This is a genomic window from Kordiimonas lipolytica, assembly GCF_001550065.1.
Genome location: NZ_LRUB01000022.1, coordinates 115,103 through 171,586 on the forward strand (window position 1 = coordinate 115,103; position 56,484 = coordinate 171,586).

Consider the following 56,484-nt stretch of genomic DNA (forward strand, 5'->3'; position numbering starts at 1 on the left):
AGGATATTCTCTGCCTCATCCATCAGCCGGTTCATGCGGTTGATCAGGGTTTCGTAAGGCGTCTTGGATGCGAGGTCGACCTTGGATGCCGTCAGAAGTTCGTATGGATACTGCGACCCACCAGCTTCCAGAACCTTGATATAATCCTCAGTCGCTGTCTCATCGCCAGCCAGCATGCGCTCCGCGAACGCCGTGCCGCCAGAGATGGAAGTGGCATACTGATAGACATAGAAGTTCCGGTAGAAGTGCGGGATGTAAGCCCATTCGATGGCATAGGCGTCATCAATGTTCATCACACCCTCATCATGGCCGTGATACTTTTTCAGCAGGTCCAGATAGAGCGCGGTCATCTTGGCGCCTGAAAGCGCCTCACCGGCTTCCTGCATTTCATGGATTTTCAGCTCGAACTCCGCGAACATGGTCTGGCGGAAGAAGGTCCCCCGGATGCCTTCAAGCGCCCGGTCGATATAGTAAAGCCGCTCCTCGTCTGGCAGGTCCTTCGCCAGCATATATTCCTGCAGTAGCACCTCATTGGTGGTGGAAGCCAGTTCCGCCGTGAAAGTGGTGTAGCTGAAGTTCTCAAACGGCTGGTTCTCACGGCTCAGAAGTGTATGCACCGCGTGGCCCCATTCATGGCTGAAGGTGGAAACGTCCTCAAAGCCGCCGTTGAAGTTCAGCAGCACATAAGGGTGCACGTCATATGCTGACCCGAACATATAGGCCCCAGGCCGCTTGCCAGGCTGCGGCAGCACATGCATCCAGTCTTCCTTGAAGCCTTCCTTCAGGTGCCCCAAGTATTTTTCCCCGAAGGGCTGCAGGGACACGAGCGTCATTTCCTTGGCGTCATCCACGCTGAAGGTGCGGTCCAGCGCTGTTACCTCAGGGTAGATGTCATAATAGTGAAGGTCCTCAAGCCCCAGAAGCCGCTGCCGCAATTTCAGGTAGCGGTGCATGCTGGCGAGGTTATCGTTCGCCGCGTCCACAAGCGTGCGGTAGACATCTGTTGGGATGTTGCTGCCGGAGACGGCAGAAGCCAGTGCGTTTTCATAACCGCGTGACTTGGCGCGGAATACATGGCCCTTCACATGTGTGCCAAGCGTGGCCCCCAGCATCGCTTCATACTGTTTCCAGGTGCCCCAGAAGGCATCGAAAACGGCTTTACGATCATCCCGGTTCTGTACTGCGCGATATTTGCTATAGGCCGATTGGTTCAAAAGCTTCACTTCTTCGCCGTTCGATAGCGTGATCGAAGGCCAGGGGATGCTGGCATTGGCCATCAGTCCGTATATCTGGCCCGGGCCGGAAAGCACGTCGCCTGCATTTGCCAATACCTTTTCAGCTTCCTTGCTGAGCGTATAGTCTTTCTGCCTCAGGGTATCGCGAATATTGAAGGCGTGTTTCGCGAGGCCGGGTTCGGATGCAATAAAGCCTTCGATTTTTTGCGGGCCGACTTCCAGAAGTTCAGGCGCGATGAATGAAGTGGCCTGGCTGAATTCGGCAAAAAGGGACTGGGCAAGGCTCCTGCGTTCCTGGGTTTCTGAAACCCTCAGGTCTTCGTCGGCCGACAAAGTTGCATACACCAAAAGCCGCAGGGCAGATTTCTGCAGGGCGGAAATCTTGTCTGATACCGCTAGAAGAGTGGTAGCGCTTTCCCCGAGTCGGCCGCGATAGGCGTCCAGCTCCTTCATGTTTGCCAGGACCTGTTGACGTTCAGCTTCCCAACTATCGGCATTGGCATAAAGGTCTGTCAGGTCCCATACGGTTGCTTGGGGCATGTCTGTCGCGTACACGGGCAGAGTGCTTGGCACGCTGGCAAGCATGGCTGTCGATGTCATCAGGGCGGCAAGAGGCAGCCGCAGTTTTCTTGTGATTTTCATTGTTTCCTCCCACAAATAAGATGTCGCTAGATTGGCGTCGGTTTGAGAGCGTGGCAATATAACCAAGGTTGATTTCAGGTGCGGTTGGGGCACTCTCAGGCTTGGGCATGGCCCGAATACAACAGTCTGTATGTCACCAATAATTGATTGGTGAGGCAGAACCTGTTTCAATATGTTATTGAATTCAAACAGTTACTGTTGGGGGTAGAATGAAAATCAGGGTTTTGATGCTGGTAATGGGGCTCATGGGCTCGCAGGTATCAGCTGCAGACTTATTGGTTGAGATTCAGGATGGCAAAGGCCAGCCTGTTCCAAATGCTGTTTTGTCGTTCGCACCAAAGTTTCCGCTGACACAACCGCCTCCGCAAATGGATGGGGCTGAGATGCGGCAGCAGGGGACAATGTTCTCGCCTTTTGTCCTGCCTGTGCGGGCGGGGACGACGGTATCCTTCCCCAATTTTGATGAATTCCGCCATCAGGTATATTCCTTCTCCAAGCCCAAGCGATTTGAGCTTCGGCTTTACGGCCAGGACGAAAGCAAGACCATCACATTCGATAACCCCGGCATTGTTGCCCTGGGGTGCAATATCCACGATAATATGCTCGCTTATATTTATGTAAGCGAGCATCCGGTTCTGGCGAAAACAGGCACAAACGGAACCGTTCTGGTTCAGGGGGTGGAGGTTGGTGAATATGATATTCACGTCTGGCACCCTGATCTCACGTCGGGTGAGGTGCCCGTTTTGACCGGCGTTGCAGTGCCAGCCGATGGCGGGGAAGCTAGGGGCCAAGTTAATCTGCGGTCTATTCGGAGTGTCCAGCAGCCGCCAGCAGAGGATGAATATAACTGATGCCAGCGTTTCGCTTCAGAACCAAACTGACGGTTGTCTATCTTGCGCTGTTTCTGGCGGTGATGGGTATCATTCTTCTGGCTTTCTATCGGTCTGTGACCACCAATGTGGAAGACCAGACCCGCGAGCAGTTGGACGCTTCGGCCCGCGTATTCGAACGAATTGTCAATTATCGGGTTAAAACGCTGGGCGAAAGTGTTTCGGCCCTTGCCCAGGATTATGGCTTCCGGCAGGCTTTGGGGACAGATGACCGGCCGACAGTGATTTCAGCCCTCCAAAACCAGGCCCGCCGGCTTGAGGCGGACATGGCGGTGATTACCGATATCGAAGGTTCCCCGATTGCATCACTTCTGGACGGCGAAGTGACCAGTGCGATGCCTATGATCAGCGATGACATGAAACAACTGGCTGAACGCGACGGTGTGGCATCAAAACTGGTATCTCTGGACGGGCGTATTTTCGAACTGGTAGTGACGGTAGTGCGCGCGCCGGTTCCCATTGCCTGGTTGGCCTTCGGCATTGAGCTGGACAAGGCTACAGCCCAGGAAATCAAAAGCCTGTCGCCAATTGATCTTGAGATCGGTTTTCTCTACCGACAAGGCCAGGGGCAGTATCATGTTGCTGCGGCCACGTCGAACGCGGACGAGCTTGGGGGCTATCTGGTGCTGACCAAACCGCGCGAGGAAGCCTTTCGCGCGACATTCCTGGATCAGGAGCATATGTTCCGCCGACAGCCGCTCGTCACGGGACAGGACGGCGAAGAAATATCCGCTCTTCTCTATTATTCGATGGATGCGGCGCTGGCGCCCTATGATCCGCTGGTATTCACCATGATCACTGTTTTGGTCCTGAGCCTGCTTCTTTTGATTGCGGGCAGCGTGGTTGTGGCGCGGGGCGTGACGAAACCACTAACCGATCTTGCGTCAGCAGCCCAGCAGATCGCCAAGGGCCGATATGAGGAAGTTGAAACTGAAAGCCGCGGGGATGAGGTCGCAGACTTGACATCCAGCTTCAATCAGATGATCTCTGCGGTCAAGGAGCGGGAAAACAAGATCACCTTCCAAGCCTATCATGATGTGGAGACAGGGCTTCGAAACCGTCTGATGTTCGACAGGATGATCGATCAAGAAATAGACCATTCAGATTCCTTTGTGCTTGTGCTGGCTGAAGTGCAGCAACTGCCGGAACTTCGCACTGTGCTTAACCACCAGAATATCAGCGAATTGATCAAGGGCGTTGCCCGTCGCATTGAAAAGGTTGCGGATACTGAAGTTGCGCGGGTATCAACAGAATCCTTCGGATTTCTGGTGCGTGACGCGGAAGAGGCAGAAACGCGAGCGTCGCTGGTTCTCAACAGTTTTCTGACCCCGTTTGATGTTGCCGATATTGTGATCGACGCGGGCGTCAAGCTGGGCCTTGTGAAGTTTCCAGGCGACGGCGAAGACAGCGCGACACTGTTGCGGCATGGCCAGGCTGCGCTTGACAAGGGGCGGGGCGCACCGCGTGGTTTTGCCTGGTACGATCCTGATCGCGATAGTTCGCAAAAGGCACGCCTTTCAATGATGAGTGAACTTCGCGGCGGCCTGAAGAATGGCGAAGTGAAGTTCGCCTACCAGCCAAAGCTTGACTTGGCCAGCGGCAAAATCACGGCTGTCGAAGCCTTGATCCGCTGGATCAGCCCAACCCGTGGCTTTGTGCCGCCAGATGACTTCATCCCGATGGCGGAACGCACGGGCGATATTCGGCATGTGACCGATTGGGGCCTGAGGAAGGCGATTGAGCAAGCCGCCGAGTGGCGAGAAAGTGGGCTGAACCTGGCCGTGGCGATTAACCTTTCGACCAACGACCTTATGAACCATAATCTTCCGGCGCAAATTCTGGCACTCCTCAGGGAATATGACCTGCCGGCCGTTTTCCTGAAACTTGAGGTGACGGAAAGTGCTGTGATGCACGACATGACCCGGGCGCTGGATGTGCTCAATATGTTGAGCGCTATGGGCCTTGCTCTCTCGATTGACGACTACGGCACCGGCTATTCCTCGCTCAGCTACATCAAGAAGCTGCCAGTGGGTGAGATCAAGATCGACAAGTCCTTTGTTCTCAACCTGGCGAAAAACGATGAAGACAATATCCTCGTGCGCTCAACCATTGAGCTGGGCCATAACCTTGGTCTTTCGGTGACAGCGGAAGGGGTTGAGGATGAGGAATCGGTTGGCCGCTTGAGGGAATATGGCTGTGACGTGATTCAGGGCTATCATATTGCCCGTCCGTTGCCGCCCGCTGAGCTCGAGGAATTCCTGAAAGAGAGTGAGTATGGTCCGGCTTAAAGCCATTCCAAGGGTGGCCTGCGCTGCCGCTCTGGCACTCTCTGCGGCATCACAAGTTCAAGCAGACGGCCTGCCGAAAGTCGATTTGGAGTTGCTGACTGACACGCGCTTTTCTGTTGTGTCCGGTGAGCAGGGCTGGTTTGACGACTGGCTGGGCAAGCTTCGGTACGGCGGTGACCGCCTGGGCAGAGGGAAGGGCCGACTGCGGCTTGCTGAAATGTCGCTTATCGCCCGGTCTGACATCACTTGGGATATGCAGGCTTTTGTTCACGCAAAGTTCGATCCGGAGCAGGATAAGCCGGCTGACCTGGTGGAAGCATTCCTACACTATAAACCCGTGCCCACATCCAACCTGCAGTATGAAATGCGGGCGGGCCTTCTGTTCCCGCATATCTCGCGTGAGAATATATCCACAGCCTGGACCAGTCCTTTCACCATCACCCCGTCTGCTGTTAACAGCTGGGTGGGCGAGGAAATCCGCGCGCTCGCGCTTGAAGGCAAGGCCACATGGAAGATGGAGGGCCAAAAGCTATCTCTCACAGCTGCGGTATTTGGCTTCAATGATCCAGCAGGCACGCTATTGGCCTTCCGGGGCTGGGCCCTTGGTGACTATAAAACCGGCGCTTTCAGCCAGGTGCCGCTGGCGCCTGTCCCTTCTATCGAACCGGGTGGTTTTCTGGCCGACCAACCTGTCTGGGTGCATCCCATTCGTGAACTTGACGGGCGACCGGGGTTTTATGGCGCGCTTGATTGGGAGTATGGCAGGCGGGTCAAGCTGGGTGCCTTCTACTATGATAACCGCGGTGACCCGGAAACCTTCAAACACAAGCAGTATGCCTGGGATACGCGCTTCCTGAACATCTATGCGGAAGTGAAGGCACCAGCCGGTATACAGCTGATCTCACAGTATATGGCAGGCAACACCAAGATGGGTAATCTCATCGGAGGGCAGCGGATGGTGGATGTCGATTTCTCGGCTGGGTATGTGATGGCCACCCGCAAGCTGGGCAAGCACCGTATCAGCCTGCGCCGCGACTGGTTCGACACAGACGACAATACATTCGTGGCCGAAGACAACAATAATGAGGTCGGTACCGCCTGGACGCTGGCTTTCAATGCTAAGGTGGGCGAAAAAGCCAACCTGATTGCCGAAGTCCTGCGCGTGGACAGCAACCGGGCAGCCCGGCAAGGGCTGTGGTGGACCGCGCCGGAGCAGGACCAAATCCAGCTGCAGCTCAGCTACCGGCAGCGTTTCTAGCTTTATTAGAGGCCCAGGTGAGCCTTGTAAGCGGCAAGGCCTGCTTCCAGGTCCGCAATAAGGTCTTCAGTGTCCTCAAGGCCGATATGCAGGCGGATCACCGGGCCGTTTGACGCCCAAGTGGTGGCTGACCGCGCACCCGTAGGGTCGCTTGGCAGGATCAGGCTTTCATAGCCGCCCCAGCTGAAGCCCATTTTGAAAAGCTTCCGTCCGTCAACTATATGGGCGGTGTCTTCATAGCTGCCGGCCTTGAGAACGATGGAGAACAGGCCGGTAGAGCCCGCAAAATCACGTTCCCATATCTCGTGGCCCGGGCAGTCTTCAAAAGCAGGGTGCAGCACGCGCTCGACCAGCGGATGGTCCTTGAGCCATGCCGCGACCTTGAGGGCGTTCTCTTCATGCTGCTTCAGCCGTACGCCCAGCGTACGGAGTCCGCGCAAAACAAGGAAGGCGTCGTCGGCAGACACGGTCTGGCCCAGTTGGTGGGCCGTGCGGCGCAGCATCTTGAAGGTACGTTCGTTCGCCGTTGCCGTACCCATCATCACATCCGAATGGCCGCCCAGATATTTGGTGGCGGCGTTGACCGAAATATCGGCACCCATGGTGATAGGGTTTAGGAAAAGCGGGGTGGCCCATGTGTTGTCGGTGATGACGAACAGGTCATGCTTCTTTGCGGCTGCGATGATCGCCGGTAGGTCCTGCATCTCGAACGTCAGCGAACCGGGGCTTTCGGTGAAGATGAGCTTTGTATTTTTCTTGATCAGCGCCTCAATACCGCCCGCGATCAGGGGATCATAATAGGTGGTCTCAACGCCCATCATTTTCAGCATGCCGTTCGCGAACGACCGCGTGGGATCATAGGCGCTGTCGGTGATCAGGATATGATCGCCTGTGCGCACAACCGAAAGAATGGCATTGGTGATCGCCGCAACGCCGCTTGGGAAGAGCATCGTTCCGGACCCGTTTTCAAGTTCCGTAACAGCGTCTTCAAGCGACCACTGCGTTGGCGTACCCTTGCGGCCATAGAAAAGATGCCGGGCTGCCGGGTCTGCAACGCGCTCGCGATATTCCTGATACGTCTCGAACAGGCAGGTGGACGCCCGGTACACCGGCGGGTTCACGATGCCGTGGGTCCATTCCTTGCGGCGACCGGTGGTCGTCAGCCTAGTATCTGATTTACGCGTGTCAGGCGTTTTCTTGTTGTCTGTCATGGCGTTGCGCGGGTCCTGTCTCAATTGGTAGGGCAGGGTCGGCGCCCCACTCGGTCCAGGAACCGTCATAAACGGACACGTCGCGTTTGCCAAGGGTCAGGAGCGCAAGCTTGAGCACACACGCGGTAATGCCGGACCCGCAGGAGGTAACCACAGGCTTGTCCAGATCGACACCGGCGTCTTCGAACACAGCGCGGATTTCATCTGCCGGTTTCAGCGCATGGTCAGGGGCAAACAGGCTGGAAAAGGGCACATTAAGGGCATAGGGAATGTGCCCTGACCTAAGTCCCTTGCGGGGCTCGGGCTCTGTGCCTTCGAACCGGCCTTTTGAACGGGCATCAATCACCTGTTCCTTTTTGGATTTCAGGTTCATGTAAAGGTCGTCTTGGCAGCGCAGGCGCGCGGGCTTCAGCGTCGCCTTGAAGGTGCCCGGTTCGCGCTCGGTCTTCGCGTCTGTCACCGGCCTGCCTTCCGCCAGCCATTTCTGCAGGCCGCCATTAAGCACAAAAACATTTTCATGCCCCATGACGCGGAAGTTCCACCACACACGGGCGGCCGAACGAACGTCGCTGTTGTCATAGACAACAATTGTATCGTCATTCGAGATGCCAAGCTTCCTAACGGCGCCTTCGAATTCGTCGGCGCGCATCATCATATGGGGCAGGTGGGCTGCCACTTTGATGTTGTTATCAATGTCAAAGAATACCGCGCCCGGAATGTGGGCTGCGTCATATTCAGCGCGCGGGTTGCGCTTGTCCGCAGGCATGTGCCAGGAGGCATCGACCGGCACGATGTTACTGTCTGCTCCGACGGCTTCCAACTTTTCAGCGAGCCAGTCGGTGGTCACCAGTGGAAACGGGTTCATGAAATGGCCTTTTCCTTACACTCAAACCAAAATCGGCAACGATAGTGGACACAGTTGACCACAGACGCTGCCGCCGCGCAGCGTACGCCCCTTGGCGTTGCGATACAATCAAGCAATTGTCGGGGCAGCCATGCCTGTCATGCATGCCTTGGCCTGAGCTTCAGGGTGTTCAGGTCGCCAATTGGTGCAATTTGCAACAAATTATGGTGCAAAAAGAGAATTTTACCTCTCGAATTTGTCGCAATATGCATTTATTGCGACGCTTTTGCAATATCCTTCCTTGTTGTGTTTGTTGATAAAGTTATATGTTTCAGCGGTTTATGGCTGTGTTGCAGGATTGGCCTGTCTCTTGCTGATGTATTGTGGAAACAGAAGGAGACTCAGGTGCGAATTTTATCCCTTTACTTACTCGTTGCGCTTGCTGTCGTAGCGGTAGGCCAGGCGGCGGAAGCCCGTCCCCCGTTTTTTATCCGCTACATTGATGTTGCGGATTCAGCTGATGGTAAGGACGTTCTTGTCGCGGACGTGGTTAACCCGCGTAATGCAAGTGTTCTCTTGAAGGCCTATGTGCGCCCTGGTGGCGTGCAGGAGGTTGCGCTGGCTCAGTCTGAAGCAGATTTCTCTGTTGATCCTGTTAGTGTGCTCATTGCCCCTGCGTCCCGGCGCAAGCTCAAGTTCCCGGCGGCAGGTTTCCCGCAAGGGTCGGAGAGCCGGACGTTCGAACTGGTGATAGAGCAGCAGCCAAAATATTTCGCCAGCAGGCAATCGCTTGGCATGCCTGATAGCATGACCATTACCACCTATGTGGTAGAAATAGTGGTGCCGGGGGCAGAAGTTGGAGGAGCGATCCAGGTTGGTGAGGTTGAGCGACGGATAAGGCAGGAAGAAGCCGAATAATCTGAGGCATCAACAGCAGCTAGTTTGTGAGAGCTCGGGCCTCAGCAGCTCTGGCCAAAGACTAACACAGGAAAACCAACAAAAAAGAGGCGCGGAACTCTGCGCCTCTTTCTGTACCCGTGCATTCCTAAGGGGGAGAGGAGGTGCGGGTACGGCTTGGAAAACTCATGTACTCGGAACTAGAGGGTACTCAATACTCAATTCATCACATGGCGGCTCGCGAAATCACCGGCGTCACTGGCCGTAAACAGTCGGCTCAGAAGCGGGTGGTCGAACTCTTCCGTCTGGTCGCATTCCACCAGATTGTCTTCCGCCACGTATGTTGTGTGGGTCTCGCCGTCCACAAGGACGTGATACCAAGGGCGGTCTTTCGGGGGATGCGAGTTAGCCATGATGTCATACCATTCAGGAGACTGGCTATACACAGCATCTACATCGAAGATGAGACCGCGATAGCCGAACCGGCGGTGGATCACCACGGTGCCCGGCGCAAAGCGTGCTCTGCAGATTTTTTGTGCCATTGTTCTTCTCCTACTCAGTCGAGTGCCCAGGACCCTTTCGTTCAATTTGCCTGAGGTCGACAAAGGCCACTTCTTGGCCTGTTGATACCCACTATAAAGGGCCTAAATTAACAAATGCTGAACTAATCGTTCAAAACTGTTAAGTTTTTAGTAATTATATTTCAAAGGTTAACGCGCGTTGGCTCAAAACCTTAACGCGGGCAGGGGCGGTAAGGAGCGTGGAAAGGCTTAAAACCTTTGACAATCGGCGTCCTCAAAAGCATAGAAGGGCGCATGATAAGGGGATGTTTCACCCTCGACTGTTTTGGCCTTGTTATTTGCTGTGGCCTTCAAAGGATATGTGGGATGACGAAAGAGATTTATCAAGGGCTGGAGCAACTGGGCGCAAAGTCAGACGCGCCGCAAACGCCAGAGGAAGCCGTTCTTGAGTATGTAAAGAATCCGCGCCCGAACAGTGATTATTGTGTGCGCTTTTCATGCCCTGAGTTCACGAGCCTTTGCCCAGTGACGGGCCAGCCGGACTTCGCGCATCTGGTGCTGGATTATGTGCCGGGTGACAGCCTTGTGGAGAGCAAGAGCCTGAAGCTGTTCTTGCAAAGCTTCCGTAACCACGCAGCTTTCCACGAGGATTGCACTGTGGGCATCGCCGAGCGACTGGTGAGCGAGATGAAACCAAAGTGGCTGCGGTTCGGTGGTTACTGGTACCCACGCGGCGGCATCCCGATTGATGTGTTCTATCAGACCGGCGAAGCGCCCAAGGGCGTGTGGATCCCGGAACAAGACGTGCCCAACTACCGCGGCCGGGGGTAGAACATGAATGATTGGGGCGCACTGGGGCTAATTAGTTTGTTGATTGGTATTTGCGGATACCAATTGTTTCGTGGATTTAAGACGGGAACCATAGAAGTTGGTAGCGGCGGGGTCGGGAACCGCTTTAACCGAGAAACGCAACCCGGAACCTTTTACTTTATGGCTCTGCTGTGGGCTGGATTAATGGGTGTTGCAATTTACGGATTGTGGCAACGAATTGCTGGATTGTGGTAGCTGTCAGTTCCATGCGGTTGAGGAAAAATTATGCATCTTTGTTATCTTTCCAGCCGGGTCACGATGCCCGGGTCTCCCGTTCGTCGTAGTGACGCGTTTGAGCATGACCAGATGATGGAAAACCTGACCGCGGCGTTTGAGACGCGCGGGGCAAAGGTGACCGACGTGTCGTGGGACGACAAGGATGTGAACTGGTCGTCTTTCGACGCTGTGATGATCGGCACGACTTGGGACTACTGGGACCGGCTGGATGAATTCCTTGAAACGCTTGAGAAGATTGAGACCAAAACCCGGCTGTTCAACGCGCCTGAGCTGGTACGCTGGAACATCGACAAACGCTATCTGCGCGACCTTGAAGGCAAGGATGTGCGGCTGATCCCCACAATCTGGGCAGACAAAGCGACGCCCGAGGTGATCGCTGGCGCATTCGAGACTTTCGGCACAGAAAAGCTGGTAGCCAAGCGGCAGGTGGGCGCGGGGGCAGACGGGCAGCATATGCTGAAACGCGGGGATGCCGTCCCGGACATGCCGCACCCGATGATGATTCAGCCCTATATGGATGCGATCGTCAAGGAAGGGGAGCTCAGCTTCATTTTCATCGGTGGTGAGCTTTCGCACACGCTCCTGAAAACCGCAGCGGATGGCGACTACCGGATCCAGAGCGCCTATGGCGGCAAGGAAACCCCGGTGGAGCCAGCAGCAGAAGATGTGGCGCAGGCGGCCAAGGCGCTGGCGGCAGCGCCCATCGCCCCACTTTATGCCCGGGTGGACATGATCCGCAGTGAGGACGGTGGCCTGTACCTGATGGAAATGGAGCTGATTGAACCGTTCCTCTACCCGCTGCAGGGGCCGGAACTGGGCGCGCGCATTTATGAGGCGCTCAAGGGTTAGGACTTGGCAAATCTGCCTGCCTCCCCATATCAGCTATAGACCAATAATCGGGGAGGCAGCGATGACAGACCAGCAACCACCAGAAGAAGACCAGCAGGCGGAAGGCCGCCGGAGGGGCGATCCGCGCTATATCGGGGTGGGGCTGGCCATTGGCGTGGCGATTGGCGTTGGCATGGGCAACATTGCGGTCGGTATCGCGCTTGGGCTGGTGTTCGGTGTGGTGCTCAGTCGCAAGAACCGCGACGACTAGCATTTGCGATTATACTCCCTCACACATCCACGTCATTCCGTGCCCTGCCGAAGGCAGGTTACGACACGGAATCCATGAGAAATAGTGACTTCGCCCTTGGCGAAGGCTTTTTGATTGATATGGACCCCGGATCGCCTCCGGCGCTGTTGCGCCGGGTCCGGGGTGACGGTTTGGCTAAGGAATATCGATAAACTTGTGGGTTTGCAGGCTCAGCCGCCACTGTGGGTGGGCCTTGCAGTAATCCACGGCCTTGACGGTATTTTCTGCCTGCGTTTCGCAGTCCATCGGCTGCAGGAAGAAATGCTCGAAATCCAGATGTTCGAACTGGGCCGGGTCGCCGCCCGCTTGCGGGTACACAAGCTTCAGTTCCTGGCCCTTCGTCACGATCATCTCTGACCCGATTTTTGGGCTGATGCACAGCCAATCGACGCCCGCGGGTGGCAATACCGTGCCGTTGCTTTCAACCGCGATTTCAAGCCTGGCATCGTGGAAGGCCGCAACGAGCGCCTCATCCAGCTGCAGCAAGGGCTCACCGCCCGTGCAGACCACAAGCGGCTTCCCGCTTTTCCCGAGCCACAGGGCCTTCACAGCCGTAGCAAGGTCATCAGCGGTCTTGAATTTGCCGCCGCCTTCGCCGTCTGTGCCAATGAAATCAGTGTCGCAGAACTGGCAGATGGCTTTTGCCCGGTCGCGCTCAAGCCCGGTCCAGAGATTGCAGCCGGCAAAGCGGCAGAACACGGCCGGGCGGCCAGCTTGCGCGCCTTCGCCCTGCAGTGTGTAGAACATCTCTTTGACCGTGTAGACCATGATTGGTTTCTTTCGTCATTCGCCGACTTGATCGGCGAATCTATGGCTGTTTTGGACTCGCTGGTCAAGCTAGCGAGTGACGATTTTCCTAGTCCTGATACCGCGTCGGGTCGGCAAGGCTGGCTTCCGCGAAGCCTTTCTTGCGCAACAGGCAGCTATCGCAGTGGCCACAAGCCTTGCCCTCTGTGTCCGGGTCATAGCAGCTGATGGTCAGGCCGTAATCAACGCCCAGACGCGTACCTTCGGCCACAATCTGGGCCTTGGTCATGTCAATGAGCGGTGTTTGGATGCGGATGCGTTCGTCTTCCGTGACACCTGCCTTGGTAGCCAGGTTCGCCATGGCTTCGAACGACGCGATATATTCGGGGCGGCAATCGGGGTAGCCGGAGTAATCCAGCGCATTTACGCCGATGAAGATATCCTTGGCGCCGATCACTTCTGCATACGCCAGTGCGAACGACAGGAAGATGGTGTTCCGGGCCGGCACGTAGGTCACGGGGATATCATGGCTCATGTCGTCGTCAGAGCGGTCCTTGGGCACATCAATGTCTGCTGTCAGCGCGCTGCCACCAAACAGGCGCAGGTCCAGCTCAGCCGTTTTATGCTCGGTCACGCCCAGGTGTTTGACCACCCGGTCTGCGGCCTCAAGTTCAACGCTGTGGCGCTGGCCGTAGCGGAATGAAATGGCGTGGACATCAAACCCCTGGTCACGGGCGATCGCGATCACTGTCGCGCTGTCGAGCCCGCCGGAGAGGAGTACCACTGCTTTTTTCTGCTCAGTCATAACGTACCTTATAAATCAAAACCGCCCGGCGTATAGCACCGGGCGGCTCGTTTGATAAGAAAAAACCTCGGGTCCGGCTTAATCGACCGGCTCTGCCTTGAAGACTTTTTCGTCCAGCTCGCCTTCCCATTTGGCGACAGCCGTACCGACCGAGAGGTCGCCGGTCACGTTCACCACCGTGCGCAGCATGTCGAGCGGGCGGTCAAACGGGAACACAAAGCCAACGATCAGGAAGGTCTGCGCGTCCTCAATGCCGATTACGCTGAGGACGGTCGCCAGCAGGAACAGCGAGGCCGAAGGGACCGCCGCCGTGCCGATGGACACCAGCGTGGCGGCAAAGGCGATCATCAGATACTGCTCAAGCCCCAGTGGCACGCCAAGGACTTGCGCCGCAAACACAGCCAGGATGCCCACATAAATGCCGGAGCCGTCCATATTGATGGTGGCGCCCAGTGGCAGCACGCTTGAGGCGACTGTTTTGCTGACACCCAGGTTTTCCTCAGCCACTGTCATGGTAACAGGCAGCGTGCCTGAGCTTGACGAGGTGGAAAAGGCCACAAGCTGCGCGCCCGTGATGTCGCGGAAGAAGCGGCTGGGTGGCAGCTTCAAGAGGAACTTCATGATAGCGCCGTGGGTGATCAGCACATGAATCACACAGGCGGCGATAACCGAGGCCGCGAGCGGTACAACAGTAAAGAGCTGCTGGATGCCGCCCTGGCCAACGACCTTGGAGATCAGGGCGAACACGCCAAACGGTGCCACTTCCATCACGATATGGGTTACCTTGAGCATGGCTTCAGAGCCATCATCGGCGAACTTGGCCAGGGTCTTGGCCTTGCTGCCTGCCATCAGGATGCCTGCGCCCAGGATAAGGGCGAAGAAGATAATGGCCAGCATGTCGCCGTCAGCCAGCGCCGCGAGCGGGTTGGTCGGGATAATGCTCAGCAGGCGTTCAGCCAGCGGCTTGGCAGGCGGCAGTTCCTTGGCAACAGCGCCGGAAATGTCCACGCCAATGCCCGGCTGCACAATGGCAGCAACCGTGAGGCCAATGGTGATGGCAACCAGCGTGGTGCCGATATAGAGCATGAGCGTCTTGATGCCCAATGATCCCAACCGTTTCGGGTCACCCATGGCGATAACGCCGGATACCAGCGTGATGAACACCAGCGGCACCACGATCATCCGGATCAGGTTGATGAAGATATCGCCAATCCAGGAAATCTTCGCGGCATGCTCGCCTGCAAGCGCGCCAAAGACGATACCGAGCACCAGCATCGCCATGATACGCTTCCAAAGCGTGATCTTGAACCAAGCGGAAAACATGTGTCCCTCTCCCCAGAACATTGTTGGCTGCGTGGTCCGCAGCCGGTTTCTATTTGCGGCCTAGGGTTAAGCGAAATGGCTAGGATGGCAAGGATTATCCGAAAAATATTCCGTTATTCCCATGGCTTACCGTCTATCTTTTATGGCGGGAAGCACCCCTGTGCGACGTCTAAAATTATAGCCGTTTATAGACTATTCATCTTGGCGTGTTAGAGTGGCATTGAGGTGGATAGAGGAAAAGTGGGGCAGGCGTGGGACCGATCACGAAATCTGGTTTGAAATCTGTGTTGCTTGCAGGCGCTGTTGTGCTCTCGAGCATGCCGGCTCAGGCTTGTATCAAGCAGGCTGAGCTGAAGGCCGATCAGCTTCGGTTCCTTGAGCTGCAGCTCAAGGTGGCGGCGCTCAAGTGCCGTTTTGAGAACCCGCGGTTTGCCGCGCTCTATAACCGGTTTGTCGGGGCGCACAAAGGCGCAATCAAGGCCAGCCGCTGGCCTGTAGAAGCTTATCTCGCGCGCCAGACCCGCATGAATATGGACGCCTATGTCACCAAGACGGCGAACCGTATTTCGCTTGAAAGCATCGACGTAGACGGTTTTTGCGCCAACGCAGCAGTAGTGGCCGACATGGCGGCATCTTACGCTGATCCGCTGATGGTGATGGACCTTCTGCCGGTGCAGTACCGCACACCGCGCCCGGTCTGCAAAAAGGGCCTTCCGCCGACCACGGCCGCGACTGGCGGGGCTGGGCGCATAGAGACCATAGACCGCTAGCCCAGTGCGAAGCTTAAGTCCTGGTGTTTCCCCAAAAGAAAAGGCCGCCCGAATGAGCGGCCTTTCTTGATTTTGGTCTGTTGCGCGGATTAGCGCTTCAGTACGATTTCCGCGCGGCGGTTTTGCGGCTCGCGCACACCGTCTTCGGTGGCAACAAGCGGCGAGCTTTCGCCTTTCGCATCGGTCATGATGAAGCGGGCTTCAATGCCTTCAGCCATCAGGGCTGCTTTCACAGCAGCAGCGCGGCGCTCGGACAGGGCCTGGTTGTAGGCTTCAGTGCCGGAGCGGTCAGCGTGACCGGTTGCCATGATGCGTACAGCCTTGTGCTCTTTGAAAGCTTTGGCCGCTGCCTTGATGATGCGGGCAGCGTCCGGCGTGATGTCGGATTTGTCGAAGTCGAAGAACACCATGAACGGGCCGGGCAGGGCCACTGGCTTCGGCTCTGGTTTCTTTTCTTCAACAACCTGCGGCGTTGCAACAGGGGCCGGTGCCGGCTCCTGGCGAACAACAGGCTCAGGCGCCTGACGGACAGGCTCAGCCTGACGCGGCGCGGACTCAGCACCGAAACGCCAGCTCAGGCGCACGAACACTTCGTTGTTCACGACTTTATAGTCAGACGTGCGCGCTTCGGTCTGGAAGCCCCGGTCATGGGTGCGGAAGTGGCGGAAGCCCATACCAAGCTCAAGGCCGCCGTCAATCGGCTTCAGGATTTGAGCCATCACCTGATTGGCGAACTGCCAACGGCTATCGTCCATAACCAGCGTTTGGCCGGAGCGCAAACGGTTGACTTCAACATCTGCGAAACCGAAGCCTGCGCCAACAAGCGCCTTCCAGCCGCTGAATTCAGCGAATTCATACCAGGCGTTCGCCATGATGGCGGAAGATTTCTGTACGCCGCCAGCAAGATTGTGGCCGAGATCAAGGTCCAGGCCGCCAGCGCCATCTACTTCCATGGAGTGGTAGCGGTTGGTACGGATGGCATATTCACCTTCAAGGCGCCATTTGCCGAAGGTGCGGCCAGCATACAGGCCGCCCATCAGGCCCAGGTTTTTCTTGTCGGAAAGCGAGAGGCCGCTCAGGCTATTTTCCACCGAACCACGGTCAGAGCGCGTGCCGCCCATCTCAAAGCCGGCATAGAAATTATTGTCGTCGGCCATTACGGCGGTGGCACTGGTGCTCAGCAGCAGCGATGCGATCAAAACACGCATAATCTATTTCCCCTTTTGTAGATCAATAAGATCGATCTGGACATTAATCCGGGGAATAAGCTTGAAATCGGGCAGAAACAAGCTGTTTTCATGCCTTTTTTCGCATTATGTGGGAAACAGGGGCGGGCTGTTGCAATTTGGTCGCAACGGGATTGCAGCCTGATCAGGCTTTTGGGGCTTTCATGGGGTAGCCTGTGAAGGCTTGGGCTGGGCTGGAGCAGGTGCGGTGTTATGCGGCACTTTGCGGCGTCATTCTGCCGGACGGGCGGCTTTGCCACAAAGAGGGATTGCCAACTTCGCGCCGGGCGCGCCGGGCGCCATAGTGGCGGCGGGCCAGCTTGTGAATATGCTCGATATGGCCATCTTCCAGGTTGCAATCGCGCATCAGCGCCTGGAACTGCTTGAGATTGGCCAGATGCAAGACCTCGCGAATTTCAGTGAGGATGCGGCCTGCAAAGGCCGCAAGCCCGCTTTCAAGGAAGGCAAGACACCCGCGGTCCGCCATCGCAAGCATCAACTCAGGGCTTAATTTGCCATTTTGGCGAAGGTCAAGCACATGGGCATGAACCTGACCCGGTGTTGCATGCCTGATCTGTCGCCATATGGTCTCGTGTGTGCTGTTGACCATCACGGTTTTTGCAACAGCCGGGTCCACGCCATACCTTTCAGACAGTTCTTTCCGCAGCTGATCACCTACATGGTGCAGAATCTTGGTCACAATTGAAAGCGGCAGGTTCGGCCGTTTGGCAATGGCTTCAATCACCCTGGCGTTATCGGCAAAATGGTCGAGCACCATGGAGGCGAGCGCGTCATCTATTCCCACACTAGGGTTGCCGATGACTGTGAGCGCTGCATTGTCGTTGGCGTGACAGATCAACTGGCGGCTGGCTTTTGCGCCGATATCGGACCGTACGGCAATCGCCAGTTGGGCGTTGTCGCTAAGGAGCGGAATCAGTTCTGCCATCAGGCTGTCAGACAGGGCCGGTGTCACGCGCAGGAATGGGACGGCAACCTCATCAGCATCGCAGGCGATCTTGGTGATGATGGTTTTCGGCAGCCGGGTGTATTTCCTGAGCTCAAAAGCCAAAGTTTCCCGAACCTGCAGGCAGAGGTCAGATGCCAACGCTTCCGCCAGAAGGCATGCCGCGGCATATTTTTCCTTGTCGCGATTCTGGGGGAACAGCTGTTCGCCAGCTTTGCGCGCCAAAGTAACACGCTCTGGGACCGCAAGACTGCTGATACAGTCACTGGCTGTATTCGGCTTGGTTACGGGTTGTTTTTCGGACATGGCATCTACCGCGTTCTGCATGTGTTAACCTTGGCCCCTTCCATTTCCCAATCACCGTAGCAAAAATAAACCTATAGGAGAAACTATAAAAAGTTTGGGCGCAGAGGTTGTGCATATTTCCGTAAAATAATAGGCATTTCTTAAGATGTCTGCCTTAGATTGAGAGCTGCATACGATTGGGCGTTGTTGGGAAGTTTTGCCATGAGGGCATTTCTATACGGCGTGTGCGCTTTACTAGTGCTAGGGCTAGTCCAGTTATGGCCTTCTAAAGGCGGCCTTTGGCTGGTTCAGCTATCTCCTTTAGCTACCGACGATCAGGCTGTTGCTCAACTCTTCCAAATGCCCGTCGATCTGGTCGACGTGGTTGGCAGCAACTCATTTCTTGTGAAACCTCATCGCGATGTCTCGCCCGGGGTTTTGATCCAGCGCGGTGCAGTTCTCGTAGTGGAGGCGCCAATTGATTTTGGCTGTGTCCCTCCTAAAAAAGCATCCGCCTGGCAGGCAAAGGTAAAATCCTTATGAATATGATTGAAGATATCCGGTCAACCTTCTCGCGTTTCCTGACATACGCACTGGCTGCCCATGTTGTACTTGTTGCTGCAGCGGCACTCTTGCTGGGACAGGACGTAATGGCGCCCGTGCTTCTGGCCATTCTGCTGGCGGTGGTCCCCATTGCGGTGCACTGGCGTGTGGGCGCGTCGCAGTTGCAACGCGAACTTGCGGGCGCTTCCATGGTCTTGTTTGCGGCCCTTCTGGTTTATGTGTTCAGGGGGCACCCCTGGCAGATCGACATGCATATGTATTTCTTCGCCGTATTGGCGCTGCTGGGTGGTTTCTGTGACTTCCGGGTCGTGCTGGTAAGCGCTGCGGTGGTAGCCGTTCATCACCTTCTGTTCAATTTCCTTGTGCCAACGTGGGTCTTCCCCGACGGAGCTGATTTTTGGCGGGTGGTTTTGCACGCGGTCATTCTGGTGGTCGAGGCTGTGTGTCTGGTTTGGCTGACACAGAAGCTGGACGCATCCTTCAAGTCGGCGGAGATGGCACAGGTTAAGGCTGAAGGTGCTGCTGAGGAAGCTGTTGCCGCCGCGAAAGAAGCCGAAACAATGAAGGTTGAAGCAGAAGCCGCGCTTGAGCAGGTCAAGCAAAACGAGGCAGAGAAGAAGCAACTGGAGCAACAGGCAGCCAGAGAGCGCGAGGAGGCTGCAGAGCGGGCCAAAGCCGAGCGCGCGGCCGCCGCCGCTGAATTTGAAAGCTCAGTCAACAGCCTGATTGCCGAACTGTCTGCGTCTATTGAAGAACTTGGCGGCAATGCCCAGTCGCTGCAGGATGCCGTAGCCATCGCGGATGACAGGGTTGGCAGTGTCAGCGACAGCTCTAGCCGCGTGAATTCGAATGTCAGCACGGTTGCTGCCAGTACTGAAGAAATGTCAGCTACGGCACAGGAAATCTCCCGCCAGGTTGCGCAGACAACCCAGGTCGCCGAAGAGGCGTCCGATCAGTCGTCCGTGAGTGAACAGGCGATCAAGGAACTGACCGTCAGGTCAAATGAAATTCGCAATGTGATTGTGATGATCAGTGATATCGCTGAACAGACAAACCTGCTGGCGCTTAACGCCACCATCGAAGCAGCCCGCGCCGGTGAGGCGGGCAAGGGCTTTGCTGTTGTCGCAAGCGAGGTGAAGAGCCTGGCGAACCAGTCCGCCAAGGCCACGGAAGAGATCGAAGGCCTTGTGGAGCGTATTATGAAGGCGACAACAGCGGCAGAAGAGGCTAATCGCAATATTGTCACCATCATCAACAGTGTCCGCGATAATGCGAATGGCATTGCTGCTGCGGTGGAAGAGCAATCCGCGTCCACGCAGGAAACAGCCCGTGCTGCGCAGCTTGCGGCAGAGGATACAGCAGGGGTTGACGAAGCGGCCGCAGAACTTCTGGACGTTGTGTCGAAAGTGTCGCAGACCTCGAAACATTCTGCCTCCCTTGCCACCCTGTTGGCCGGCAAGATCCAGGATGTCAGGACAAGCGCAAACAATTTCGTGATGCAGCTGTCCAGTAGCTGATTCAGGTGATGCAGTAACAAAAGAAAAAAGCCCGGAAGCAAAACTTCCGGGCTTTTATAATTGGCTCCCCAGGGCGGATTCGAACCACCGGCCAAGCGGTTAACAGCCGCTTGCTCTACCACTGAGCTACTGGGGATCATGGTAGATGTTCGGGGCGTCCGGAGCATCACTCCGTGGCCGCGAATGGGTGCCTTTATACTCATATTTTTCAGCGTGCCAAGAGTAAATTTACATTTTTCTTGTGGTCTTGTGAAAATACCTTGAAACGCTTGCGCTTAAACGGCTTCATTGGGGCGGCAAGTCAACGGGGGCATAATGGGCGACAAAGAAAACAGCTGGTTCTGGCGGGACTATTGGCAGCAGGGGCAACTGGCCTGTTGTCTTTCTGACGACCTGCGTGCTGGCTATGACGGCCTATTGGCCGAAACCTGGGCCGATTTCTTCGCACGCTTAACCGATAGGGCATCGATTCTGGATGTTTGCACCGGTAACGGCGGGGCAGCGCTTCTGGCAGCCAAAGCCGCGCGAAATCTTGGTTGTAGCTTTGACATTCTGGGTGTGGATTTGGCACTTATTGACCCTGCGGCTCATGTCAAAATTGATCCTGATCTTATTCGGGCGGTCCGGTTTGAGGGTGGTGTGGACGCAGCCGCGTTGCCGTTCGAAGATGGCAGATTCGATGCCGTCACCAGCCAGTTCGGTATTGAATATGCGGGGCTTGATCACCCGGCGCTGGAAGCCGCACGTGTGTTGAAAAACGGTGGGCGCCTGAGGTTCGTGGTGCATGCCACAAAGGGGATTGCCGAAGAAGGCGCGCGGCATGAACTGACGCTGGTTCCCACCCTTGGTTCAGCCCGGCTGCACGAAGCGCTCAGGCGAGCACTGAAGGCGGTCGATTCTCTCAACCGCGGGCAGGGCACCCGGTCTGAGGCAGAAAGTGCGGTCGAGCAATTCATTGGTGAGATTGAAGAACTGGACAGCAAACTGAAGGACCATCCGAACCAGGCCACGATCCTGACACTGGGGCGCAGGCTGCTCAGGCTGTTTGAGGCAATGGAGACAGCCGCCATTCCGGACATCCTGCGCGAAGTGGATGCATCTGAACGGTCGGTGGAGGCGCATCTGTTGCGGCTTGAGGCGCTTGCGGGCGCTGCGTCGACCGAAGAAGACATCACCTGTGCAGTGGGGGCCATGAGGGTCGCAGGGGTGGACGCAAGATATCATGCCCTGATGGACGGCCCGGACATGTTGGCCTGGGTGATCGAAGGCCTGAAGCGCTGATCATAACCAACTGCAATATTCAGCTCAAAAAAAGCCTGGGCCAAATTCAGCCCAGGCTTTTGTTTCTGGTTCGCGAGCACCTTAGAAGGTGATGTTCATATCCGCCAGGTCTGCCAGCGTGATGCCAACCAGGAAGATTGATGATCCCCCGCCTGTGTCGATCAGGAGGCCGGTGTCAGCGCCTATTGTTGTCTCCTGCGATGCGGCCTCAAGGTCGCTGACGCTGATGAAGTCGGTCGTGGTGTTGGCTATATAGAGCGTATCTTGAGCTGTGCTGAAGTCGCTCACCACATCGTTGCCATGGCCGCCTCCGAAATAGAACGTGTCGGCACCGTCGCCCCCCGTAAGCGTGTCATCGCCGGTACCGCCGTAAAGTTCATCGTCACCACCGCCAGCGTCTACGATGTCATCACCGCCGCCGCCGAACAGGTCATCATTGCCTTCATTGCCACCCACGTCATCGTTGCCCGATGAGCCAAAGATGGTGTCGTCGCCATCGCCGCCACGGACGTCATCGTCACCGTCATCCTTGCCTGCATAAACGATGTCGTCACCGCCGCCGGCGTCAACAATATCGTCGCCGTCGCCGCCGCCAATGACATCCTTGCCGCCCGCGCCATAGATCCGGTCGCTGCCACTACCGGCCCACACCGAGTTGCTGGCGTTGCCGTCCTGCTCTTCTTCGCCTTCGTCAAATTCGCCGTCCTGATCGTCGTCATTCCAGCTGCCTACAATCATCACATCGTCGCCGTCACCGCCATACAGCGTGTCGTCGCCGTCATCGCCGAGGCCGTTGTCGTCAAAGTCGTCGCCTACGACAATGTCGTTGCCAGTGCCGCCACCGACAACATCATTGCCCTGGCCACCGGCGAATTTGTCGTCGCCATCATCGTCAGCGCCTGCGAAAATTTGGTCATCGTCATCGCCGCCATCGATGGTGTCATCCCCGGCGCCACCGCTCAGGAAGTCGTTGCCGCCGTTGCCCTTTAGGTTGTCGTTGCCGTTGTTGCCCTTCAGCCTTTGGGCGCCGTCGTCGCCTTCATGATCATCGTCTTCGTCGCCGCCGTCGAAATCTTCATCATCTGGCTCGTCGTCGGAACCGTCGCCCTCTTCGTCGAGATCAATCGCGCCAGCGGACAGGTTGCCGAGGTCGAAGTCAAGAAGGGTCAGGGTCTTGCCGTTGCCAAGGTCAATGACAACATTGGCGCCCGACTGGGTGGCGTTGTCGAGAAGCTGGGTGAAGCTATTGAGCGTCTCGATGTCGTCCAGGTCGATCCGGTCGCCCTCATTCGGGTTGAAGTCTGTAATGACGTCGGATGACCGGTCATCGATTTCGAATTCATCCGCGCCGCTGCCACCGGTGAGCCTGTCGTTGCCGTCGCCGCCGTCAAGCTCATCATCGCCGTCGCCACCGTTGAGCGTGTCGGCGCCGCTGCTGCCCTTGAGTTCGTCTGCACCCGCACCGCCTGTCAGGATGTCGTTGCCAGACCCGCCCTTGAGCTCGTCATCGCCGTCGCCACCATCGATGGTGTCATTGCCGTTGCCGCCCTTGATTTCATCTGCGCCCAGGCCGCCTGTCAGCTTGTCTGCGCCGTCGCCGCCATCGACCTCATCATCGCCGTTGCCGCCATCGATGGTGTCGTCGCCGTCATGGCCGTCTATTTCATTGTCGTCATCATCCCCGTCGAAGGAATCGTCGTCTTCGTCTTCGTCATCGTCAGAATCATCGTCGTCAGAATCATCATCGTTTGCGTCGCTATCATCGTCATCGTCGTTTGCGTCGCTATCATCGTCATCGTCGTTTGCGTCGCTATCATCGTCATCATCGTTTGCGTCGCTATCGTCATCGTCGTTGCTATTCGGGCCTTCTGGCGCGGCAGCCATCGGTGCCGCAGTCGATCCCGCTACAAGTTTGTCGAGAAGGGAAGGGATGACGACACCTTCAAGGATGTCATCTGTTTCAAAATCGTCGAATTGATCAGACATGCGATAGCTCCTGTCGTTCATAGGCAAGCTTTCGCGCGGCGTATTGCCGTGCGAAAGCTCTAGTTTCCATGCAGCAGTCTAGCACGCCTGTGTTACAGGGATTTGACCGAAATCAAGGATAGGGAACCTGCGGCGGTTTGGCTGCGGCGCAAAGCGGGGACAAAAGAAAAAGGCGCCACAGCTTTATCAAGCCGTAACGCCCTGCAATTTCTTGCTGAATTCTTGGAGGCGCGAACCGGAATCGAACCGGTGTACACGGATTTGCAATCCGCTGCGTCACCACTCCGCCATCGCGCCTCTCGTGGTGGTCCGGAACGTATAGTCAGACGTATAAGAAGGGTCAATAGCTTTTTGGTGTGTTTGTGCGCATCCGGGGCTACGGCCGAACAATCTTTTGCAGGCAATCATTTTTTAAGGCATTGTCGCTAAAGCTGATTGGGGAACAGGTGGCAAGAAACAGGAATGAGGCGTGGACCATAAAATCCTTATCATTGATGACCTTGAAATCATGCGGACGATGCTGTCCGGCATTGCAAGCGAGTTTGGCGAGGTTGTGACGGCGGCAACGGGCAAGGACGGCCTGATCGCGGCGCTTGAGCATAAGCCGACCTTGATTCTTTTGGATGTTAACTTGCCAGATATCGACGGCTTCAGGGTGTGCGAGGCCCTGAAGAAAGATTACCGCACGCAGGATACACCCGTTGTGCTGATTACCGGCATGGAAAAGGACGAAGATGCCGAATCCAAAGGGCTGACCATCGGGGCGTCTGATTATATCCTGAAGCCCATCAAAGTGCCGGTGGTGCGGGCGCGCATCAATACCCAGCTGACGCTGGTTGAAAAATCCCGCGCGCTTGAAAAGGCCAACGCGGAACTCACGCGCCAGGCCATGACCGATTCGCTCACCAATTGTTTCAACCGGCGCTATTTCATGAATGCCGCCGATATGGAGCTGAGCCGCATGAAGCGCCACGGCTACCCTGTTGTGGTGGCCATGATCGATATCGATCATTTCAAGCGCATCAACGACACATACGGCCACGAAGTGGGCGATGAAGTGCTGGCCGTTGTGGCCCAGTGCTGTGACGAGACCGTGCGCTATGAGGACACTTTGGGGCGCTTGGGTGGCGAGGAGTTCGCGGTCCTTCTGCCTGTTGCAGACAGCGACGGCGCCTACGGCGTTCTGGAGCGCCTGCGCCAGACGGTGGAGGGGCTTGCGTTCCCGAACGCACCAGACCTGACGGTGACCGTCAGCATTGGTATCGCGGAACTTGAGGAGAAGGATATCGCAATCGACGGGGCGCTCAAGCGCGCAGATGATGCGATGTATGCCGCCAAGAAAGCCGGTCGCAACCGCGTAGAGATCGCCTGATACAAGCTTGCCGTCATGGCCGCTCACAGCATCCTTCCGTCGCAAAATCCGGTCGGATTGCCGCAGGGGATGGTGTGCTGAAGCCGTATTATGATAAATCGCAGGCAGACTTTGGCAGATTTTATGGGGTTTTTACGTGAAAACGCGTTGCTTCAAAGCGTCTTGCTATTTATAAAGCGGCGAGATTGTCACTGTAGTTATTAATGTAGAGGTTCAAACCGTGACCCAAGCAGCAGTCGCCCGCAGCCACATGATCGATTGTCAGCTTCGCCCCAATGAGGTGAACGACGAGCGCATTATTTCCGCCATCGAAGGTGTTGCGCGCGAGCTTTTCGTGCCGAAAGCCAAGCGTGCCATCGCCTATGTGGATGAAGACCTGGATATCGGTGAAGGCCGTTTCCTGATGGAGCCGATGATTTTCGCGCGTCTCGTGACCGCCGCAGAAATCGGACCAAAGGACCTGGTGCTGGATATCGGTTGTGGCACAGGTTATTCCGCCGCTGTGATCGCGGGCCTCGCCGACGCGGTCGTAGCACTTGAGGAAAACGAAAAATTCGCCGCAGCGGCTGAAAAGAAGCTGTCGGACCAGGACGTGATGAACGTGGCTGTGATGAACGGCAAGCACCGCGACGGTGTGGCCAAGCAAGGCCCGTTTGACGTGATCATCATCGAAGGCATGGTTGAAGAAGTGCCGGCTGGTCTTGTGAAACAGCTGAAGGACGGCGGCCGTCTTGTGTGCGTAAAACTTGAAGGCGGCGTGGGCCGCGCCCATATCATAAAAATGGAAGACGGTGTGGCGTCTGCGCGCAATCTCTTTGATGCGAATGTGCCGATGCTGCCGGGCTTCGAGGTTGAAAAAGGTTTTGTATTCTAAGGCTTGATAGGATTTAGGTTTTTCCCCATCAAGGTGGAGTTGATACAGAAAAAGTGATAAAAACCGAATACCCCTAGGGTCAGATAGGAAAATATACAGGGATAAGAACCTGGAATTCTACGGCCCGCATAATATACAGCGAGGAAACAAGGAGAATAAAATGAAAAAGGGGATCGTCTCACTGCTTGCAGTGACAACTGTGCTTATGGGTTCTGTGACAGCGTCAGCTGAATCGCTTGAAGAAGCGCTCGCAGCAGCCTACGAGAGCAACCCGCAACTGATGGCCCAGCGTGCCGCACTCCGTGCAACGGACGAGGGCGTGTCCCAGGCACAGGCGGGCTTCCTGCCGAACCTTTCCGGTACATATACATACGGGGAAAGCAAGACCAAATCGCCAAACGAGCAAGGCGTAAACATATCCGTGCCGGGTTCCAGTGAGCAGTATATCCTTACGGCGAACCAGAACCTGTTCAATGGCTTCCGTGATCGCAATGCCATGAAGCGGGCGAAAAGCTCAGTTATGGCGGGGCGTGCACAGCTGCAGTCGGTTGAACAACAGGTGCTGCTGGAAGCTGTGACTGCTTATATGAACGTGCTGCGCGACGAAGCGGTTGTGGACCTGAACAAGAACAACGTACAGGTGCTGGAGCGTCAGCTTCAGGCCAGCCAGGACCGCTTCCGTGTGGGTGAAGTGACCCGCACTGACGTGGCCCAGTCTGAAGCCCGCCTTGAAGGCGCCAAATCCAGCCTGCTGACGGCGGAAGCCACATTGGCGGCAAGCCGCGCGCAATATCGCCGCGTAGTTGGCAATACGCCTGCATCCCTTGAGACGCCAACGAGCGATCCGGTTCTGCCGGCTTCCCTTGATGAGGCTATTGAAACCGCTATGCAGCTTAGCCCTGGTGTGATTGCTGCGCGCTACAATGAAGAGTCCGCCGCCTATCGGGTTAAAGAAGCTAGTGGTGCTCTTATGCCGTCGCTGGATTTGCAGGCGAGCTGGACCGACAGGACTCAATCAGGATTTGACGAACGTGTTGGTCGTACTTTTGATCGGCCATCCACCACCAAGTCTATTGGTGTGCAGCTGAGCGTGCCTCTCTATCAGGGTGGTGCGCGTTATTCAGCCGTGCGTCAGGCCAAGCAGCAGCGCAGCCAGCGTCTGATGGAAATCCGCCAGGCTGAGCGCGTGGCACAGGAAAATGTGTTCGTGGCGTGGGACCAGTACCGCGCAGCCGTTGGTCAGATCAAGTCAACCGAAGCGCAGGTTCGCGCCAGCGAGATCGCCCTTGAGGGCGTGCGTCAGGAAGCCTATGTGGGCTCCCGCACCACGCTTGACGTGCTGAACGCCGAGCAGGAGCTCCTGAACGCGCGCGTGGCACTTGTTCGTGCCCAGCGCGACGAAGCGGTAACGGCTTACAGCCTCGTTTCTGCGGTAGGCAAGCTGACAGCCAAGGACCTGCGCCTGGGCGTGGCTGCCTATAACCCTGAGCGTTACTACGACAAGGTCGATACCAAATTCATCGGTACCGACGTCGAATAAGGCGCTCGCGGATAAAAAATATTCAAGGGGTCTTCGGGCCCCTTTTTTATTGCCCACTGGTTCTTTTCAAGCCAATGCGGCGCATGGGTGGATGCACTTAACCGCCTTTGTGCGCTTAAGAATTATTGACACGGGACTCTCTTAACGGTACCTCTGGTTCAGGGAGTGTTAACAGTGGCTGGTCAATGAGCGATAACGCATCTGAAGACGAACCGACTATGGAAGAGATCTTGGCGTCTATTCGCCGGATCATTTCTGACGAGTCGGAGGAAGAGGCAGCGGAACCTGAAGTCGAAGAGGACTTCGAGGAAGCGCCTGCTGCTGAGCCCGAGCCTGAACCGGAGCCTGAGCCCGAACCCGAACCTGTGTTCGAACCGGAGCCTGAGCCCGAACCAGAGCCAGAGCCCATTCCCGAACCCGAGCCAATGCCCGAGCCGGAACCTGTTCCGGAACCGGAACCAATGCCCGAGCCGGAAGAAGAAGATGTCTTCGAACTGACCGAGCTTGCGAGCGAAGGTGAGGTGGAAGCAATTGTTTCGCCTCCGGTAGAAACCAGGACAGCCGAAAGCTTCGCGCACCTGACCCAGATGATGGTGGCAGGCTACGAAGGGGCGGACAACACGCTTGAATCACTGGTGCGCGCCATGCTCAAGCCGATGCTGCAGGGCTGGCTGGATGAAAACCTGCCAGGTATCGTGCAGGACGCGGTAGAGCGTGAAGTCGCGCGGATCGCCCGCCGCAAGTAGGGCTATACCACCAAGCAGGCATTCCGGGGCGCTTTCAGGCGCCCTTTTTCTTGGCCGATGCCTTTTGCCTGAGCCTCAGTCGGGCACGACCTCTGTGTCGCGCTTGAGGACAATCGTTGGTGTGATGCCGATGCGCGGTGAGAAGTCCTTGACCACAAACCCCTCGTTGCCAGGCGTGTAGATCACCTCATTGCTGATCTGGTAAGCGTCACCAAAAGAACGAACACGTGGGTTCAGCCACAGGCTGTTGCGCTCCAGATCTATGGCATAGCGGAAGGGCAGGAACATGCTGGCCCCGATAATGCCTTCTCTTTCATCGGTTTTCGTTGGCGCATTCGGGCCAATGAAAATGGGGATATTCTTGAAGATCAGCCGTCCGAACTTGATAATGCCATAATAGATCACACCCTTGTTTTCAGCCTTGAACTGTTCCCGCTCAGTAGGGTTGGTTGCCTGCGTGAAGTGCCTATCGTCCCACAGCACGATCCCGCCCGGATAGCCGGTGTCCATCAAGAGCTTTTTGACTGTCGGACGTTTTTCCCATGGCAGGCGGGACCGGTGCAGAAGGTAGGGCGTTCGGCCGTCCATATAAAGCTGGTGGCGGTATTTGAACCGATCGCCCAACTTGGAACCGTGCCGGATCAAGGCCATGGTTTTTTGTGACGGGATCACCTCCACGATATAGGCGTCGAAGAAGTCGCGCCCCAGGATGCCTTCAATCCGGAAGCTCAGGTCGCCTGATATCTCATCGCGGTTCTCGATAAAGAGCGTGTTATGGCTGGTGAAGCGGAAATCCCCGGCTGTGAAGTCAACTTCTGAAAGCCGGTATCCCTTGGTGGCGGCGCGGAAGGCCGGGAAACTGATATCGGTGGCTTCACCCGCCTTGATGGTTTCATCCGAAAAGCCGGGGTTTTTGAACAGCACGCTGGTGGAGGCACCGGTGTCCAGCAGCATCTGTACTGGCGTGCCTTTAACCTTAAGCGTGACATGAACCCGGTTGTTGATGATTTCAATGGGCAGGCGGGCAAGCACATCGGGGTCAGCCTCTTCTTGCGAAGCTTCTTCTGCTGCGGGCTTCTCTGTGATGGGCGGGGCGGCATGTAAGGATGTGACTGGCATTAGCGCAAGAGCCAGGAAAGCGATCACACAACCTGTCAGGTACCCTCTGTATCTTGCCTGATAAAACCCAATCATTTCAGAAGCCTACCGGATTCCACGCGGGAATTAAAGATGAACCAAAGCTATAGCGGAACCGGACGCGACAAATTGCCGTCGCAAATTTGGGACATATCGGGCGCAAAAGAGCAAAAAACATATGATTTCGGCGGATTGAGGGTTTCGTTTTCGCCCATTTTTGTGCATTGTGCGGCGCTGTTTTTAGGAAAGAAAACGGATGCAGCGCGAATGATGCGCAATCATCCCGGATAATAACGGATTTTTTGAAATGTTGGATAAGACCTATTCCCCGGCGGATATTGAAGGCAAATGGTATGAACATTGGGAAACGTCTGGCGCATTCAAGTGCGGCCAGCGCGCTGATGCTGAACCTTATGTCATCGTCATGCCTCCGCCGAATGTGACAGGCAGCCTCCACATGGGTCATGCGCTGGATAACAGCCTGCAGGACACTCTGATCCGTTTTGAGCGCCTGCGCGGCAAGGACGTGCTGTGGCAGCCGGGCACCGACCATGCCGGCATCGCAACCCAGATGGTTGTTGAGCGCCAGATGGATGCCGAAGGCGGCCCCACCCGCCAGGAAATCGGCCGTGAGGCTTTCCTGGAGCGCGTGTGGAAATGGAAAGCGGAATCCGGCGGCACCATCACGGGGCAACTCAGGCGTCTTGGTGCGTCGTGCGACTGGTCTCGCGAAGCTTTCACCATGGACGAGCCGCGCTCTAAGGCCGTGATCGCCAAGTTTGTTCAGCTTTATAAAGAAGGGCTCTTGTACAAGTCCCAGCGCCTTGTGAACTGGGACCCGAAGCTGAAGACCGCGATTTCCGATCTTGAGGTGGAGCAGAAGGAAGTTGATGGCAACTTCTGGCATTTCCATTACCCGATCGACGGTGAAGAAGGCCGTTTCATCGAGATCGCGACCACGCGGCCCGAAACCATGCTGGGCGACACGGCGGTTGCGGTGCATCCAGAGGACGAGCGCTATAAGGATCTGATCGGCAAGTTCGTCAAGCTGCCGCTTGTGGGGCGCCTGATCCGCATTGTGGGTGATGAGCACGCAGACCCCGAGCAGGGCACAGGTGCCCTCAAGGTTACGCCTGCGCACGACTTCAATGACTTTGAAATCGGCAAGCGCCACGATCTGGAGATGATCAACATCTTCGATGAGAACGCCTGCATCAACGACAACGCGCCAGAGAAATACCGCGGCATGGACCGCTTCGAGGCCCGCAAGGCCATCGTGGCTGACATGGACGCCGCAGGCTTCCTTGTGAAGGTTAAGCCGCACCGCCACATGGTGCCGTATGGCGACCGTGGCGGCGTGGTGATCGAGCCGTGGCTGACCGAGCAGTGGTATGTGGACGCCGAGACGCTGGCGAAGCCGGCTATCGAAGCGGTTGAAACCGGCAAAACCAAATTCATCCCGAAGAACTGGGAAAAGACCTATTTTGAATGGATGCGCAACATCCAGCCATGGTGCGTGTCTCGCCAGCTGTGGTGGGGGCATCGCATCCCGGCATGGTACGCGCCTGACGGCACGGTGTTCGTTGAAGAAACTGAAGAGGCAGCTTATGAGGCCGCCAAGGCCAAGCTGGGCGACGATGTCACGCTGACGCAGGACACGGATGTTCTCGACACCTGGTTCTCCTCCGCCATGTGGCCATACAGCACGCTCGGCTGGACCGGGCACGAGGACGCCGCCCTGGACACCGTGAAGAAATACTATCCGAACACCACGCTGATCACGGGGTTTGACATCATCTTCTTCTGGGTTGCCCGCATGATGATGTCCGGCATTCACTTTATGGGCGAGGTGCCGTTCAAGGATGTTTACATCCACGCGCTGGTGCGCGACGAGAAGGGCGCCAAGATGTCCAAATCCAAGGGCAATGTGATTGACCCCCTGGAGTTCGTTGAAAAATACGGCGCAGACGCGCTTCGCTTCACGCTGATCGCCATGGAAGCCCAGGGCCGCGACATCAAGATGTCCGAGAAACGGGTGGAAGGCTACCGCAACTTCGGCACCAAGCTTTGGAACGCCGCGCGCTTCTGCGAAATGAACGGCATTGCGGGCTCAGACACCGTTGAAGCGCCGCAAGCAACGCTTGCTGTGAACAAATGGATCATTGCAGAAGTGGCGAAAGCGGCAGAGGGTGTCACCAAGGCGCTTGAGGCCTTCCGCTTCAACGACAGCGCCGATGCCATCTATCACTTCACCTGGGGCACCTTCTGTGACTGGTATGTGGAGCTGATCAAGCCTGTTTTCTGGGGTGAAGATGAGGCCGCCAAGGAAGAGACACGCCGCGTTGCTGGTTGGGTGCTGGACCAGATTCTGGTGCTCTTGCACCCCTTCATGCCGTTCATCACCGAAGAACTTTGGCACGCCACGCGCGACGATCGCCCCTATGACCTGATCCTGGCCCAGTGGCCCACCATTGCCGTGGCCGCAGACGGCGCGGATGAGGAAGTCAACTGGGCGATCAAATTCATTTCCGAAATCCGCTCCACGCGATCAGAAATGAATGTGCCTGCGGGTGCGAAGGCAACAGCGCTGGTGGTTGGCGCCTCTGAGGCCACGAAGGCGCGGCTTGAAAGCTTCCAGGACATGATCTGCCGCCTTGCGCGCCTTGAAAAGGCCGAAGCGGTTGATGCGGCTGAAAGCAAGGGATCGGCCCAACTGGTGGTGGACGAGGCGACTGTGTACCTGCCGCTTGCAGACCTGATGGACCTCGACGCAGAAAAGGCCCGGCTTGAGAAGAACCTTGAGAAGCTCTCGAAAGAGGCCGGTTCCTTGAAGGGTCGGTTGAACAACCAGGGCTTTGTGGCCAAGGCGCCAGAGCATGTTGTGGCAGAGGCCAAAGAACAGCTTTTGGATCTTGAAGGCCAGATCGAGAAGGTCAAAGCTGCGCTCACGCGTCTGGGCTAACGCCACATCGCATAAAGATCAGGGAAGGGGCTTCACAGCCCCTTTTTTGTTGACCAGGGCACTACAAACCCCCACGCCATTGTGTTTCCGTCAGTTTTGTGTATAAGGGCTGCGGGATTAAGGGAAATTGGGGACTGTATGCGGCCTTTTCTGGCATCATTCATGTTGTCGTGCGCGCTTATTTGCGCGCCAGATTCCGTGCAGGCGGAAGAGGTGAAGCTCGTGATGGCGGGCGCCGCAATCCCCAAGGTATTCGAGCCCGGCAAGGGCGGCCCCTATAACGATTTCTATGCTGATGTTGTCGCCAAGGCGCCGGTCAAGACCGATCTGGTGATGCTGCCGGTCAAGCGGTTGGCGCGGTCCTTCTTCGAGAAGCAGGTGGACTGCATGTATATGGCGACCAGCGACAAGACCTTCTACATCCAGAATGGCGTGCCCCTTGATACGCTGACAGCCTCCAGGCCCTTCAACCGTTTGTTCATGCGCGCCTATAGCCGACCCGGAATGGCAGCCCCTTCAGGCTGGAGCGCCCTTGAGGGCAAGCTGATCGCTGGCGACGAAGGCATTCATGTCAGCACCATCGCGCAGCGCACGCTGCCGTTTGCCAAAGACATGCTTTACACCAAGACGGTGGATGAAGCGTTTGAACTTCTGGCCGCGGGCCGCGTGGATGTCACCGTTGCCTATTCCATTGATGCACGGCAGTATTTCACCCGCGCAGGCCTGGACGGCTTCCCGGCTGACAAGCGCTTTTCGCTGCTGACATTGGGGGAAAGCATAGCCTGCTGGCCTTCTGTTGAGGCCAACAAGCTGGTTGCTTATCTGGATCGAGAGATTGACCGGCTTCACGCAGACGGTGCGCTCATGTCCCGATACGGGTTTGAGCTGCACGACTGAAGCGAACCCGCCCCTTTTCTTAAAAATTAACCGCGAGCGAGGCCGATCAGATATAGGATGTCGGCCGCGATGGTTGCGCCTGCAAGTGCCGTGATCTGTGCCGGGCCTTCATAGTGCGGCGCAACTTCAACCTGGTCACCCCCCACGATATTGAGGCCTGCAATGGCTCGTAGCACGTCCCGAGCATAAGCGCAGTCAGGCCCGCCCACGACAGGCGTACCGGTCGCCGGAGCAACGCTTGGGTCAAGAAAATCGATGTCGAATGTCAGGTAGGCCGGGCGGTTGCCAACCCGCTCCCGGATTTTCTGCGCGAGTTCCTCGGCTGGTGTGCGCAGGCATTCGTTGCCATCAATCACCATCATGCCATGGCTATCGGGGTTTGGTGTGCGCATGCCCATCTGGATCGAGTTTTCAGGCACGATGATGCCTTCTTTAATCGCATGATAAAACATGGTGCCGTGATTGAGATCCTCGTCCGTCCATGTGTCGGAATGGGCATCAAAATGAATGAGCGCGAGCGGGCCGTGCTTGCGGGCGTGGGCGCGAAGGAGCGGATAGCTGATGGAATGGTCACCGCCGATGGTCAGGAGGGAAGACCCAGTCGCCAGCACTTCGTCAGCCTTTGCTTCAACAGCTGGCATCAGCCGGTCGGTATAGGCTGTAAAGCCAGATACATCGCCAAGGTCAGCCACCTTGAAGCGGTCGCGGAAATGGAAGTCCCACGGCCAGACGCCCCAAGGGAACTCCGCCATGGTGAGCGACATTTCGCGCACGGCACGTGGGCCAAAGCGGGAGCCGGACCGGCCAGTGGTGGCAAGATCAAACGGCACGCCCATAACGGCGATATCAAGGCCTTCTGCCGATTGGGCAGCAGGCTGACGGAAAAAAGTGATCAAGCCGACATACGGCTCCATCATGCCCTCAGACATGGCTAAACTCCTTGGTTGACTGCTTCCTTCATACGGTGCTGTCGGTTGCCGTGCAATCGAATTAGGCGCAATTAAAATTCAAAAAATAACAATTTGCTTTTCATTTATTATCGACAGTGCGGGGGTGCACGGCTAAAGTCGCGCACAGATTCTAAGTTGAGATCGGGCGTTGCCCGACAGTGAGTGGAGAGCCTGATGGCCCAGTATCGTTCCCGCACATCAACCCATGGCCGCAACATGGCGGGCGCCCGCGCATTGTGGCGCGCAACCGGCATGAAGGATGACGACTTCAAGAAGCCGATCATCGCCGTGGTCAACAGCTTCACGCAGTTCGTGCCGGGGCACGTGCACCTGAAGGACCTGGGGCAGATGGTAGCGCGCGAGATCGAGGCCGCAGGCGGGGTGGCCAAGGAATTCAACACCATTGCTGTGGACGACGGCATCGCCATGGGCCATGACGGCATGCTCTATAGCCTGCCAAGCCGCGAGATTATCGCCGACAGCGTGGAATATATGGCCAATGCCCACTGTGCCGATGCGCTGGTATGTATCTCCAACTGTGACAAGATCACGCCGGGCATGCTGATGGCGGCTCTCCGGCTCAATATCCCGGCTGTATTCGTATCCGGCGGCCCGATGGAAGCGGGCGAGGCGGACTATGGTGGGGAAACCCACAAGTTGGACCTGGTGGATGCCATGGTTCAGGCAGCTGACCCCAATGTGTCGGATGAGCAGGTGGCCGCGGTCGAACGATCCGCCTGTCCGACATGTGGCTCCTGCTCAGGCATGTTCACTGCGAACAGCATGAACTGCCTGACAGAAGCCTTGGGGCTCAGCCTGCCGGGGAACGGCACGACGCTGGCGACCCACGCAGACCGGAAGGAACTGTTCCTGACGGCGGCCCGGCTGATTGTGGATATTTCCAAGCGCTACTATGGGGGCGGGGACGAAAGCGTGCTGCCGCGTAATGTCGCCAACTTCGGGGCGTTTGAAAACGCCATGGCGCTTGATATCGCCATGGGTGGGTCCACCAACACGGTGCTGCATATCCTGGCCGCCGCACAAGAGGCTGAACTTGATTTCACCATGGAAGATATCGACCGGCTTTCGCGGAAGGTGCCGAACCTATGCAAGGTCGCACCGGCGACCAATAAATATCACATTCAGGATGTGCACCGCGCAGGCGGGATTTTCAGCATCCTCGGGGAACTCGGGCGTGCCGGGCTGATCAACACCGATTGCACCACAGTGCACACCGCCACCATGGGCGAGGCGCTGGCCCGCTATGACGTGCGCGTCTCGAACGACGGCGACCTGCATCATTTCTTCAAGGCAGCCCCGGGCGGCGTGCCAACACAAGTGGCTTTCAGCCAGTCCAACCGGTATGACGCGCTGGACCTGGACCGTGAAGGCGGCTGTATCCGGGCGAAAGAGCACGCTTACAGCCAGGATGGCGGGCTTGCGGTGCTGTACGGCAATATTGCCGAGGAAGGCTGCATTGTTAAGACAGCAGGCGTGGACGAAAGCATCCTCAAATTCACCGGTCGCGCGCGTATTTTCGAAAGCCAGGATGCGTCTGTTGAAGCCATCCTCGCGGGCGAGGTGGTCAAGGGGGATGTGGTGATCATTCGCTATGAAGGCCCGCGTGGTGGTCCGGGGATGCAGGAAATGCTCTATCCCACCAGTTACCTCAAGTCCATGGGGCTCGGTAAAGACTGCGCGCTCTTGACCGACGGGCGCTTCTCGGGCGGCACATCGGGCCTCTCTATCGGGCACGCAAGCCCTGAAGCCGCGGAAGGTGGCGCCATTGGCCTCGTGGAAGAGGGCGATACAATCGAGATCGATATCCCGAACCGGTCGATCAATGTGATGGTATCTGACGAGGAGCTCGCCACCCGCCGCAAAGCCATGGATGCGAAAGGCGCGGATGCCTGGAAGCCGGCCAAGCCGCGCGCGCGGAAAGTTTCAAAAGCCCTGAAGGCCTATGCAGCGATGGCGACATCTGCTAGCAAGGGCGCCGTTCGGGATGTATCTGCTTTTGAATAGGACTTATTATGACTTTCCGTCAGGCGCGGGCAGAAGATCACACCCGCCTTTTTGACATTTGGCACGCGGCCGTCGTTGCCACGCACCATTTCCTGAGCAAGACCGACCTGGCAGAGATCGCCGATGTGGTGAAGAACCAGTATCTGCCAAACGCCGACTTTACCGTGTTTGTGGACGCGGCAGACCAGCCGCAGGGCTTCATGGGCTGCACCGATAATAACATCGACGCGCTTTTTGTTGACCCCGCGGCACACGGGCAGGGCATTGGCAAGCAATTCATTGCAAGGGTCAAGGAGCAGTTCGAAACAGTCACCGTTCAGGTGAATGAACAGCAGCCTCAGGCTCATGCATTCTACAAGGCGTGCGGCTTCAAGGATGTCCGCCGTGATCCCGTGGACGATGCAGGCCGCCCATTCCCTATCGTTCATCTGGAGTGGCGGCGAGAAGCCTGATTTTTCTATGGGGCCTTAGGTCATCATTTAAAAAGACAGTTGCTGTTTCGCCGTCACAGGTTAATGTTTCCATAACTATTTCATATGTTGGGGGACACCATGACCAAATTACCGATTATCCAGATCGTTAGCCACGCGCTCAAGATGCCGCTTTCTGCACCTGCGCCCTATTTGAAAGCAATCGGCCTGCTTGTAGGCGTTGTTGCGCTTTTCATTGGCGCTCTCATTTTTGTGGTTGATGCATCGTTGTTGCAGGCCTTCCAGGAAATCGCGCAGCAGGGGACAGGCGACCCGAATGCGATGGCTGAGCATATCGGGGCGATGGGGTCCCTGTTCTTGATTGCCTTGATTTTTGGCATCCTGATGCTTTTGGCGACATCGCATCTTTTCAATGTCGGCGTTCGCGTTGGTGCTTACGGCAAGGAAGGGGCCCGTTTCGGCTCATTCGGGGAAGCCATGGGCGCTGCTGGCGTGAACAGCCTCAAGTTCTTCTTTATCGGCATTCTTCTGGTGATTGTCAGCATCGTTATCATTATGGTCTTCGCGGCGCTGGGTCTTGGCCCAAGTTTCGCGGAACAGGCAGCGGCAGGCGCGGATTTGGCGGAATCGACGCGTGCCACATTGATGAACAATATCATCGTGGTGATTGTCAGCTGTGTTGTTTATTCGCTGTTCTCCGCGAATCTTACACAAACGGCGCTGCGCTCTGACAAGGAAGGTATGTCCCATCCGCATACGGTGGACTTCGCCATTGTCTTGGTTCTCTTATACGCCATTGTGCTGGTGCCGGTCACTCTGGCGGGCCTCGCAGGCAGCATGGTGTTGATGCAGGCGCTTAATGTCGTGCTGGGCCTTGTGGTGGCGATTGCCATCGGCACTGCGCACGGTATTCGCTACCGTATCTGCATGGCCGAAAACGAACAGAAAGTGTTCGAATAGGCTTGAGGGTTTGACCGTAAAGTTAGCGAAAGCCGGGGTTTCCCCCGGCTTTTTTGTGCCAGGAGGCTTGACCCGCGGGCGTCTGTGCGCCATATCCGCATCCTTACTGTATTTCAGAGGGTCGAGACAGTGACACAACCAAGCCTTGATGGCGCGCTGCGCCAGTTCATGTACGGCAAGCTGCACCGCGTAACAGTGACCGGCGCAGACCTTGACTATGTCGGTTCCATCACCGTGGACCCTGTGTTGTTGCGGGCGTCCGGCATTCTGCCGCACACGCTTGTGGATGTGGTCAATATCACGAACGGCGAACGCATCCAGACCTATGTGATCGAAGGCACGGAAGGTTCCGGCGTCATTTGCCTGAACGGCGCTGCGGCACACCAGTTTTCAAAGGGTGATCTGGCGATCATCATGGGGTACGAGGCTGTGCCCGCGAACCAGCTGCCGGGCCGTATTTCGCGCGCGGTGCATGTGGACGCCAAAAACCGCATTGTGGCTACCGACGAATATGTCACCCCAAGCCTTGAAAGCCTTGGGAACCCGGCTGCCAATCGCGAATTCGAAAAATACGAAACAGTAGACGCCTGAGGTATCTCAGTTATCCATGAGCGAGATCTTTCTTGTTGGCTTGATGGCTTTCAGGAAAGCTTGGTCATGGCTGACCACGATGATAGCCCCATCATGGGCTAGAAGCGCAGCTTCCAGCATCTCCACCGTATCCAAGTCCAGATGGTTTGTGGGTTCATCCAAAATCAACAGCTGCGGTGGCTGACCGGCAAAAATGCAGGCTAGGCCAGCGCGTAACATCTCGCCCCCGCTTAAGGTCAAGACCCTTCGGATCGCTGCGTCAGCGCGGAAACCGAACCGGGCAAGGGCAGCGTGGATTTGATTTTGTGTCAGTGCCGGGTTCAGCCGTTCCATGTTTCGGGCGACACTTTGATCGCAATCAAGGAAGCTCATAGTCTGATCGACAAAGGCGACATGAATGTCTGCCAGTTTGATGGTGCCGCTTGTGGGCTGAAGCGAGCCGGCAATGAGGTGAAGCAGGCTGGATTTACCGCTCCCGTTTGGGCCCGTGAGGGCAAGCCGCTCCGGCCCCAAGATATCAAGCGACACGTTGTCCAGCACGGGTTCTCTGCCTTCTGGCGCCCAGGAGACATCCTGAAGTGACAGGATATGTTGGCCCGCATGCAGCCCAGAGAGTGGAAGATCAATCTTGACCGGCGTTCGTTTGTTCAGGTCTGCTGCAGCCTCATCAACTGCAGACTTCATCTTCTGTTCCAGTGCATCAGACCGGGCGCCTGATTTGCCGCCGCTGGTTTCCGCCCGTTCCTTCATGGCGTTCAGGAGCATTTTTGGCTGGCTACCTGTAGTGCGAGACTTTCGCCCCTTGGCATCGCGCCTGGCTTTCTTTTCGGCCTCTGCGGCAGATCGTTTCTGCGCCTGGGAAAGATTGGATTTCGCGGCTTCCAGCCTACGCTCGGCAAGGGCGCGCTCTTCGTCCTGCTTCACTTTATAGAAGCTATAGTTCCCGCCATAGAGGGATATGCCGTTGGCTGACAGGGCGGCAATGGCGTCCATTTGATCCAGAAGCATTCGGTCATGGCTGACGATCAGGGCAGGTCCGTGCCATGCGGCCAGGAACTCATACAGTATCTGACGGCCTTCTCTGTCCAGGTCATTGGTTGGTTCGTCCATCAGGAGAATATCGGGCTCTGACACAATTAGCCCGGCGAGACGGAGTCGCGTGCGCTGGCCGCCGGAAAGCGTACTGAGCATTCGCCATGGATCAAGATCAGGCAATCCAACGGCTGCTAGTCCCTGCTCAAGGCGTGCGGGCAGGCTCCAGTCAGCCTTCTCGGCATCCTCGAGCGAGCCTTTGCCGCTGAGCATCCGGTTGGTGATTTCCAGCTGTTCGGTCAGGCCGAGGCTATCGGCAACCGTCCGGCCGGGGCTGACATTCACTTGCTGCTGCAGAAGCGCCAGCTTCCCGCTCACGGTAATATGGCCGTGGGACGGCTGCAGCGCCCCTTTAACCAGCCGGAGCAATGTGGATTTGCCAACACCGTTCGCGCCTACAAGGCCTGTGCGACCTTTGGTGAAGCTGAGGGTCAGTTCTTTAAATAGTGGGGTGCCGTCTGGCAGCTGGTAGCCCAGCTGATCGAGCGTGATAAAATGAGACATGACATCTCCTGAAAAGGCATTGATAGGAATTATTTCAATGTTTTCAGGGTCTTGTTCATTTCTCTTCTCGCTTTGATTCAAGTCTTGGCTGCCAATCGCCGCCTTCTGGCTATGTAGGTACTCTGGCGCCGGGTTACAAGTCAAGCATCAAGCTGGACCCAGATGGGGGTGTGGTCGCTTGGCTGTTCCTTGCCGCGGGGCTGGCGGTCCACCTGGCAGTCGCGCAGGATGTCGGCAGCTTGCGGTGACAGCAGCAGGTGGTCGATGCGGATGCCGTGGTCTTTTTGCCATGCGCCGCGCTGGTAATCCCAGAAAGTATAGGCCTCACCCTTGGGCTTGATCTGCCTCAGGGCATCCAGATAGCCAAGGTTCCAAAGCGTGCGAAGCTTGGCGCGGCTTTCAGGCTGGGTAAGGGCGTCATCAACCCAGGCTGCGGGATTGTGGCAATCCTCGTCTGTCGGGATGACGTTATAGTCGCCAGCCAGCACAATCGGCATTTCACGCTCCAGCAGGTGTTCTGCGTGGGCGATCAGCCGGTCCATCCATTTGAGCTTATAGTCGAACTTGGGGCCAGGTTGCGGGTTGCCGTTCGGCAGGTAAATGGAGGCCACACGCACGCCCTTGATCGTGGCTTCAATATAGCGGGCTTGTTCGTCTTCCTTTTCCTCACCACCGTCAAGGGCAGGGAGGCCGCGCCGGATGTCCTCAATCGGGTGCTTTGAGATCAGCGCCACCCCGTTGAAGCTTTTCTGACCGTGCGTTTCGACATGCCAGCCCTTTTCTTCAATCTCTAGGCGCGGGAAATTTTCATCCACGCTCTTTATCTCCTGCAGGCAGGCCACATCGGGGCTGAATTCATCAAGCCATTCAAGCAGCCGGGGCAGGCGCGCCTTGACGCCATTGATGTTGAAGCTGGCAATTTTCATGTGGGTAAGCCCTAGATCGAGAAGGAGGAACCACAGCCGCAGGAGGCCGTGGCGTTCGGGTTCTTCACCTGGAATGAAGCGCCGACAAGGTCTTCGACAAAGTCAACTTCCGCGCCCGAGATATAAAGCAGCGACATGGGGTCAACGAGCATGGTAACGCCGTCGCGTTCCACCACGATATCATCGTCTTTCTGCTCTTCATCGAAATCAAAGCCGTACTGAAACCCGCTACAGCCGCCGCCCGAAATCGTCAGTCTGAGCTTCAGGTTCGGGTTGCCTTGCTGTTCAATCAGCGCTTTTACGCGCGCTGCGGCTTTTTCACTGAGCCCTACAGGGGGCTGACTATCGGTCATGCTGTTTCGCCATCAGGTTATGGGTCTATCTTGCCCCCATATGTAGGGACCATAGGCCCAATGGTCAATTCACGTCCGCGATATTATTGGCATCGCGGGATCGGAACGGCTTCAGGCTGGAGATTCCTGTGGCTGTTTGGTAGCAGGTTCGCTTGGCGGAAAAGTCAGCTCAAGCTTTTGTTTCTTGCTGAAATCGAAGGCCAGCATCAGCGTATCCAGAACATCTTCGTCGCCGTTGTGGGAGAAGGGCAGCACAAGGGCGGTAAAGGGAATGGTCGGGCTGTCCGCCGGCTGGAAGTTGCCACGAAAATAGACCGGTCCCTTTGCTTTTGATGCCTGTGACAGCATGTTGTGGATGATGCTTTTCACAGCGCCGTCAGGGGGCGACACAAGCCGGTCATGGTTACCCTTAAGCCGCAAGACCTCAGACACCGTCGCGCCGGTCAGCCTGTCATCGAATTTTTCCGTTCCATTGATGGAGACAATCGCAAGCTGAGGCAGGAATTTGGGAAATTTCTGGGGTCGGAACTCGCGCTTGTCAGGATATTTTCGGTTGTGCTGGATTTCGCGCCAATGGTCCAGAAGGTCCTGCTGGAACCTGGCATCAAACGCTGTCTGGCTTTCGCCAATATTGTCGGCGTTTTCAATCATCAGGATATAATAATTAAAAAAGCCTTAACCGGCAAGGAATCAGTTAACTATTTGTTAACCATTATGCAAATGCAACATTCCGGCCGGCTGAGGTTGGCAATCCGGGCAAAGCGCGGGCATTTAAATAGTAAAGAGTTGCCCTTCGTGGGGGGCGGAGATAATGTGCCCCAAACCAGCTACGCATTCAGCCCACCTGACCCTAGTTAGGCTGAGCCCAAGGAGAGAGACATGTACGATAGTTTGCCGCGCTATGAAGATACCCTGGCCCCTTATGCCTGCCGTCCTTCAGAAAGCCGTGGCCGTGTCTTCAAGGAGCCTGAAACGCCGAATCGGAGCTGCTACCAGCGTGACCGCGACCGGGTGATCCATTCTTCAAGTTTCCGCCGGTTGAAGCACAAGACTCAGGTATTCGTATACCACGAGGGCGACCATTTCCGGACGCGCCTGACACATTCGCTTGAGGTGGCGCAGATTGCACGGTCCGTCTGCCGGTCCATGCACCTGAATGAAGATCTGGGCGAGGCGCTTGCGCTTGCGCATGATCTTGGCCACCCGCCTTTCGGGCATGTTGGCGAAACCGTGCTGAACGACTGCATGAAGAATTACGACGGGTTTGACCATAACGCCCAGGCGCTCAGGCTGCTGACGCGGCTTGAGCACCGCTATGCGTCCTTTGAAGGTCTGAACCTGACCTGGGAAACCCTTGAAGGGCTTGCGAAACATAACGGCCCGCTTGTTGATGCGCCGATTGATTACAAGAATCCGCCCGCTGACCTGTCGTTCGGCTTCCGTGACTATCTGCCGGAAAATGACCTTGAGCTGCACACCTATGCGTCTGCAGAAGCGCAGATTGCGGCGCTTGCGGACGATATCGCCTACTCCTCCCACGACCTGGATGACGGCCTGCGCGCAGGCCTGTTCGAATTCGACGAACTGAAGAAGATCCCTGTGGTCGCCCAGGTTCTGGACGAAGTGAAATGGACCTATCCGAACGCGCCGAAGGATGTGATGATCCACGAGCTTGTCCGACGAATGATCAACCGGATGGTGGCGGATATGATGGTGGAAAGCGGGCGTCGCATTGAAAAGCTGGCGCCTACAACCCCGGACGATATCCGGAATGCGGGCCAGCCCACGATTGCCTTTGGCAAGGATATGGGTGAGGCGGTGAAGGAACTGAAAGCCTTCCTGTTTGAACGCATGTATCGCCACTATCTGGTTAACCGTATGGCTAGTAAGGCAAAAAGGGTGGTGACAGACCTCTTTGATCTGTATATCTCCGAACCCGAATGTTTGCCTACTGAATGGAACGAGCGTGCGCAGGGCGCAGGAACGCCGGAAACGGCCCGGGTCGTCGCCGACTTTATCGCTGGCATGACCGACCGCTTCGCCTTCCGCGAGCACGCCAAACTATTTGATTTGAACCGAGTATCACTATGAATGTTTTTACTGAGTTTCGGACCGCGATTGATGCGGTCCTGGCTGATCTTTCTGCCAAGGGCGACCTGCCGGCTGAATTGGACACATCCAATGTGGCCGTAGAACCGCCGCGCGATGCAAGCCACGGCGATATCGCCACCAACGCGGCCCTCGTGCTGTCGAAGCAGGCAGGCAAGAACCCGCGCGAGATCGCGGGCCTTCTGGCACCGGCCCTTGAAGCCCTTGATGCTGTTGAAAGCGTGGACATTGCAGGACCGGGTTTCATCAACCTGCGGATTTCCAAAAGCTTCTGGCAGGGCCAGGTAGATGAGATACTGAAGGTTGGTGTCGGCTATGGCAACAGCACAATGGGCGGCGGCGAGCGGGTGAATGTGGAATATGTGTCCGCAAACCCAACGGGGCCAATGCATGTGGGGCACGTACGCGGTGCCGTATTCGGCGATGCGCTCGCGAACCTGCTGATCAAGGCCGGCTATGATGTTACCAAGGAATATTACATCAACGATGCCGGTAGCCAGATCGACACGCTGGCGCGGTCTGCGCACCTTCGGTACCAGGAAGCCCATGGCCGCGACATCGGTGAAATCCCCGAAGGCCTATACCCCGGCGACTACCTGATCCCTGTGGGACAGATGCTGAAGGAAAAATACGGTGACCAATATCTGGATGCACCGGAAGAAGAATGGCTTGCCCAGTTCAAGGTCGACGCTTCAGGCGAGATGATGAACCTGATCCGGGAAGACTTGGCCGCACTTGGCGTGGAGCATGAGACTTTCTTCTCAGAACGCACGCTTCATGAAAGCGGCCGTATTCCCGAAGCGATCCAGGTACTTAAGGACCGCGGCCATATTTATCAGGGCGTGCTGGAGCCGCCGAAAGGCAAGAAGCCGGAAGATTGGGAAGAGCGCGAGCAAACCCTGTTCCGGGCGACCGATTTTGGCGACGATGTGGATCGTCCGCTGCAGAAATCCACAGGTGAATATACCTATTTTGCCGCCGATATTGCTTACCACCACGACAAGTATGTCCGTGGTTACAAGCAGATGATCGATATCCTGGGCGCTGACCATGGCGGCTATGTGAAGCGCATGCAGGCGGCTGTTAAGGCGCTGTCGGAAGACGGTACGCTGGATGTGCGGCTTTGCCAGATGGTGAAGCTGTACCGCGACGGTGAGCCGTTCAAGATGTCAAAGCGGTCGGGCAATTTCATCACGCTTCGCGAAGTGGTGGACGAGGTTGGCCGCGACGTGACGCGTTTCATCATGCTGACCCGCAAGAACGACGCGCATCTGGATTTCGACTTCAAGAAGGTGATGGAGCAATCAAAGGACAACCCGGTCTTTTATGTGCAGTATGCCCATGCCCGGATTTGTTCGGTGCTGGCCAAGGCGCAGGATGCTTTCCCGGGCCTTGACGCGTCTGACACCAGCCTGATGAACGCAGACCTTAGCCTGCTGGCCGACGACAGCGAGATCGCCATGATCAAGCAATGTGCCGCCTGGCCACGCATGGTTGAAAGCGCCGCTGAAGCGCATGAACCGCACCGTATTGCCTTTTTCCTGTATGATCTGGCCTCCGAATTCCATACTTTCTGGAATAAGGGGAATGACAATCCTGACTTGCGCTTTATCATAGAGGGTAACGAGGCGCTGACAAAGGCGCGGATGGCGCTGGTGCGCTCTGTGGCGTTGGTGATTGCCAGCGGCCTCGGCGTGCTGGGCGTAACGCCAATGGAGGAAATGCGGTAAATGAGCGAGAAAGATCAAGCAGGACAGGGCGCCGACAAGGACGTCCCACCATGGCTTCAACCGGTCCCTGAGGAAGAAGAAGCGGCAGGCTTCTTTGAGGGCAGGAAAACGCTGGTGATCACGGCAGTTGCCGCGCTCAGCGTGGTTGTGCTGTTCGTGCTTGTGCTTCTTTATCTTTACGATAGCTCGCCTGACGGGCCGCCACGCCGCGTGGTGGCCGAAACTACACCGATCAAGACCAAGCCGGCAGAACCGGGCGGCATGGAAGTGCCAAACCAGGACAAGCAGGTGTTTGACCAGGGCGCTGGCGCTGGCGCTGACCGCCTGGCGCTTGCAGACCAACCGGAAGAGCCGCTGAAGGAACTGCCCGCAGACCCTGAGCCTGCGGTTGAAGACGAAGCCCACGCCGAAGACGAGGCACGCATTGCAGCGGAAGCGGAGGAGCGCGCGGCGGAAGTTGCCCAGCAAGTTGAGCAAGCCGCGGCGCCAGCTGCCGTTGAGCCAGAACCCGCCGCAGAAGAGCCGGCGGTGCCCGCAGGTGCCTTTAAGGTACAGTTGGGTGCCTATGGTTCCGAAGAATCCGCCGCGACTGCGTGGCGTACCATTCGCGGCAAGCACCGTGCGGTACTTGAAGGCCTGTCCCCGGTTTACGAATCCGTCCGCACTGGCGACCGTACACTTTACCGCTTGCGGGTTGGGCCCCTTGAGAGCAGGGCCGCAGCCGATGAGGTTTGCCTGGGTCTTCGGGCACAGCAGCAGGCCTGCATTGTTGTAAATCCGTAAAAGAGTTTTTTGATGATCCCCGCAATTTTCGGCTGTGCCGGCCCGTCGCTTACTGAAGAGGAACGGGCCTTTTTTGCCAAGGTGAAGCCTGCCGGGTTCATCATCTTCAAGCGCAATGTCGAAGACCCGGACCAGCTTTCAGCCCTGATCAAGGACTTGAAGCAGACGGTTGGCCGTCACAAGGTGCCGATCCTGGTGGATCAGGAAGGGGGTCGCGTGCAGCGCCTTTCGGAACCTTATTGGCGCAAATATCCGCCGATGACGGTTTTTGGCGATATGGCCCAAAAAGACCCGACGCTAGCCGCGAGCGCCCTTCGCCTGAATACCCGCCTGATCGCCGACGACCTCAGGCGCGTGGGCATCAATGTGGACTGCCTGCCGGTTCTGGATGTGCGTCAGGGCGATGCTGATCCAATCATTGGCGATAGGGCCTTTTCAAATGACCCCGGCCTCGTAGCCGCCATGGGGCGCATTGTTGTAGACGCGCTTATGGAAGGTGGCGTACTTCCTGTGATCAAGCACCTGCCGGGCCATGGCCGCGCCAGGGCCGACAGCCATCTGGAGTTGCCGGTGGTGGATGCCAGCGTCGCGGAGATGGACGATACAGATTTCGTGCCCTTCAAGGCGATTGCGGACGCACCCTTCGGCATGACCGCCCACATCAAATATACGGATATCGATCCCAAACAGTGCGCGACACTGTCGCGTGTGGTGATCGGCCGCATTATCCGCATGAAAATGGGTTTCACCGGCCTTCTGATGTCTGATGACCTGTCGATGAAGGCGCTTGAAGGCACGTTCGAGGACCGCACGCGCGGCGCCTTTGCCGCCGGATGCGATCTTGTGCTGCACTGTAACGGCGATATGGATGAGATGCGGTCCATCGCATCAGCCTGTCATGTTGCCTCAGGAAAGCTTGAGAAACGGCTCGCCACCCTCATATCTGATGCAGACAGGGCGTCGCGCCCGGACAGGGAAGATCTGCGCCGCCGCTATGATGCCCTGATGGAAAAATTTTAGAGTAGACCTGAGGAAACCATGGATTTTCTGGCCCAAAGTATTCAGATGATTACGCTGATGGCGCTGCCGTTCCTGCTTGCTGTGACGTTGCACGAGGCAGGGCATGCGCTGGCGGCCTACAAGTTGGGTGATCCGACGGCCAAGCTGGAGGGGCGCTTGTCGCTCAATCCGGCGGTCCATATCGACCCGATCGGCACTATTGCCATTCCGCTGGTGGCTGTTTTGTTCCAGTTTCCGTTCCTGATTGGCTATGCAAAGCCTGTGATGATCCAGCCGCGCTACTTCAAGAACATGCGCCGCGATATGGTGATTGTCGCGCTGGCAGGGCCGATGGGCAACCTTATCGTGGCGATATTCTTTGCGCTGGTGCTGAAAGCAGCGATGGCCTTTGGTGTGGCTGGCGACGGCTGGCTTTTCCGGACCGCCCAGATCGGTATCTTCCTGAACTGTTTGTTCATGGTGTTTAACCTGCTGCCCATCCCGCCATTGGACGGTGCCGGAGTGGTGGAGCAGTTCTTGCCGCATGACATGGCGCAAAGCTACCGGTCTATTGCGCCTTTCGGCTTTTTCATCCTGATGGGCATCATTGTAGTGGCCAAGGAAATCATTCTTGTCCCCACTTTGGTGATAGGATCAGTGATCGCGACGATTGTCGGCGTGCCGTTTTAACGATATCGTTTGGAAACATGGAATTCGAAGAAGACACAATCGGGCCAACCCCGCACCGCCAGGTAGACCCGGCGGATCCGAACCAGCTTGTCCTGCATATGGACGGGTTCGAGGGGCCTCTTGATGTGCTTCTCACGCTCGCGCGTGCCCAGAAGGTGGACCTGACGCAAATCTCCATTCTGGAACTGGTCGAGCAGTTCCTTACCTTTGTTTCTGCCGCCAAGCGGCTCAAGCTTGAGCTTGCGGCGGACTATCTGGTGATGGCGGCTTGGCTGGCGTATCTGAAGTCCCGCCTGCTGCTGCCGAAGGAAGATGACGACGAGGAACCGTCGGCTGAAGAGCTGGCCTTCCGGCTGCAGCTTCGCCTGCAGCGGTTGGAGGCCATGCGCGAGGCTGGCGCCCGTCTGATGGCGCGCGACCGTATGGGCCGCGACGTGTTCCGCCGTGGACGCCCCGAGGGCCTGAAGCTCCTGAAGAAGGGCTCCTACGATGTCACCCTATATGAACTATTGCGCGCCTATGCCGATAACCGTCAGCGGCATTCGATCACGGAAATCCGCATCGAGCGTCGCCCGGTCTATCCGCTTGAGGACGCGATTGAGCGCCTTTCGGGCCTGATCGGCGACACATTCACCTGGGCAACGCTTTCTACTTTCCTGCCGACAGACCTGAAGGATGACCGGCTGCGGCGTTCGGCGCTGGCCAGCATGTTCGCGGCTACGCTGGAGCTGGCGAAAGCAGGCAGGGCGGACCTCAGGCAGATGGAAACCTTTGGGCCGATCTACCTGCGTCAACGCCACGATGAAGAAGGCGGACAGGCAGCGGATAGCCAGGCAAACGACAATTCAGAATAAGCCAGTACAAAGCCAGAAAAAGAACGATAAGACATTTGAAGATGCAAGAGACGGAAACAACAAAACAGGTCGCTACCGACCCAGAAGTGATCATGCAGCACCGCCGCATGGTGGAAGCGATCCTGTTCGCCAGCGAAAATCCGCTGTCGGTTGATGATATCGCTGAACGCCTGCCGGACGGTGTGGATGTGGAAGCCCATATTGAGGGGCTGACGGAAAGCTATGCGACCGCGGGGGTGAACCTTGTGCGTCTGGCGGGCAAGTTCATGTTCCGCACCGCCGAGGACCTTTCGTTCCTGCTGCGGCGTGAGGTGGACGAGCCACGCAAGCTGTCGCGTGCGGCGGTGGAAACCATGGCCATCATCGCCTATCACCAGCCGGTGACCCGGGCGGAGATCGAGGAAATCCGCGGTGTCAGCATTTCCAAAGGCACGCTTGATGTTCTGATGGAAGCAGGCTGGGTGCGCATGATGGGCCGCAAGCGGACGCCGGGGCGGCCGGTAACCTATGGCACCACCGAAGATTTCCTTGTCCATTTCGGCATCGAATCGATCAAGGATCTTCCGGGCGTACAGGAACTGAAGGCTGCAGGTTTGTTGGATAGCGTTGATGTGGCGCTTGAGAAGATGGGCGGCATGCCCAACCCGGCGAAGGCGGTTGAGGAAGCCGAAGGCCAGATTGACCTTGAGGAAGCAATCGCCGCCAAGGAACGCGCCAGCATTTCAGGTGCCGCTGCTCAGGCGATGGATGCACCTGAAGACGATGTCGCATCCCTTGACGAGGATTCAGACAACAATATGGCGTGATTGGCCTTGTGTGCTTCTGCGCACGCCATTACATAGAGACAGGGCCGGGCTGAACCGGCAAAAGGGAGTTAAAACATATGTTTCCGGGATGGTTACAAATAGCGCTTGTTGTGCTGCTGATCGTGCTTCTCTTCGGTCGCGGCAAGATTTCAGGCCTGATGGGCGATGTTGCCAAAGGCATCACCAGCTTCCGCAAGGGTCTGAAGGAAGGCCTTGATGAGCCGGAAGAAGAGCCGAAAGCCGTTGAAAATAAAAAGACCATCGACGGCGAAGTGGTGAAAAGCGAAGAGAAAGACAAGGCGTAAGCCAACCTTTCTTTACCCCTGCGCAAGCCGGGGCAGGAGCCCGTTTCCATGTTTGATATCGGTGCAATGGAGATTTTCCTTGTAGCGGTCGTCGCGCTTGTTGTCGTGGGGCCGAAGGAATTGCCGCGGCTGTTGAAGACCGTTGGCGGGCTGGTTCGCCGCATGCGTGAACTGGCGGCTGAATTCAAGGATGGCGTCGAGCAACTGGCCGCGGAAGCCGAAGAACAGACAGACCCTTTTGCGGAGCTGCGCAAGAAAGAGGGGCTGCGCCCTGGCATGAGCGCGGAAGAGATCACCAACCACATTATGCGTAACCGCGAGCGAGAAGCGGCTGAAAAGCCTGAGGGTAAGGAAAAGAATGATTCCGCCCAGCCCGAAAGCGACAAAGGTGACGCATCATGATGGGGCCGGAAGAGTTCGGCGCAGAAGCCGCAAAGCCCGACATCACGGATGAAGATGAGGTGGATGCTAGCAAGGCACCGCTTCTGGACCATCTGAACGAGCTTCGCTCCCGCCTTATCAAGGTGATGATCGGGATGGCGATTGCCTTTGGTATTGGTCTCTATTTCGCGGATGAGCTGTTCAACATCCTTGCCAAGCCCTATATGGATGCGACGCAGGCGACAGGCGAAGAACGGCGGATGATCTTCACCTCGCTCACGGAAGGCTTCTTTGTGGACCTCAAGGTGGCGCTTTATGCTGCCTTCATCTGTACCTTCCCGCTTTTGGCGTCCCAGATATGGAAATTTGTGGCCCCGGGCCTCTATAAAAACGAACGCCGGGCTTTCCTGCCTTTCCTGTTGGCGACGCCGATCCTGTTCGCACTGGGGGCAAGCCTCGCCTACTTCATGGTGATCCCCTGGGCTTGGCAGTTTCTGCTGAGTTTCGAGCAGGCAGGCGGCGGCGGCGCGATCGAGATTGCGGCTGAGGCGAAGGTCAGCGAATATCTCTCGCTGGTTATGCAGATGATCTTTGGTTTTGGCGTTGCGTTCCTTTTGCCTGTGGCCCTGACGCTGATGGGCCGCGCAGGGATCGTGACGGCAGACGGCTTGCGCGCCAAGCGCCGTTATATGATCGTAGCGACTTTTCTGGTGGCTGCCTTCCTGACGCCGCCTGACCCTGTCAGCCAGATCGCCCTTGGCATTCCCATGCTGCTCCTGTATGAGCTGTCCATCATCCTGATTAGCGCGTTTGAGAAGAAGCGCGCTGACGCCATTGATGAAGGCATCGATGACGATGAAATCTGACCTAAATTCTTAACTGACCTGAATCTTTAAACTGAGACGAGCGCAATGTTTGATCTGAAATTTATCCGCGAAAACCCTGAAGCTTTCGACAAGGCCCTTGCCCGCCGCGGCGAGGAAGCCAGAGCTGAGGAGATCATCGCGCTCGACACTTCCCGCCGTGCGGTTCAGACGGAGGCGCAGGCAGCCCAGGCGCGCCGCAATGAAGCCTCTAAACTGATCGGCAAGGCCAAAGGGCAGGGCAATGAAGCCGAAGCCCAGGCGCTGATGGAAGAGGTCAGCGGCCTTAAGACGCGTCTGTCCGAAATGGAAGAAGAAGAGCGCGCGCTGGGTGAAAAGCTGAACAACCTGCTGATGAGCCTACCGAACATGGTCTATGACGATGTGCCGGACGGCGACAGCGAAGACGATAATGAAGAGGTCCGTACCTGGGGCAAGCCAAAGCCGCTCGACTTTGACGCCAAGGAACATTTCGACCTGGGCGAAAGCCTTGGCATGATGGATTTTGAACGCGCAGCCAAACTTTCGGGCAGCCGCTTCGTGGTGCTCAAGGGTGAGCTGGCGCGGCTTGAACGCGCCCTTGGCCAGTTCATGCTGGACCTGCACACTATGGAGCACGGCTATACCGAGATGCTGACACCTGCCATGGTGCGCGGCAACGCGCTGCTGGGCACAGGCCAGCTGCCGAAATTCGGTGACGACGCGTTCCAGACCAACACGGGTCACTGGCTGATCCCAACATCTGAAGTAACGCTGACAAACCTGCATTCCGATGAAATCCTGGACGAGGAAGACCTGCCATTGCGCTTCACCGCCCACAGCCAATGCTTCCGTGCCGAAGCGGGGGCCGCAGGCCGTGATACCCGCGGCATGATCCGCCAGCACCAGTTCGAAAAGGTTGAGCTGGTGTCTGTGACGGCACCTGACCAGTCAGACGACGAGCTTGAGCGTATGCTGGGCTGTGCGGAAGAAGTGCTGAAACGCCTGCACCTGCCGTACCGCGTGGTGAAGCTGTGTACCGGCGATATCGGCTTTGGTGCCCGCCGCACCTATGACATTGAAGTATGGCTGCCAGGGCAGGGTAAATACCGCGAGATTTCCAGCTGTTCGACCTGTGGTGACTTCCAGGCGCGCCGCATGAAAATGCGCTGCCGCCCGAAAGGCGAGAAAAAGACCCAGTTCGTTCACACGCTGAACGGTTCCGGCCTTGCCGTGGGCCGCACCCTGATTGCCGTGATGGAAAACTACCAGCAGGCCAATGGCACCATCCGCGTGCCAGAGGTACTGAAGCCGTACATGCGCGGCGTCGACGTGATCGGCGGCTAAGCTATGACAGCCATCAAGCCCACCCGCATTCTGGTTTCCAACGATGACGGGATCAATGCCCCTGGGATCGAAATTCTGGAGCGTATCGCCCGCCAGTTGACGGATGATGTGTGGGTGGTGGCGCCGGAAGAAGAGCAGTCAGGCGCAGGCCATTCCCTGACGCTGACCCGCGTGCTGCGCATGCGAAAGCTTGCGGAAAAACGCTGGGCCGTTGCCGGCACGCCGACAGACTGTGTGGCCATGGCGCTTAACAAGATCATGACAGATAGCCCGCCCACGCTGATCCTTTCGGGCATCAACCGGGGCGGCAACCTGGCGGAAGACGTGACCTATTCCGGTACGGTTTCTGTCGCCATGGAAGGTACGCTCGCGGGTATTCCATCCATCGCGCTCAGCCAATGCATTCGCCCTGACCAGCGCACCAAATGGGAAACGGCGGAAAAGTTTGCGCCGCAGGTGATTGGGAGCCTCATTGAGATGGGCTGGCCGCAGGACGTGCTGATGAATGTAAATTTCCCGGCGTTTGAGCCTGAGGAAATCAAAGGCGTCAAGGTGACAGAGCAGGGCGCGCGCCAGATCATGGGCAACCACATCGAGGAACGCACTGACCCGCGTGGTTTCAAATATTACTGGTTTGGCCTTGGCCGCGAAGTCGGCCAACCGGGGCATGAGACCGACCTAAAGGCCGTGCGCGAGCAGTGGGTGTCCGTGACGCCGCTTCATCTGAACCTCACCCACCATGAAACACGCCGGTCCATGAACGAGGCCATCAGCCAGACATTCTGACGTTGGCCAGATGTCCTTTCGCCGTGCTTCTGCCTTAATGATCAGGGAAATATTGCCCCAGTTAACACTTGTGGGTATCTTGAAACCATGATGATGGGAGGACACAAGAGACGGCATGCCACGCGCCTTAGCGCCTTGATTGTGCTCGCCTTCTCGCTTTCTGCCTGTTCCACTGTCGACAAGCGAATCATCAGACCCGTTTTCGGTGCGCTGACATCTCCCAAAACCAAGAATGCCCCGTTCCCTGTGCCGCTGCCACGCACCAAACCACCGGTACCAAATCGCAGCTATGCGGCTACAAATACGCCTGCACAGGCGCCGCGTGCCGCGACCAGCAGCAGTGCAACTGGTGCGGTGCATGTGGTCAGCAAAGGCGATACGCTTTACGCCATTTCACGGCGCTACGGCGTGCCGGTCCGGGACCTGATTTCAAACAACCGGCTGCGGTCACCCTACACGCTTGAGATCGGCCAGCGCGTGAAGGTGCCCACGGCGCAGGTCTATGTGGTGAAAAAGGGTGACACGGGCTATAGCATCTCGCGCCGGTTTGGCGTGAATGTATCGGCCCTGATGCGCGAAAATGGTATCAGGGCGCCATACACGCTTGAAATCGGCCAGAAGCTTAAACTGCCGGGCGGTGCGAGCACGGCCCCTGTGCAGACGGCCTCTGCGTCCTCGCCCACGGTTGTCAGGCCTGCGCAAACCACGCGCCGTACCGTGGCGCGGCCCACGCCGCCGCCGCGGACATCAAGTGGCTTCGATTGGCCGGTTCAAGGCAGGCTCGCCTCCCGCTTTGGCCCCAAACAGGATGGCCTGCATAATGACGGCATCAATATTCTGGCCCGCCAGGGAACGCCAGTGAAGGCTGCGGAAACAGGCGTGGTGGTCTATGCCTCGAACGCGCTTGAGGGCTATGGGCATCTTCTGCTGGTGAAACACTCGGGCGGCTGGATTACAGCCTACGCCCATAATGAACGCCTGCTGGTGCGCGAAGGGCAGACCGTCGATAAAGGGCAGATCATCGCCCGTGTCGGCAATACCGGCGGCGTGACAGAGCCCCAGCTGCATTTTGAAATCAGGAAGGGGCGCCGGGCGCTTGATCCGCTCCGCTACCTGAGCCAGGCGCGGGCAGACGCGGCCATGACAAGCCGCTAAAAGCCGACCTTGGCACCCAGTTCCCCAGCAAGATTATTGACAAATTGCCACGCAGTGCGGCCAGACCGGTTGCCGCGCGTTTTCGACCACTCAAGGGCCGCATGCCGCCAATCTTCAGTGGGGTTCAGGTCAAAGGCCTTCAGGTAGCCTTCAATCATGGCCAGATATTCGTTCTGGTCTGCCGGATGGAAGCCAAGCCACAGCCCAAAGCGGTCCGATAGCGCGATGGTTTCGTCCATGGCCTCATTCGGGTGAATGCCGGTGGCGCTTTCCTGGTCGGCCATCTGGCGCGGCAAAAGGTGCCTGCGGTTCGATGTGGCATAGAAGATGACATTCTCTGGACGGCCTTCAAGGCCCCCTTCCAGGACGGACTTGAGCGCCTTGAAATCCTGGTCCGGCCTGTTGAACGACAGGTCGTCACAAAAGACGATAAACAAGCGGTCGCTTTTCCTGAGCTTGCCAAGCAAGGCGGGCAGGGCACTGATGTCTTCCCTGTGGATTTCCACAAGGGCAGGCGCCTGTGCGCCTTTCTCATGAACGATGGCGCGGTGGATTGCCTTGATGACCGTACTTTTACCCATGCCGCGTGCGCCCCAAAGGAGCGCATTGTTGGCGGAAAAGCCGTTTGCAAAGCGTTTTGTGTTTTCAAGAAGGGTGTTTTTGGCGCGGTCGATCCCCATCAGAAGGCCGATATCAGGGGCTGCTACATGGTCTACCGCGCGCAGGCTTTTGCTTTCCGCGTCATAGACAAAGGCAGTTGCGCTGTCTTCCAACGCTGCAGGCGCTTTTTCAAGGTTTCCACTGACCGCATCGGCAAGGCGGTTGATCGCATCAATCAGCGCTTGATCCTGGTTTGGCACTTGCAACCCTTTCCTGTCATTCCCATCTAGGGGTGAATAATCAAATTTAGCCTGCTCGACAGCGCTCATAACATGCCGGATAGCCATAGGCGACTGTTGCATTTGAAAGCAATAAAGCTATAGTCCCGGCCAATGATATTGCAAGGTGGCACTTCTGCCGCCCTTTTAACGAGGTTTGTCACATGTTTTCTTCTCCTGCTTACGCTCAAGCGGCTGATTCTGCGCAGATGTCCGATCCAACTGGTGGTTTCGGCCTGATCATCATCATGGTTGCGGTTTTCTGGTTCCTGATCATCCGCCCACAGAACAAAAAGATGAAAGAACACCGTGAAATGGTGAACAATGTGGCTCGCGGCGACAGTGTTGTGACCGCAGGCGGCCTGATCGGTAAAGTAACCAAGGTACAGGCTGACGACAACGAAGTTGAAGTCGAACTGGCGGATGGCGTTAAGGTTCGCGTTGTGAAAAGCACGCTGTCTGATGTGCGCAGCAAATCAGAGCCTGCCAAGCCTGCTGAAAAGAAAGCGGCCAAGAAAGAAGAAAAATAAGGATCGTGCCCGGAATGTCCGGGCGCAGTCTTTTTAAGGGAAGAACAACCATAAGGATCGGCGCATGCTGACGTTTCCGCGCTGGAAAATAATCATGATTGTAGGGGTGGTGCTCTTGGGCATCCTGACGTCCCTACCGAACTTTCTGACAGAGAAACAGCGGGAAAGCCTGCCAGGTTTCCTGCCTTCCGATACGCTCAGCCTGGGCCTTGACCTACGGGGTGGTGTGCGGCTTTTGTGGGGTGCGGAGACCGATGATGTGGTCACGTCCCGCCTGAACAATATTGCTGATCAGGTGCGCGATATTCGTCGCTCTGAAAAGGGCCTGAATTTCCGCAATATCCGCACTGAAGGCCACAGCGTGTCGCTTGAGGTAACGCGCGACGACATGGCTGAGCTTGCACGCGAGAAGCTGCGTGAGCTGACAACCGTGACGGTGGGGGCCGCCAACCCGCTGATGGGTGGCGGCATCCAGGAGCTTGAGCTTGCCCAGGACGGCAATAAATTCACGCTGACGCTGACAGAGCAGGGTATCGAAGTGCAAAAGCGCGATGCTGTTGCCCGTGCCATGGAAGTCATGCGCAAGCGGATTGATCCGGACGGTACCAAGGAAGTGACGATCCAGCCTGAGGGCAGCGACCGCATCATTCTGGAAGTGCCGGGCGCGAGCGACCCTGAAGAAGTGAAGCGGCTTGTCGGCCAGACTGCAAAGCTGACCTTCCATGATGTGAACACGAACGCAAGCGCAGAAGACCTGCAGCGAGGCCGAGTTGGCTACCGCGAGAAGATTTTGCAATCGAAAGAAGGATACTCGCTGGCGATCAAGGACCGTGTGATTGTGTCGGGCGAAGACCTCATTGACGCCAAAGCGTCGTTTGACCAGCACGGTAAACCCGCTGTTTCCTTTACCTTCAACACGTCCGGTGCCAAACGCTTTGGCAATCACACCAAAGACAATATTGGCCGACCTTTTGCGATCGTTCTCGATAACGAGATCATCAGCGCGCCAAATATCCAGACTGCAATTCTGGGTGGGCAGGGGCAGATCACCAATGTGGGGTCGGTTGCCGACGCACAGGAACTGGCAACGCTTCTGAAAGCCGGTGCCCTGCCTATTCCGCTGACAGTGATGAAGGAACGTACCGTTGGGCCTGACCTCGGGCAGGAAAACATCGACGCAGGCGAAATCGCTGCTGTGATCGGCTTCCTTGGCGTGATCGTTTACATGATCATCAGCTATGGCCGCTTTGGTCTGGCGTCCAGCGTGTCGCTGATTACCAATCTGATCCTGATCATGGGGGCCCTGAGCTTCCTTGGCGCTACGCTCACGCTGCCTGGTATCGCCGGTATCGTACTGACGATCGGTATGGCGGTGGATGCCAACGTGCTGGTCTTTGAGCGTATACGCGAAGAACAGAATAACGGTCGCA

The 56,484-nt window shown here is 56.9% G+C and carries 54 protein-coding genes and 2 tRNA genes (2 of these 56 only partly in view); 37 read left to right on the plus strand and 19 right to left on the minus strand.

Translation table 11 applies throughout. The annotated features are described in order from the left end of the window. On the minus strand, window positions 1-1,877 hold the 5' portion of the coding sequence (gene pepF / locus KORM41_RS11010; RefSeq protein ID WP_068147584.1) for an oligoendopeptidase F. The gene continues 19 nt to the left of window position 1, outside the view; 1,877 of the gene's 1,896 nt are visible here — the first part of the coding sequence; it begins with the start codon at window positions 1,875-1,877; its stop codon lies off the left edge, out of view. A 209-nt stretch (window positions 1,878-2,086) separates the two neighbouring features. Between pepF and KORM41_RS11015 the strand changes: the two genes are divergently transcribed. Genes KORM41_RS11015 through KORM41_RS11025 form a run of 3 tightly spaced genes read left to right on the plus strand, consistent with a single transcriptional unit; the run spans window position 2,087 to window position 6,313 of the window. Then, window positions 2,087-2,728 carry a cupredoxin domain-containing protein gene (locus KORM41_RS11015; protein WP_068147586.1) on the plus strand — a complete coding sequence of 214 codons (642 nt, stop codon included), beginning with the start codon at window positions 2,087-2,089 and terminating at the stop codon, window positions 2,726-2,728. Then, on the plus strand, window positions 2,728-5,055 hold the full coding sequence (locus KORM41_RS11020) for a putative bifunctional diguanylate cyclase/phosphodiesterase (RefSeq protein WP_068147588.1): 2,328 nt from the start codon (window positions 2,728-2,730) through the stop codon (window positions 5,053-5,055). Before KORM41_RS11015 ends, KORM41_RS11020 begins: the two co-directional genes overlap by 1 nt. After that, window positions 5,042-6,313 (plus strand): hypothetical protein, encoded by a 1,272-nt coding sequence (locus KORM41_RS11025; protein WP_068147592.1) that lies wholly within the window; start codon window positions 5,042-5,044, stop codon window positions 6,311-6,313. Before KORM41_RS11020 ends, KORM41_RS11025 begins: the two co-directional genes overlap by 14 nt. Before the next feature lie 5 nt (window positions 6,314-6,318). Here the strand turns inward: KORM41_RS11025 and metC are convergent, their stop codons facing one another. Together metC and sseA are read right to left on the minus strand one after the other, a co-directional pair. Next, the gene (gene metC, locus KORM41_RS11030; protein WP_068147593.1) at window positions 6,319-7,524 is read right to left on the minus strand and encodes a cystathionine beta-lyase; all 1,206 of its coding nucleotides are present in this window, start codon (window positions 7,522-7,524) and stop codon (window positions 6,319-6,321) included. After that, window positions 7,499-8,389: a 3-mercaptopyruvate sulfurtransferase gene (sseA, locus tag KORM41_RS11035; protein ID WP_068147596.1), complete on the minus strand. Its 891-nt coding sequence runs from the start codon at window positions 8,387-8,389 to the stop codon at window positions 7,499-7,501. Before sseA ends, metC begins: the two co-directional genes overlap by 26 nt. A gap of 384 nt (window positions 8,390-8,773) precedes the next feature. Between sseA and KORM41_RS11040 the strand changes: the two genes are divergently transcribed. Continuing rightward, window positions 8,774-9,286, plus strand: coding sequence for a hypothetical protein (locus tag KORM41_RS11040; protein WP_068147599.1), 513 nt, complete (start codon window positions 8,774-8,776; stop codon window positions 9,284-9,286). Window positions 9,287-9,483: 197 nt separating this feature from the next. On the opposite strand, the gene hspQ is transcribed toward KORM41_RS11040, so the two are convergent. Further along, entirely contained in the window at window positions 9,484-9,807 is a 324-nt protein-coding gene (hspQ, locus tag KORM41_RS11045; RefSeq protein WP_068147602.1) for a heat shock protein HspQ, read from the minus strand. A gap of 345 nt (window positions 9,808-10,152) precedes the next feature. Here hspQ and queF point away from each other — a divergent pair, with 345 nt between their 5' ends. The 4 genes from queF (at window position 10,153) to KORM41_RS11065 (ending at window position 11,992) form a co-directional block, all read left to right on the plus strand. After that, window positions 10,153-10,617: a preQ(1) synthase gene (gene queF, locus KORM41_RS11050; RefSeq protein WP_068147603.1), complete on the plus strand. Its 465-nt coding sequence runs from the start codon at window positions 10,153-10,155 to the stop codon at window positions 10,615-10,617. A 3-nt stretch (window positions 10,618-10,620) separates the two neighbouring features. Continuing rightward, window positions 10,621-10,851 (plus strand): hypothetical protein, encoded by a 231-nt coding sequence (locus tag KORM41_RS11055; RefSeq protein ID WP_068147606.1) that lies wholly within the window; start codon window positions 10,621-10,623, stop codon window positions 10,849-10,851. A gap of 30 nt (window positions 10,852-10,881) precedes the next feature. Then, window positions 10,882-11,742: an ATP-grasp domain-containing protein gene (locus tag KORM41_RS11060; RefSeq protein WP_068147609.1), complete on the plus strand. Its 861-nt coding sequence runs from the start codon at window positions 10,882-10,884 to the stop codon at window positions 11,740-11,742. Between the two features lie 61 nt (window positions 11,743-11,803). Further along, on the plus strand, window positions 11,804-11,992 hold the full coding sequence (locus tag KORM41_RS11065; protein WP_068147612.1) for a hypothetical protein: 189 nt from the start codon (window positions 11,804-11,806) through the stop codon (window positions 11,990-11,992). 174 nt (window positions 11,993-12,166) lie between these two features. Here KORM41_RS11065 and queE read toward each other — a convergent pair whose 3' ends face one another. From queE to KORM41_RS11080, 3 genes are all read right to left on the minus strand, one after another. Beyond that, window positions 12,167-12,799, minus strand: coding sequence for a 7-carboxy-7-deazaguanine synthase (gene queE / locus KORM41_RS11070; RefSeq protein WP_068147614.1), 633 nt, complete (start codon window positions 12,797-12,799; stop codon window positions 12,167-12,169). Between the two features lie 88 nt (window positions 12,800-12,887). Further along, complete coding sequence (queC, locus tag KORM41_RS11075; protein WP_068147617.1) at window positions 12,888-13,583, minus strand: 7-cyano-7-deazaguanine synthase QueC; 696 nt, start codon at window positions 13,581-13,583, stop codon at window positions 12,888-12,890. 78 nt (window positions 13,584-13,661) lie between these two features. Continuing rightward, window positions 13,662-14,906 (minus strand): dicarboxylate/amino acid:cation symporter, encoded by a 1,245-nt coding sequence (locus tag KORM41_RS11080; protein WP_068147620.1) that lies wholly within the window; start codon window positions 14,904-14,906, stop codon window positions 13,662-13,664. Between the two features lie 275 nt (window positions 14,907-15,181). On the opposite strand from KORM41_RS11080, the gene KORM41_RS11085 reads away from it, so the two are divergent. Then, window positions 15,182-15,676 (plus strand): hypothetical protein, encoded by a 495-nt coding sequence (locus KORM41_RS11085; protein WP_231727231.1) that lies wholly within the window; start codon window positions 15,182-15,184, stop codon window positions 15,674-15,676. A gap of 89 nt (window positions 15,677-15,765) precedes the next feature. Here the strand turns inward: KORM41_RS11085 and KORM41_RS11090 are convergent, their stop codons facing one another. Both KORM41_RS11090 and KORM41_RS11095 read right to left on the minus strand, forming a co-directional pair. Continuing rightward, window positions 15,766-16,884: an OmpA family protein gene (locus KORM41_RS11090; protein WP_068147626.1), complete on the minus strand. Its 1,119-nt coding sequence runs from the start codon at window positions 16,882-16,884 to the stop codon at window positions 15,766-15,768. Window positions 16,885-17,113: 229 nt separating this feature from the next. After that, window positions 17,114-18,172, minus strand: a complete 1,059-nt coding sequence (locus KORM41_RS11095; protein ID WP_231727239.1) for a DUF2336 domain-containing protein — start codon at window positions 18,170-18,172, stop codon at window positions 17,114-17,116. A 518-nt stretch (window positions 18,173-18,690) separates the two neighbouring features. Here KORM41_RS11095 and KORM41_RS11105 point away from each other — a divergent pair. After that, window positions 18,691-20,232: a methyl-accepting chemotaxis protein gene (locus tag KORM41_RS11105; protein ID WP_068147632.1), complete on the plus strand. Its 1,542-nt coding sequence runs from the start codon at window positions 18,691-18,693 to the stop codon at window positions 20,230-20,232. Window positions 20,233-20,293: 61 nt separating this feature from the next. Here the strand turns inward: KORM41_RS11105 and KORM41_RS11110 are convergent. Next, a tRNA-Asn gene (locus KORM41_RS11110) sits at window positions 20,294-20,368 on the minus strand. Between the two features lie 179 nt (window positions 20,369-20,547). Between KORM41_RS11110 and KORM41_RS11115 the strand changes: the two genes are divergently transcribed. Continuing rightward, complete coding sequence (locus KORM41_RS11115; protein ID WP_068147635.1) at window positions 20,548-21,513, plus strand: class I SAM-dependent methyltransferase; 966 nt, start codon at window positions 20,548-20,550, stop codon at window positions 21,511-21,513. Window positions 21,514-21,594: 81 nt separating this feature from the next. Here KORM41_RS11115 and KORM41_RS11120 read toward each other — a convergent pair whose 3' ends face one another. Beyond that, a complete protein-coding gene (locus KORM41_RS11120; RefSeq protein WP_068147637.1) occupies window positions 21,595-23,499 on the minus strand; it encodes a calcium-binding protein in 1,905 nt (634 codons plus the stop codon). A 223-nt stretch (window positions 23,500-23,722) separates the two neighbouring features. Further along, a tRNA-Cys gene (locus KORM41_RS11125) sits at window positions 23,723-23,796 on the minus strand. 172 nt (window positions 23,797-23,968) lie between these two features. Between KORM41_RS11125 and KORM41_RS11130 the strand changes: the two genes are divergently transcribed. From KORM41_RS11130 to KORM41_RS11145, 4 genes are all read left to right on the plus strand, one after another. Next, window positions 23,969-24,871, plus strand: coding sequence for a diguanylate cyclase (locus tag KORM41_RS11130; protein ID WP_082719865.1), 903 nt, complete (start codon window positions 23,969-23,971; stop codon window positions 24,869-24,871). A 220-nt stretch (window positions 24,872-25,091) separates the two neighbouring features. Next, window positions 25,092-25,745 carry a protein-L-isoaspartate O-methyltransferase family protein gene (locus KORM41_RS11135; protein WP_156431950.1) on the plus strand — a complete coding sequence of 218 codons (654 nt, stop codon included), beginning with the start codon at window positions 25,092-25,094 and terminating at the stop codon, window positions 25,743-25,745. Window positions 25,746-25,905: 160 nt separating this feature from the next. Next, the gene (locus KORM41_RS11140) at window positions 25,906-27,285 is read left to right on the plus strand and encodes a TolC family outer membrane protein (protein WP_068147640.1); all 1,380 of its coding nucleotides are present in this window, start codon (window positions 25,906-25,908) and stop codon (window positions 27,283-27,285) included. A 185-nt stretch (window positions 27,286-27,470) separates the two neighbouring features. Further along, window positions 27,471-28,031, plus strand: a complete 561-nt coding sequence (locus tag KORM41_RS11145) for a DUF2497 domain-containing protein (RefSeq protein ID WP_068147643.1) — start codon at window positions 27,471-27,473, stop codon at window positions 28,029-28,031. A 75-nt stretch (window positions 28,032-28,106) separates the two neighbouring features. On the opposite strand, the gene KORM41_RS11150 is transcribed toward KORM41_RS11145, so the two are convergent. Continuing rightward, on the minus strand, window positions 28,107-29,177 hold the full coding sequence (locus tag KORM41_RS11150) for a retropepsin-like aspartic protease (protein ID WP_068147647.1): 1,071 nt from the start codon (window positions 29,175-29,177) through the stop codon (window positions 28,107-28,109). Window positions 29,178-29,261: 84 nt separating this feature from the next. Between KORM41_RS11150 and KORM41_RS21860 the strand changes: the two genes are divergently transcribed. The 3 genes from KORM41_RS21860 to KORM41_RS11160 all read left to right on the plus strand — a co-directional run bounded on the left by KORM41_RS21860 (window position 29,262) and on the right by KORM41_RS11160 (window position 33,027). Beyond that, on the plus strand, window positions 29,262-29,459 hold the full coding sequence (locus KORM41_RS21860) for a hypothetical protein (protein WP_156431951.1): 198 nt from the start codon (window positions 29,262-29,264) through the stop codon (window positions 29,457-29,459). A 16-nt stretch (window positions 29,460-29,475) separates the two neighbouring features. Continuing rightward, window positions 29,476-32,130 carry a valine--tRNA ligase gene (locus KORM41_RS11155; RefSeq protein ID WP_068147650.1) on the plus strand — a complete coding sequence of 885 codons (2,655 nt, stop codon included), beginning with the start codon at window positions 29,476-29,478 and terminating at the stop codon, window positions 32,128-32,130. 138 nt (window positions 32,131-32,268) lie between these two features. After that, window positions 32,269-33,027 (plus strand): substrate-binding periplasmic protein, encoded by a 759-nt coding sequence (locus KORM41_RS11160; RefSeq protein WP_068147652.1) that lies wholly within the window; start codon window positions 32,269-32,271, stop codon window positions 33,025-33,027. Window positions 33,028-33,053: 26 nt separating this feature from the next. On the opposite strand, the gene speB is transcribed toward KORM41_RS11160, so the two are convergent. Further along, complete coding sequence (gene speB / locus KORM41_RS11165; RefSeq protein WP_068147654.1) at window positions 33,054-33,956, minus strand: agmatinase; 903 nt, start codon at window positions 33,954-33,956, stop codon at window positions 33,054-33,056. 195 nt (window positions 33,957-34,151) lie between these two features. Between speB and ilvD the strand changes: the two genes are divergently transcribed. The 4 genes from ilvD to panD all read left to right on the plus strand — a co-directional run bounded on the left by ilvD (window position 34,152) and on the right by panD (window position 37,984). After that, on the plus strand, window positions 34,152-36,002 hold the full coding sequence (gene ilvD, locus KORM41_RS11170) for a dihydroxy-acid dehydratase (RefSeq protein ID WP_068147657.1): 1,851 nt from the start codon (window positions 34,152-34,154) through the stop codon (window positions 36,000-36,002). An 8-nt stretch (window positions 36,003-36,010) separates the two neighbouring features. After that, the gene (locus KORM41_RS11175) at window positions 36,011-36,454 is read left to right on the plus strand and encodes an acetyltransferase (RefSeq protein WP_156431952.1); all 444 of its coding nucleotides are present in this window, start codon (window positions 36,011-36,013) and stop codon (window positions 36,452-36,454) included. Window positions 36,455-36,553: 99 nt separating this feature from the next. Next, window positions 36,554-37,393, plus strand: coding sequence for a hypothetical protein (locus tag KORM41_RS11180; protein ID WP_068147663.1), 840 nt, complete (start codon window positions 36,554-36,556; stop codon window positions 37,391-37,393). Window positions 37,394-37,522: 129 nt separating this feature from the next. Next, a complete protein-coding gene (panD, locus tag KORM41_RS11185; RefSeq protein WP_269448972.1) occupies window positions 37,523-37,984 on the plus strand; it encodes an aspartate 1-decarboxylase in 462 nt (153 codons plus the stop codon). A 6-nt stretch (window positions 37,985-37,990) separates the two neighbouring features. Here panD and KORM41_RS11190 read toward each other — a convergent pair whose 3' ends face one another. The 4 genes from KORM41_RS11190 to KORM41_RS11205 all read right to left on the minus strand — a co-directional run bounded on the left by KORM41_RS11190 (window position 37,991) and on the right by KORM41_RS11205 (window position 41,510). Further along, window positions 37,991-39,580 (minus strand): ABC-F family ATP-binding cassette domain-containing protein, encoded by a 1,590-nt coding sequence (locus KORM41_RS11190; protein ID WP_068147666.1) that lies wholly within the window; start codon window positions 39,578-39,580, stop codon window positions 37,991-37,993. A 140-nt stretch (window positions 39,581-39,720) separates the two neighbouring features. Beyond that, window positions 39,721-40,506 (minus strand): exodeoxyribonuclease III, encoded by a 786-nt coding sequence (gene xth, locus KORM41_RS11195; RefSeq protein WP_068147668.1) that lies wholly within the window; start codon window positions 40,504-40,506, stop codon window positions 39,721-39,723. A gap of 11 nt (window positions 40,507-40,517) precedes the next feature. After that, on the minus strand, window positions 40,518-40,859 hold the full coding sequence (gene erpA, locus KORM41_RS11200) for an iron-sulfur cluster insertion protein ErpA (protein WP_068147672.1): 342 nt from the start codon (window positions 40,857-40,859) through the stop codon (window positions 40,518-40,520). Window positions 40,860-40,970: 111 nt separating this feature from the next. Beyond that, entirely contained in the window at window positions 40,971-41,510 is a 540-nt protein-coding gene (locus KORM41_RS11205) for a PAS domain-containing protein (RefSeq protein ID WP_068147676.1), read from the minus strand. 228 nt (window positions 41,511-41,738) lie between these two features. On the opposite strand from KORM41_RS11205, the gene KORM41_RS11210 reads away from it, so the two are divergent. The 13 genes from KORM41_RS11210 (at window position 41,739) to KORM41_RS11270 (ending at window position 53,646) form a co-directional block, all read left to right on the plus strand. Further along, a complete protein-coding gene (locus tag KORM41_RS11210) occupies window positions 41,739-42,950 on the plus strand; it encodes a deoxyguanosinetriphosphate triphosphohydrolase (protein ID WP_068147679.1) in 1,212 nt (403 codons plus the stop codon). Next, window positions 42,947-44,698: an arginine--tRNA ligase gene (gene argS / locus KORM41_RS11215; RefSeq protein WP_068147683.1), complete on the plus strand. Its 1,752-nt coding sequence runs from the start codon at window positions 42,947-42,949 to the stop codon at window positions 44,696-44,698. Before KORM41_RS11210 ends, argS begins: the two co-directional genes overlap by 4 nt. Beyond that, on the plus strand, window positions 44,699-45,481 hold the full coding sequence (locus KORM41_RS11220) for an SPOR domain-containing protein (RefSeq protein WP_068147686.1): 783 nt from the start codon (window positions 44,699-44,701) through the stop codon (window positions 45,479-45,481). Window positions 45,482-45,493: 12 nt separating this feature from the next. Next, a complete protein-coding gene (gene nagZ, locus KORM41_RS11225; RefSeq protein ID WP_068147689.1) occupies window positions 45,494-46,501 on the plus strand; it encodes a beta-N-acetylhexosaminidase in 1,008 nt (335 codons plus the stop codon). 18 nt (window positions 46,502-46,519) lie between these two features. Next, the gene (locus KORM41_RS11230) at window positions 46,520-47,170 is read left to right on the plus strand and encodes a site-2 protease family protein (protein WP_068147690.1); all 651 of its coding nucleotides are present in this window, start codon (window positions 46,520-46,522) and stop codon (window positions 47,168-47,170) included. A gap of 17 nt (window positions 47,171-47,187) precedes the next feature. Further along, window positions 47,188-48,024 carry a segregation and condensation protein A gene (locus tag KORM41_RS11235; RefSeq protein WP_068147694.1) on the plus strand — a complete coding sequence of 279 codons (837 nt, stop codon included), beginning with the start codon at window positions 47,188-47,190 and terminating at the stop codon, window positions 48,022-48,024. 41 nt (window positions 48,025-48,065) lie between these two features. Beyond that, complete coding sequence (scpB, locus tag KORM41_RS11240) at window positions 48,066-48,830, plus strand: SMC-Scp complex subunit ScpB (RefSeq protein WP_082719867.1); 765 nt, start codon at window positions 48,066-48,068, stop codon at window positions 48,828-48,830. Window positions 48,831-48,907: 77 nt separating this feature from the next. Beyond that, a complete protein-coding gene (locus tag KORM41_RS11245; RefSeq protein ID WP_068147697.1) occupies window positions 48,908-49,135 on the plus strand; it encodes a twin-arginine translocase TatA/TatE family subunit in 228 nt (75 codons plus the stop codon). Window positions 49,136-49,183: 48 nt separating this feature from the next. Next, the gene (gene tatB, locus KORM41_RS11250; RefSeq protein WP_068147699.1) at window positions 49,184-49,537 is read left to right on the plus strand and encodes a Sec-independent protein translocase protein TatB; all 354 of its coding nucleotides are present in this window, start codon (window positions 49,184-49,186) and stop codon (window positions 49,535-49,537) included. Beyond that, complete coding sequence (gene tatC, locus KORM41_RS11255) at window positions 49,534-50,382, plus strand: twin-arginine translocase subunit TatC (protein WP_068147702.1); 849 nt, start codon at window positions 49,534-49,536, stop codon at window positions 50,380-50,382. Before tatB ends, tatC begins: the two co-directional genes overlap by 4 nt. A 45-nt stretch (window positions 50,383-50,427) precedes the next feature. Next, complete coding sequence (gene serS / locus KORM41_RS11260) at window positions 50,428-51,705, plus strand: serine--tRNA ligase (RefSeq protein ID WP_068147706.1); 1,278 nt, start codon at window positions 50,428-50,430, stop codon at window positions 51,703-51,705. Between the two features lie 3 nt (window positions 51,706-51,708). Further along, window positions 51,709-52,491, plus strand: a complete 783-nt coding sequence (gene surE, locus KORM41_RS11265) for a 5'/3'-nucleotidase SurE (RefSeq protein ID WP_068147709.1) — start codon at window positions 51,709-51,711, stop codon at window positions 52,489-52,491. Between the two features lie 93 nt (window positions 52,492-52,584). Next, entirely contained in the window at window positions 52,585-53,646 is a 1,062-nt protein-coding gene (locus KORM41_RS11270; RefSeq protein ID WP_068147712.1) for a M23 family metallopeptidase, read from the plus strand. On the opposite strand, the gene KORM41_RS11275 is transcribed toward KORM41_RS11270, so the two are convergent. Next, window positions 53,643-54,506 (minus strand): ATP-binding protein, encoded by an 864-nt coding sequence (locus KORM41_RS11275; RefSeq protein WP_068147715.1) that lies wholly within the window; start codon window positions 54,504-54,506, stop codon window positions 53,643-53,645. The genes KORM41_RS11270 and KORM41_RS11275 overlap by 4 nt on opposite strands. A gap of 227 nt (window positions 54,507-54,733) precedes the next feature. On the opposite strand from KORM41_RS11275, the gene yajC reads away from it, so the two are divergent. After that, window positions 54,734-55,054, plus strand: a complete 321-nt coding sequence (gene yajC, locus KORM41_RS11280; protein WP_197421062.1) for a preprotein translocase subunit YajC — start codon at window positions 54,734-54,736, stop codon at window positions 55,052-55,054. A gap of 94 nt (window positions 55,055-55,148) precedes the next feature. After that, a protein-coding gene (gene secD, locus KORM41_RS11285) for a protein translocase subunit SecD (RefSeq protein WP_197421064.1) crosses the window boundary here: on the plus strand, window positions 55,149-56,484 show its 5' portion. 239 nt of this gene lie beyond the right edge of the window; only the first 1,336 of its 1,575 coding nucleotides appear in the window; the start codon lies at window positions 55,149-55,151; its stop codon lies beyond the right edge, outside the window.

What these genes read in the sequence shown, in the direction of transcription:
- KORM41_RS11095 (WP_231727239.1), bottom strand. Translation starts at nt 18,172, where the DNA reads ATGTCCGAAAAACAACCCGTAACCAAGCCGAATACAGCCAGTGACTGT.
- KORM41_RS11230 (WP_068147690.1), top strand. Translation starts at nt 46,520, where the DNA reads ATGGATTTTCTGGCCCAAAGTATTCAGATGATTACGCTGATGGCGCTG.
- KORM41_RS11115 (WP_068147635.1), top strand. Translation starts at nt 20,548, where the DNA reads ATGGGCGACAAAGAAAACAGCTGGTTCTGGCGGGACTATTGGCAGCAG.
- KORM41_RS11120 (WP_068147637.1), bottom strand. Translation starts at nt 23,499, where the DNA reads ATGTCTGATCAATTCGACGATTTTGAAACAGATGACATCCTTGAAGGT.
- erpA (WP_068147672.1), bottom strand. Translation starts at nt 40,859, where the DNA reads ATGACCGATAGTCAGCCCCCTGTAGGGCTCAGTGAAAAAGCCGCAGCG.
- tatC (WP_068147702.1), top strand. Translation starts at nt 49,534, where the DNA reads ATGATGGGGCCGGAAGAGTTCGGCGCAGAAGCCGCAAAGCCCGACATC.
- queC (WP_068147617.1), bottom strand. Translation starts at nt 13,583, where the DNA reads ATGACTGAGCAGAAAAAAGCAGTGGTACTCCTCTCCGGCGGGCTCGAC.
- xth (WP_068147668.1), bottom strand. Translation starts at nt 40,506, where the DNA reads ATGAAAATTGCCAGCTTCAACATCAATGGCGTCAAGGCGCGCCTGCCC.
- KORM41_RS11270 (WP_068147712.1), top strand. Translation starts at nt 52,585, where the DNA reads ATGGGAGGACACAAGAGACGGCATGCCACGCGCCTTAGCGCCTTGATT.
- yajC (WP_197421062.1), top strand. Translation starts at nt 54,734, where the DNA reads ATGTCCGATCCAACTGGTGGTTTCGGCCTGATCATCATCATGGTTGCG.
- KORM41_RS11080 (WP_068147620.1), bottom strand. Translation starts at nt 14,906, where the DNA reads ATGTTTTCCGCTTGGTTCAAGATCACGCTTTGGAAGCGTATCATGGCG.
- KORM41_RS11020 (WP_068147588.1), top strand. Translation starts at nt 2,728, where the DNA reads ATGCCAGCGTTTCGCTTCAGAACCAAACTGACGGTTGTCTATCTTGCG.
- KORM41_RS11180 (WP_068147663.1), top strand. Translation starts at nt 36,554, where the DNA reads ATGACCAAATTACCGATTATCCAGATCGTTAGCCACGCGCTCAAGATG.
- KORM41_RS11090 (WP_068147626.1), bottom strand. Translation starts at nt 16,884, where the DNA reads ATGCGTGTTTTGATCGCATCGCTGCTGCTGAGCACCAGTGCCACCGCC.
- KORM41_RS11060 (WP_068147609.1), top strand. Translation starts at nt 10,882, where the DNA reads ATGCATCTTTGTTATCTTTCCAGCCGGGTCACGATGCCCGGGTCTCCC.
- KORM41_RS11160 (WP_068147652.1), top strand. Translation starts at nt 32,269, where the DNA reads ATGCGGCCTTTTCTGGCATCATTCATGTTGTCGTGCGCGCTTATTTGC.
- KORM41_RS11105 (WP_068147632.1), top strand. Translation starts at nt 18,691, where the DNA reads ATGAATATGATTGAAGATATCCGGTCAACCTTCTCGCGTTTCCTGACA.
- speB (WP_068147654.1), bottom strand. Translation starts at nt 33,956, where the DNA reads ATGTCTGAGGGCATGATGGAGCCGTATGTCGGCTTGATCACTTTTTTC.
- KORM41_RS21860 (WP_156431951.1), top strand. Translation starts at nt 29,262, where the DNA reads ATGAACCAAAGCTATAGCGGAACCGGACGCGACAAATTGCCGTCGCAA.
- queE (WP_068147614.1), bottom strand. Translation starts at nt 12,799, where the DNA reads ATGGTCTACACGGTCAAAGAGATGTTCTACACACTGCAGGGCGAAGGC.
- KORM41_RS11205 (WP_068147676.1), bottom strand. Translation starts at nt 41,510, where the DNA reads ATGATTGAAAACGCCGACAATATTGGCGAAAGCCAGACAGCGTTTGAT.
- queF (WP_068147603.1), top strand. Translation starts at nt 10,153, where the DNA reads ATGACGAAAGAGATTTATCAAGGGCTGGAGCAACTGGGCGCAAAGTCA.
- KORM41_RS11025 (WP_068147592.1), top strand. Translation starts at nt 5,042, where the DNA reads ATGGTCCGGCTTAAAGCCATTCCAAGGGTGGCCTGCGCTGCCGCTCTG.
- metC (WP_068147593.1), bottom strand. Translation starts at nt 7,524, where the DNA reads ATGACAGACAACAAGAAAACGCCTGACACGCGTAAATCAGATACTAGG.
- nagZ (WP_068147689.1), top strand. Translation starts at nt 45,494, where the DNA reads ATGATCCCCGCAATTTTCGGCTGTGCCGGCCCGTCGCTTACTGAAGAG.
- KORM41_RS11145 (WP_068147643.1), top strand. Translation starts at nt 27,471, where the DNA reads ATGAGCGATAACGCATCTGAAGACGAACCGACTATGGAAGAGATCTTG.
- KORM41_RS11235 (WP_068147694.1), top strand. Translation starts at nt 47,188, where the DNA reads ATGGAATTCGAAGAAGACACAATCGGGCCAACCCCGCACCGCCAGGTA.
- scpB (WP_082719867.1), top strand. Translation starts at nt 48,066, where the DNA reads ATGCAAGAGACGGAAACAACAAAACAGGTCGCTACCGACCCAGAAGTG.
- ilvD (WP_068147657.1), top strand. Translation starts at nt 34,152, where the DNA reads ATGGCCCAGTATCGTTCCCGCACATCAACCCATGGCCGCAACATGGCG.
- tatB (WP_068147699.1), top strand. Translation starts at nt 49,184, where the DNA reads ATGTTTGATATCGGTGCAATGGAGATTTTCCTTGTAGCGGTCGTCGCG.
- KORM41_RS11175 (WP_156431952.1), top strand. Translation starts at nt 36,011, where the DNA reads ATGACTTTCCGTCAGGCGCGGGCAGAAGATCACACCCGCCTTTTTGAC.
- KORM41_RS11190 (WP_068147666.1), bottom strand. Translation starts at nt 39,580, where the DNA reads ATGTCTCATTTTATCACGCTCGATCAGCTGGGCTACCAGCTGCCAGAC.
- sseA (WP_068147596.1), bottom strand. Translation starts at nt 8,389, where the DNA reads ATGAACCCGTTTCCACTGGTGACCACCGACTGGCTCGCTGAAAAGTTG.
- serS (WP_068147706.1), top strand. Translation starts at nt 50,428, where the DNA reads ATGTTTGATCTGAAATTTATCCGCGAAAACCCTGAAGCTTTCGACAAG.
- KORM41_RS11155 (WP_068147650.1), top strand. Translation starts at nt 29,476, where the DNA reads ATGTTGGATAAGACCTATTCCCCGGCGGATATTGAAGGCAAATGGTAT.
- surE (WP_068147709.1), top strand. Translation starts at nt 51,709, where the DNA reads ATGACAGCCATCAAGCCCACCCGCATTCTGGTTTCCAACGATGACGGG.
- KORM41_RS11015 (WP_068147586.1), top strand. Translation starts at nt 2,087, where the DNA reads ATGAAAATCAGGGTTTTGATGCTGGTAATGGGGCTCATGGGCTCGCAG.
- KORM41_RS11210 (WP_068147679.1), top strand. Translation starts at nt 41,739, where the DNA reads ATGTACGATAGTTTGCCGCGCTATGAAGATACCCTGGCCCCTTATGCC.
- KORM41_RS11245 (WP_068147697.1), top strand. Translation starts at nt 48,908, where the DNA reads ATGTTTCCGGGATGGTTACAAATAGCGCTTGTTGTGCTGCTGATCGTG.
- KORM41_RS11220 (WP_068147686.1), top strand. Translation starts at nt 44,699, where the DNA reads ATGAGCGAGAAAGATCAAGCAGGACAGGGCGCCGACAAGGACGTCCCA.
- KORM41_RS11140 (WP_068147640.1), top strand. Translation starts at nt 25,906, where the DNA reads ATGAAAAAGGGGATCGTCTCACTGCTTGCAGTGACAACTGTGCTTATG.
- KORM41_RS11065 (WP_068147612.1), top strand. Translation starts at nt 11,804, where the DNA reads ATGACAGACCAGCAACCACCAGAAGAAGACCAGCAGGCGGAAGGCCGC.
- hspQ (WP_068147602.1), bottom strand. Translation starts at nt 9,807, where the DNA reads ATGGCACAAAAAATCTGCAGAGCACGCTTTGCGCCGGGCACCGTGGTG.
- argS (WP_068147683.1), top strand. Translation starts at nt 42,947, where the DNA reads ATGAATGTTTTTACTGAGTTTCGGACCGCGATTGATGCGGTCCTGGCT.
- KORM41_RS11055 (WP_068147606.1), top strand. Translation starts at nt 10,621, where the DNA reads ATGAATGATTGGGGCGCACTGGGGCTAATTAGTTTGTTGATTGGTATT.